This window comes from Micromonospora sp. AMSO31t, from assembly GCF_008868175.1.
Classification (GTDB): domain Bacteria; phylum Actinomycetota; class Actinomycetes; order Mycobacteriales; family Micromonosporaceae; genus Micromonospora.
Map to the genome: position 1 here is coordinate 1 of NZ_WBKT01000016.1, position 56,414 is coordinate 56,414.

Genomic DNA, 56,414 nt, shown 5'->3' on the forward strand with positions numbered 1-56,414 from the left:
CCGCGCCGAGCACCCGGGTGGCCGCGTAGAGCCGGGACCACCGGACCACGGAGATCTTGACGACGTCGCCGGTGCGCGGCGCCTCGACCATCTTGCCGTTGCCGATGTACATGGTGACGTGGTGGATGCTCGTCCAGCTGCTGCCCGAGGCGAAGAAGAGCAGGTCGCCGGGGAGGAGCGCGTTGGGGTCGACCGTGCGGGAGCGCGTGGCGTAGTACTGGTCCCGGGAGACGCGGGGCAGGCCGTGGTAGCCGGCCGCCTGGTAGGAGGCGAGCACCAGGCCGGAGCAGTCGAACCGGTCCGGCCCCTCGGCCGCCCAGAGGTAGGGGTCGCCGAGCTGGGCGAGGGCGTAGCGCACCGCGGCCAGCGCCCTCGGGTCGGCGACCCGCCCGCTGACGCTCTGGTTGACGACGTACGAGCTGCCGATCTGCTGCTCGGCGGCGTCCTCGAGGCGCTCGATCTCGCGCAGCTTGGCGGCGTTGTCCCGGCGGAGCTTGAGCAGCGCGGCTTCCTGCTTGTGCAGGTCGGTCTCGACCCGGGTGTACTCCGCGGTCTTCTCGGTGGCGCGCCGCTCGGCCGAGGCGTGCGCCTGGCGGGCGACCTGCTCGGCGGTGGTGGCCCGGGCCAGCTCGCCGGTCACCGCGGTGGTGGCGCCCTCGGCCTTGTCGCCCCGGGTGATCCGCTGGAGGTTGGCGAGGTCGCGCAGGCTGGCCCCGAACTCGCCGGGCGGCAGCGCGGCGTCGGCCTTGACCGCGTCGGCGGCGGCGGTCTTCGCGTTCTCCTGGGCCCGGACGAGCGCGTCCTGGGCCTCCTTCAGCCGGGCGGCGGCCAGCGCCAGGTCCGCCTGCGCGGTGTCCCGTTCGCCCTTGATGCTGAGCAGGGTGTCGCCGAGCTGGGCGACCTGCGCGTCGACCTGGTTGATCTGGGCGATCAGCGGCCCGTCGGCGGGGTTGGTGACGCCGGGCGTGACGCCGGGGAGGCCCGGAGTGGCGCCGGGCACGCCGGTCACCGTGCCGGGCAGGCCCGGGACGGCGCCGGGCACGGTGGGAAGCTGGAGGGTGCCGGCGGCCCGGGGACGGGAGCCGGCGTCGGGGACGCTGTCGGGCAGCGGGTCGGCCCAGGCCGGGGTGGCCAGCGCCGCGGCGGCGACCGCCCCGAGCAGGGCGGACCAGAGCGCCGGACGCAGCACCGGCGAGATCACCGGATTCCGGTTTCGTCGGCGTCGGTCCTGGGTGCTCTCGGCCATTCCGCTCCCCGTCGTCTGGTGCTTTTCGCGCGAGGTGGGCGCGCTGAGCCAGGACGGTACCGGTGTGTGTTCCGCCCCATCCTGTCTTACCTCACGAACGCAGCTATGTCGATGTGCGGAGGGTGACGACCGGCCGGGAGTCCGGTGAAGTAGGTCGCTGCGGTTGACCGGGTCGCCGGGTCGTCGGTCGCGCGACGTACGCTCGACCGGGACCGCAGGTGGAAGGGACGTGCTTTTCGATGGACGCCGGACTCAAGCGCGAGCTCGAAGCGAAGGTCTACGCGGGGGAGCGGCTCACCCGCGCGGACGGCATCGCCCTCTACGAGAGCGACGACCTCGCCTGGCTGGGGCGACTGGCCCACCACAAGCGCACCGAGATGAACGGTGACCGGGTGATGTTCAACGTCAACCGGCACCTGAACCTCACCAACGTCTGCTCCGCGTCGTGCGCGTACTGCTCGTTCCAGCGCAAGCCGGGTGAGAAGGACGCCTACACGATGCGCATCGACGAGGCGGTCCGCAAGGCCAAGGAGATGGAGGACGAGCAGCTCACCGAGCTGCACATCGTCAACGGCCTGCACCCGACCCTGCCCTGGCGCTACTACCCGAAGGTGCTCCGCGAGCTGAAGGCGGCGCTGCCGAACGTCAAGCTCAAGTGCTTCACCGCGACCGAGGTGCAGTGGTTCGAGAAGATCAGCGGCCTGAGCGCCGACGAGATCCTCGACGAGCTGATGGACGCCGGCCTGGAGTCGCTGACCGGCGGTGGCGCGGAGATCTTCGACTGGGAGGTCCGGCAGCACATCGTCGACCACGCCTGCCACTGGGAGGACTGGTCGCGGATCCACGCCCTGGCCCACAGCAAGGGCATGCAGACCCCGGCGACGATGCTGTACGGCCACATCGAGGAGCCCCGGCACCGGGTCGACCACGTGCTGCGGCTGCGCGAGCTGCAGGACGAGACCGGCGGCTTCGCGGTCTTCATCCCGCTGCGCTACCAGCACGACTTCGTGGACTCGGCGGACGGCAAGATCCGTAACAAGATCCAGGCGCGCACCACGATGGCCTCGCCGGCCGAGTCGCTGAAGACGTTCGCCGTCTCGCGGCTGCTCTTCGACAACGTGCCGCACGTGAAGAACTTCTGGGTGATGCACGGCCTCTCGGTGGCTCAGCTGTCGCTGAACTTCGGTGTCGACGACCTGGACGGCTCGGTCGTGGAATACAAGATCACTCACGACGCCGACTCGTACGGCACGCCGAACACCATGCACCGCGAGGACCTGCTGAACCTGATCTGGGACGCGGGCTTCCGTCCGGTCGAGCGGAACACCCGCTACGAGGTCGTCCGCGAGTACGACGCGGCCCCGTCGCTGGCCGAGCGCCGCGCCGAGCCGCAGCAGGTCTGGGCCTGACCGCACGCCGATGAGCACCGAGGAGCAGCAGCGCAGCTTCCCCCGGCGGGACGCCGAGGGGCGGATCCTCACCCTGGGCGACCTGCTCGGGGTGAGCCTGGCCGGGCTGGTGATCGGGGTGCTGGCGCTGGTGCTCTTCGAGTGGGCGTTCGCCACCATGGGCGCGGGCCGGTTCGGGCGGACCAACGGCTGGCTGGCGGTGATCCTGCCGCTCTGGCTGTTCTGGGACGACTTCCGGGCCTGGGAGTTCGGCGCGGCCCGGGTGCTCGCGGCGCTGGCCGGGATCGCGCTCGGCGTTCTCGCCGGGCTGCTGGCGGCCGGTCTCGCCGCCGGGCTGCCGGCGCTGGTCTCCGGCGCGCTGGCCGCGGCGGTGTTCACCGTGGTCTACGCGGTGGTCTGGTTTCATGGCGTGCACTGGCTGGCCCGGCGGACGGGCTGAGGCGTGGAGAGAGAAGGAAGTGCTGGCTTGAGCGCGGCGGTCAAGTACACGCTGGGCCGGATCGGGCTGTTCGTCGGCGTGCTGGCGGCCCTCTGGTTCGTCGAGATGAACATGTTCCTGCGGCTGATGCTGGCGCTGGTGTTCTCCGCCGCGCTGTCGTTCTTCCTGCTCCGCGGCTGGCGGGACGAGATGGCCGGCGAGATGTCGGAGGCGTCCGAGCGGCGCCGCGCCGAGAAGGAGCGGTTGCGCTCCGCGCTGGCCGGGGACGACCAGGCCGAGCGCACCGACGAGCGCCGCGAGAGCTGACCTTCGCGGAACGGGGCAGCGGAAAACGCCGCCGGCCGCTAGGGTCGGCCGCCGTGAGTTTCCTGAACACTGTCAACGGGTGGCGGACGAAGGTCTTCGTCTGGATCGGCCTGCCGGTCATCGCCGCCATCGGACTTATGCTGAGCGTCACCGACCTCGCGCCCACCTGGGAGGCGAAGAACGGTGGCGGCACGCCGGGCACCTTCACCGCGGTCCACGAGGACTGCGGCCGGCGCAACTGCGAGTGGCGCGGCACCTTCGTGGCCGACGAGGGCGGTGCCCGCCGCGCCGACGTGATCCTCTACGACGCGCCCGACGGCCTCGCCGCCGGCGCCACCGCCCCGGCCCGGGACACCGGCGCCCGGGCGGGGGTCTTCTCCACCACCGGCGGGTCGACGTACCTGCTGGTGACCGGGCTCGCCCTGGCCGGGGTGGCCGCCCTGGTGGCCTGGGTGTGGATCATCGTGCGGGCGATCCGGAACCGCCGGCGGGCGAAGCAGCCCGCCGCCCCACCCGCCTCCTTCGCCCCGTCCCTCTGACGAGACCCGGGCCCGGCGCGATCCCCGAGCGGGGACCGCGCCGGGCCCGCGGCGTTTCACCAGTTGGTCGAGCCCGGGACCACCGGCCAGGGCCGGTTGGTGGGCTTGATCAGGTACGCGATGCCCCCGGAGCCGGAGGCCACGGTGCCGTTCGCCCGGTAGCGCTTGGTGCGCAGCCAGATCTGCTCGAACTGCTCCCGCTTGTAGACGTTGCGCACGGCGTCGTCGGACGACGAGGCGGGGTCGTTGACGATCACGTCACCGTCGGCGGTGAAGCCGACGATCACGAACAGGTGCCCGGAGGTGCCGTAGTTCGCCCCGTCCAGTTCCTCCGCCAGGAAGGACTGGGAGGTGATCACCGGGATGCCGGCCTTGATGAAGCGTTCCACCTCGTCCAGCGAGTGCATCCGGGTGACCCGGGCGTCCAGGCCGGGGAAGCTGGCCGCGTACGCGGTGTTGAACGGCCAGTTGCCGGCGCCCTCGTACTCGTAGTCGTAGGTCATCCGGGCGGCGTGGTCGACGGTCGGGTCGGCGTAGCTCGGGTCGACCCAGGCGATGTCCTCGGCGGAGGGCTTGCGGCCCCAGTACTCCACCACCATCTCGGTGGAGGTGGGGGAGCACCAGGCTTCCCCGCCGCCGTCGTACTCGGGGTACTCTCCGACGTGAATGTTCTGCGAGTAGCGCGGCACGGCGAGTTCCCGGCCCCAGGCGATGCCGCCCTTGCTCGGGGCGACGGTGAACCGGTCCGGCACGTTGGAGCTCATCGCGCCGAGCATCCAGACCCGCGGTGAGGCGGCCTGTCCCGGCGCGCGGTAGAGGGTCAGCCGGAGCTGGTAGGACCGCAGCAGCACGCCGGCCTTGGCGTCGTCGATGGAGAACGTGTCGGTCCAGATGGTCGACCAGGGGTCGCCCTGGCCGTCCAGCGTGGACCGCTTGATGTCCTGGTCGCCCGACGCCCAGCGGCCCATGACGTACCAGGGGGTCTGCTGCCCGGTGTTGTAGGTGCCGTGCAGCTCGACCTGGATCCAGGTGCCGGCCGGGGTCGCGGCGTTCCACGAGGCGACCAGTTCGCTGGCGTCGAAGCCGACCTGCCGCTCCGGCGACGTCCAGGTGGCGTACTCCCAGGTCCGGGTCGTGCCGGTGTGTTCGTCGGTGAACTCGGTGGTGCCGGCCGGGCGGCCCATGGTGATCCCGGTGCGGTGCCCCGGGATGGCGAAGGTGCCCTGGTGGCTGCCGCCACGCCAGTCGGGGTACTTGGACCACTCCTGGAAGGTGATCTGCTCGTCGTGCGAGACGGCCGGCAGGTTGTTGCCGGCGTGGGCGGGTGCCGTCACACCGACGAGGGCGAGCGCGGCGGCGCCGACGAGGGCGACCGCGCGCAGGACTGGTCTGACCATGTGCACTCCGTTGGGTGGGAAGGGGTGGATCACCAGTTGGTGGAACCGGCCACGGAGGGCCAGGCCACCTCGGTTGGTTTGATCAGGTAGACGACGCCGCCCGAGCCGCTGCCGGTGCCGCCGCCCGCGGTGGTCCGCCGGGTGCGCAGCCAGATCTGCTCGAACTGGTCGCGCCGGTAGACGTGCCGGACGGCGGCGTCGCTGGGTGAGGCCGGGTCGTTGGCGATCACGTCGCCGGCAGTGGTGAAGCCGACCACCACCATGAGGTGCCCCGCCGTGCCGTAGCCCGCGCCGTCCAGCTCGCCGGCGAGGAAGGACTGGCTGGTCACCACGGGGATACCGGCGGCGATGAAGTGCTCCAGCTCGTCGAGCGAGTGCAGCCGCGTCACCTTGGCCTCCAGCCCCGGGAAGCGGGCCGCGTACGCGGTGTTGAACGGCCAGTTGCCGGTGCCGTCGTACTGCCAGTCGTAGGTCATCCGCGCGGCGTGGTCGACCGTCGGATCGGCGTAGCGCGGGTCCACCCAGGACGTGTCGGCCGGGGAGGGCGTCCGGCCCCAGTACTCGATCACCATCTCGGTGGAGGTGGGTGAGCACCAGGCTTCCCCGCCCCCGCCGTACTCCGGGTACTGGCCGGCGTGGATGTTCTGGGAGTAGTGCGGCACGGCCAGCTCGGTGCCCCAGGCGATGTGCCCGGCGCTCGGCGTGACGGTGAACCGGTCCGGCACGGTCGAGCTCATCGCGCCGACCGAGCGGAGCACCGGTGTGACGGTCGACGCCGGGTCCCGGTAGAGGGTGACCCGGAGCTGGTAGGCCCGCAGCAGCACCCCGGCGGCCGGGCTGGTGATGGCGAACGTGTCGGTGAGGACGCTGGAGGTCTTGTCGCCCTGCCGGTCGACGCTGGTCCGCCGGATGTCGCCGTCGCCGGAGGCCCAGCGGCCCATGACGTACCAGGGGGTGCGGGTGCCGGTCGTGTAGGTGCCCTGGAGCTCGACCTGGAGCCAGGTGCCGGCCGGGGTGTCGGCGTTCCACGAGGTGACCAGCTCGGTGGCGGCGAAGCCGACCTGGGTGAGCGGCGAGGTCCAGGTCCCGTACGCCCAGGTGCGCCGGGTGCTGGTGTGCGGGTCCTTGTAGGGGATGGTGCCGACCGGGGTGCTCAGGGTCAGGCCGGCGGTGGTGCCCGTGGTGCCGGCGGAGGTTCCGGCCGACCAGCCCGTCCCGGACCAGCCCTGCCAGGTGATCTGCTCGTCGTGCGCGACGCCGGTGGTCGCGCCGGCCGGTGCGGTGGTGCCGACGAGGGCGAGCGCGGTGGCGCCGGCGAGGGCGGCCGCCCGCAGGGATGTCCGGTCCATGGCAGCTCCTCCAGGAGAACGGCATCGTTGCCGTTCACTGTCGCGCCTGGAAGGAAGTTCCGCCAGAGGTTCACGCATGGAAAATGATTGCCGGCATGAGGATGCGGTCGGGATGGAAGCACGTAGTGATGAATGTTGATATGACCATGTGACTCCTGGTGAAGTGTGCGGACAACGGGATCGCCCGTACCCCGAGGAGGTTGTCCATGGCCCTCCGCACGTCACCGCTCCGCCGCCGGCTGGCCCTCGCCGCCGCCGTCGGCCTGACCCTCGTCGCCGCGGTCACCGGCCCGGCCGCCGCCCGGCCCGCACCGGACGGCGAACCGGCCGCCGTCGCCTACCGGGTGCTCGGCCCGCGCACACTCGCGGACCGGAGCGCCGTCGCCCGCACCGGCGCGGCCATCGACCACTCCGAACACGGCGTGCTGCACGTCACGGCCACCACCGCCGAGGCCGCCGCGATCACGCGGCTCGGCTTCCGGCTGGAGAAGGACGTCACCCCGGCCGCGGCCTCCGGCGCCGTGGCGTACGCCTTCCCGCCCGCCGACTCCAACTACCACGACTACGCCGAGTTGACCTCGGTGGTGAACACAGTGGTCGCCGACCACCCGGCCATCGCACGCAAGCTCAGCATCGGGCGGTCCTACCAGGGCCGGGACCTGATGGCCGTGAAGATCTCCGACAACGTCGGCACCGACGAGAACGAGCCGGAGATCCTCTTCAACGCCCAGCAGCACGCCCGCGAGCACCTGACCGTCGAGATGGCGATCTACCTGCTCAACCTCTTCACCGACAGCTACGGCAGCGACTCCCGGATCACCAACCTCGTCAACTCCCGCGAGATCTGGATCGTCCCCACGGTCAACCCGGACGGCAGCGAGTACGACATCGCCACCGGCTCCTACCGCTCCTGGCGGAAGAACCGGCAGCCCAACAGCGGCTCCTCGGCCGTCGGCACCGACCTGAACCGGAACTGGTCGTACCAGTGGGGCTGCTGCGGCGGCTCGTCCGGCTCGACCTCGTCGGAGACCTACCGTGGCCCGTCCGCCTTCTCCGCCCCGGAGACCGCGGCCCTGCGCACCTTCGTCAACAGCCGCGTCGTCGGCGGGGTGCAGCAGATAAAAGCGAACATCGACTTCCACACCTACTCGCAGCTGGTGCTCTGGCCGTACGGCTACACGTACAGCAACACCGCCACCGGGATGAACGCCGACCAGTACAACACCTTCGCCACGATCGGCCGGCAGATGGCGTCCAGCAACGGCTACACCCCGGAACAGTCCAGCGACCTCTACATCGCCGACGGCACGAGCATCGACTGGATGTGGGGGACCCACAAGATCTGGGCGTACACCTTCGAGATGTATCCCGGGTCGGCCTCCGGGGGCGGCTTCTACCCGCCCGACGAGGTGATCCCCGCGCAGACCTCCCGCAACCGGGAGGCCGTGCTGGTGCTCTCCGAGTACGCCGACTGCCCCTACCGGGCGATCGGGAAGCAGAGCCAGTACTGCTGAGCACGAGCCACGGTGGGGCCGCGTAACCGGGGTCCCACCGTGGCTCCCGTCCGGACGATCTCCGCTGGTCGTGCGCTACGGTGGCACCGACCACCCCGCAGCGAAGCCGGTGCGAAACCGGCGCTGTCCCGCAACTGTGATGCCCCGCACACGGCGTCGGCCCCGGCCGGCGCCGACACCTGTGGGGGGACGAGTCAGGTCGCCTGCGGCACGGTCGCGACTCGCGCTCTCGAGGAAGGGCGCCTCGCGGACGGGCCCGCCCAGGTCCCTGTCGGCGAAGCACCACGCTCCTCGACCGACAGGAGGACCGATGTCCAGACGTACCCCCCGGCTCTTCGCCGCCGCCCTCGCGGTCGGCGCGCTGCTCCTCGGCGGCTGCGCCGAGAAGACCGCGAACGACACCCCCGCCGCCGGCGGCAGCGGCTCGGCGGCGGCCGCCTTCCCGGTCTCCGTCGGCAGGCTGACCCTGGAGAAGCGCCCCGAGAAGATCGTCTCGCTGTCGCCGTCGACGACGGAGATGCTCTTCGCCATCGGCGCCGGCAAGCAGGTCACCGCCGTCGACGACCAGTCCAACTACCCGGCCGAGGCGCCGAAGAGCGACCTCTCCGGCTTCCAGCCGAACGCCGAGGCGATCGCCGCCAAGGCGCCCGACCTGGTGGTGCTGGCCAACGACCTCAACAAGATCGTCGACCAGCTCACCACGCTGAAGATCCCGGTGCTGCTCACCCCGGCGGCGACCACCCTCGACGACACGTACCAGCAGCTCACCGACCTGGGCAAGCTCACCGGCCACCCCGCCGAGGCGGACGCCGTCACGAAGAAGATGAAGGACGACATCGCGGCGCTCACCAAGGACCTGCCGCAGCGGGCGAAGAAGCTCACCTACTACCACGAGCTCGGCCCGGAGCTGTACAGCGCGACCAGCAAGACCTTCATCGGCTCGATCTACACGCTCGCCGGCCTGGAGAACATCGCCGACCCGGCGGACGCCGACGGCAAGAGCGCCGGCTACCCGCAGCTCTCCCAGGAGGTCATCGTCAAGGCGAACCCCGACTTCGTCTTCCTGGCCGACACCAAGTGCTGCAAGCAGACCCCGGAGACCGTCAAGGCGCGCAGCGGCTGGGCCGGCGTCACCGCCGTGAAGAACAACCAGATCGTCGGCCTGGACGACGACGTCGCCTCGCGCTGGGGCCCGCGGGTCGTCGACCTGCTCAAGGCGATCATCGACGCCACCGCCAAGGTCCCGGCCTGACGGTGACCGTGCGATCGGCGGACAACCCTCACCGGCCGGCCGGGACGCCCCGCGCGTCCCGGCCCGCCGGCGTGCCCGGCACGCCCCGGCCCGCGCCTGGTGACCCGGCCGAGCGGGGTACGTCCGCGGCGGGCGGCGGCGAGCCCCCGGCCGGACCGGGTGCGGCGGTCCGGCCGGCCGGGCTGCGCACCCGCTGGCTGCTCGCCGGCATCGGCGCCGTGCTGGTGGCGCTGGTGGCCGGCGTCTCGCTCGGCCCGGTCAGCCTGCCGCCGGGCAGCGTCGCCGCCGAACTGCTCAACCTGCTGCCCGGGGTGCACCTCGACAGCGGGCTCACCGAGCGGGAGATCGCCATCGTCACCGAGCTGCGGCTGCCCCGGGTCGTGCTCGGCCTGCTCGTCGGCGCCCTGCTCGCCCTGGCCGGCGGCTGCTACCAGGGCGTCTTCCGCAACCCGCTGGCCGACCCGTACCTGCTGGGCGTGGCGGCCGGGGCGGGGCTCGCGGTGACCGCCGCGATCGCGCTCGGCGCCGGGGCCGGCGGGGCGCTCACCGGGATGCCGCTCACCATCCCCCTGGCCGCGTTCGTCGGCTCGCTCGGCGCGGTCGTCATGACGTACCTGCTCGGCGCGGCCGGCGGGCGCGACCGGTCACCGGCCACGCTGATCCTGGCCGGGGTGGCGGTCTCGGCGTTCCTCGCCGCCGGACAGACCTACCTGCTGCAACGGAACTCCGACAGCATCCAGCAGGTCTACTCCTGGCTGCTCGGGCGGCTGGCCACCGCCGGCTGGCACGACGTCCGGCTGGTCCTGCCCTACTTCGTGCTCACCGCCGTGGTGGTGCTGCTGCACCGGCGCGAGCTGGACGTGCTCTCCGTCGGCGACGACGAGGCCACCAGCCTCGGCCTGCACCCGCAGCGCTCCCGCTACCTGCTGATCGCCGCCGCCTCGCTGGGCACCGCCGCCGCGGTCTCCGCCTCCGGCCTGATCGGCTTCGTCGGCATCATCGTGCCGCACACCGTACGGCTGCTCGCCGGGTCGAGCTACCGGGTGATCCTGCCGCTGTCGATGCTCTTCGGCGGCGCGTTCCTGGCGCTGACCGACGTGGTCGCCCGCACCGCCGCCGCGCCCGCCGAGGTCCCCATCGGCGTGGTCACCGCCCTGCTCGGCGGCCCGTTCTTCGTGCTGGTCCTGCGCACCGCCCGCCGGGTGCTGACATGAGCGCGCCCGCCGTCGAGCTGCGCGGCCTCCGGGTCGAGCTGGGTGGCACGCCCATCCTGGCCGGCGTGGACCTGTCGGTCGCGGTGGGCGAGTGGGTCACCGTGATCGGCCCGAACGGCGCCGGCAAGTCCACCCTGCTGCGCGCCGTCGGCGGCCTGCTGCCCGCCCCGAACGCGGTCTCCCTCTTCGGTACGCCGATCAACTCCCTCCGCCGCCGCGACCGGGCCCGGGTGGTGGCCACCGTGGCGCAGTCCCCGGTGGTGCCGGCCGGCATGCCGGTCCTCGACTACGTGCTGCTGGGGCGCACCCCGTACATCCCGGCGCTGGGTCGGGAGTCCGCCGCCGACCTGGCCGCCGTGCACGAGGTGCTGGACCGGCTCGACCTGGGCGCGTTCGGGCGCCGCGAGCTGGCCACCCTCTCCGGCGGCGAGCGGCAGCGGGTCTTCCTGGCCCGGGCGCTGGCCCAGGGCGCCACCCTGCTGCTGCTCGACGAGCCGACCAGCGCGCTGGACATCGGGCACCAGCAGGAGGTGCTTGAGCTGGTCGACCAGCTTCGCCGGGAGCACGACCTGACCGTGCTCGCCACCATGCACGACCTCTCCATCGCCGGCGAGTACGCCGACCGCCTGGTCCTGCTCGCCGAAGGGCGGGTGGCCGCCGCGGGCCCACCGCAGGAGGTCCTCACCGAGGCCCTGCTGGCCCGCCACTACCGCGCCAACGTCCGCGTCATCCCCGGCGACCACGGCCCCCTGGTGGTCCCCGTCCGCCCCCGCTGACGGGGGTTGCTCAGCGGAGGGCCGTGACCGAGAAGAGCGCGCCCTGGGGGTCGCGGAGCGCGGCGCTGCGGCCGACCGGGTTGTCCCGGGGTGGGACGAGGATGGTGCCGCCCAGCTCGGCGGCCCGGGCCGCGGTGGCGTCCGCGTCCTCGACCGCGAAGTAGACCGTCCAGTAGGCCGGCAGGTCCTCGGGCAGCGGCTCCAGCTGCGGCATCATGCCGGCGACGATCCGGGCGCCGCACCGCCATCCCGTGTAGGTGACCGGGCCGGACGGCTGCTCCTCGGGGTGCCAGCCGAAGACCAGCGCGTAGAAGTCCTTCGCCCGCTCGGGTTCGGGCGTGACCAGCTCGTTCCAGCACATCGAGCCGGGGGCGTTGAACAACTCCGCCCCGCGCATGGCCATCGGCTGCCAGACGCTGAACACCGCGCCGGCCGGGTCGGCGAGGACCGCCATCCGGCCCTGGTCGAGGACGTCGAACGGGGAGACCACCACCTGGCCGCCGGCCGCCTCCACCCGGGTGGCGACCAGGTCCGCGTCGTCGGTGGCCACGTACGTCGACCAGACCGGCACCTGGTCCGGCGCGGCGGGCGGCCCCGCCCCGGCGACGGCCCGGCCGTCCTTGAGGAACGTGGTGTAGCCGCCGGCGGCGGGCTCCGCCGCCACCCGGCCGGTCCAGCCGAACAGCTCCGGGTAGAACCGTTTCGCGTCGTCCAACCCGGGCGTGGCCAGGTCGGCCCAGCAGGGCGTGCCGGGCTCCACGCCGTCCACGCTGACCCCTCTCGCCGGGAGCGGCCCCGCTGGCACGCCCTGCCGGCATCGTGGCACCGTCCCGCCGGCCACCGGGCCGGATTCGGACAAAAGGTCAGGTGAAGCGGCGTCCCTCGTCCCGGCGGTACGCCCACCCGGCGACCGCCGCGAGCGCCACCACCCAGACGACCAGCATCACGAGGGCCCGGGGGTCGGGCCGCCAGTCGGTGACGGCCGCCCACATGAGCTCGACCGCGCCGCGGGTCGGCAGGTAGGGGGCGATCGCCTGGATGAAGCCGGGCGCGTCGTCCGGGCCGGAGAGCAGGCCGCCGCCGAAGGCCAGCGGGAAGAACACCACCTGGGCCACCACGATGGCCGCCTTGCTCGGCAGCGAGTAGCCGATGGCCATGCCCAGCAGGGTGAACGGCACCGAGATCACCGCCACGCCGGCGAGGCCCAGCAGGAACTGCACCGGCGTCACGTGGGCCGCGGTGGCGACCGCGGCGATCACCACCACGGGGATCATCGAGAAGTAGGTCAGCACCAGGCCGGCCAGGATCCGCCCGGCCAGGCGTGGCCCGGGACCAGCCGGGAGGGTGCGCGTGTACGGGTTCCAGGGCTGGTCGCGGTCCTCGGCCACGCCGATGCCGTACTGGAAGATGTTGGCGCTCATCACCGCGAAGGTGACCATGGCGGCGGTGGCGTAGGTGGCGCTGGCGGCGTCGTCACCGGCGAACGGCACCACGAAGAAGAGCATGGCGGCGGCGGGGAAGAAGGCGCTGCCGACCACCGCGACCGGGATCCGGACGATCTCCAGGAGCTGGTAGCGGGCGTGGACCAGGGCGAGCGGCACGGCGGTCTCCTAGGCGGGGGTGGGTGCGGGCCGGTCGCCGGCGGTCAGGGTGAGGAACGCCTCCTCCAGCGAGGTGGGCCGGACCTCCAGGTCACGGAACGCCGCGCCGGCGGTGACCAGGTCCCGGACGAGCTGGTCGGCGTCGGTGGTGAGCAGGTGGGTGCGCCCTTCGGCGTGCTCGGTGGCCACCACGCCGGGCAGCGGCGGCAGGTCGTCGGCGACCAGGCTGACCCGGCGTACGCCGACGATGCCGCGGATCGCCGCCACCGAGTCGTCCGCGAGGACGCGGCCGTGCCCGATCACCACCACCCGCTCGGCCAGCGCCTCCACCTCCTCCAGGTAGTGGCTGCTCAGCAGCACCGTGCCGCCCTCGGCGTGGAAGGCCCGGACGGCCTCCCACAGGGTGCGCCGGGCCTCCACGTCCAGCCCGGTGGTGGGCTCGTCGAGGACCACGAGCCGGGGCCGGCCGACGAAGGCGAGCGCCACGGCCAGCCGGCGGCGCTGCCCGCCGGAGAGCCCGCCGGTCTGCCGGCGCACCTGGTCGCTGAGGCCGAACCGGTCGAGCAGCTCGTCCCGGGGCACCGGGTCGGGGAAGTGCGCGGAGACGAAGTCGACCACCTCGCCGACCCGCAGCGTGCCGGGCAGGCCGGTCTCCTGCGGGGTCACCCCGAGCTGCCGGCGGCTCGCCGGGTCGCGTGGGTCGCCGCCGAGCAGCTCGACCCGGCCGGCCGTTGGGCGGCGCAACCCGACCAGCAGGTTGAGCAGGGTGCTCTTACCGGCACCGTTCGGGCCGAGCAGGCCCACCAGCTCCCCGGCGTGGACGGTCAGGTCGACCCGGTCCAGTGCCAGCACCTCGCCGTAGCGGCGGCTGACCTGGGCGGCGCGGGCCAGGATCATCTTCGGGCTCCTCAGGGGTTGCGGTCCCGGGCGGGGCATGCAATCACCTGTGTACCGTGCCGGTGCGAGTTGCACTGCCCCGCGCGGACGGGTGCCGATCGCCTACTGTGGTAATCCCGTTGTCCGGCCGCGCCGGCGACGGGTGACTGTCGACTGGACACTGGGGAGGGTCCGTGACGAGTCCGAGCAGGAACCTCGAGGTCCAGCCGGAGGCGTTGACCGCCTTCGCCGCCGCGTCCCGGGAGCGGGCCGGCCGCTTCCGCGAGCTGCGCCGGGTCTTCCACGACGGGCACGTGCCCCGGCACGCCTTCGGCATCATGCCGGCGTCGTTCAGCCTGGCCGCCGCGTACGCCGAGCAGTTCGAGGCGTGCCTGCAGGGGCTGGAGGACGGCGCCGAGGTGATGGCCGACATCGCCGAGGGGATCAGCGACACCGCCGATGCCTACACCGGGACCGACGTGGCGACCACCGACATGTTCACGCCGGGCGGCTGAGGGAGCCTGATGAGCACCGAGGCGTTGCAGCGCAACAAGACCTACTTCGAGCAGATCGTGTCGGGCACGCCCGACCCGTTCAAGCCGCTCTCCAACGCGGTGCTCTGGCCGTTCGAACAGCTGCTGGAGCTGGTCGCCGGCGAGCCCGACGACCTCATGCAGGCGGCCCAGCTCGCCCTCACCACCGGCGAGGCGGTTCGGCAGATCGCCGGCGACCAGGTCGCCGACCGGGCCCGGCTGCGCGGCGCGTGGGACGGCGACGCGGCGGAGAAGTTCCACGCCTCGATGGAGTCCGTCGAGGAGGCGATCGAGGAGCTGGCCAAGGGGCTGGACGGCACCAAGGAGGTGCTGGTCGACGCGGCGAACGCCGCGGTCGACGCGTTCAACCTGCTGGTCGAGCTGATCCTGGAGTTCCTGCTCTGGTTCCTGACCGAGGTGATCATCGCCGCGGTGGCCGCCGTGCTCAGCGCGGGCGTGACGCTGGCCGCCACGGTCGTCCGGGTGCTGGCCCGGCTGGCCACCACGGTCGGCCGCATGGTCAAGATCGTGGCCCGGTTCGCGGAGATCCTCACCAAGCTGGTCACCAAGCTGGAAAAGGTCGCCGAGCTGCTCACCCGCTACCGCAAGGTCGTGATGGAGCTGCGCAAGGCCAAGAAGGCGTACCGGGCGTGGAACAAGTCCGGCTACACCAAGGAGGCGTTCGCGTTCAAGATCCAGCGGGCCGCCATCCTGTTCCCCGGCAAGTTCGCCATCAACCAGGCGTCCCCGGTCAACATCCCGGGCATCGGCGGCGCGCTGCTCGACACGGGGGTCGGCCTGCACGACGTCTCCGACGGCCACAAGGACCGCAACTACCTGGTCGACGGCACCTACTCGGAGGACCTGGGGCCGTACACCAACGGTGTGCAGAACGTCTTCGACTCGATCGTGAACTGAGAGGCAGCCATGACCTTCCCGGCCCTGGACCGGATCGAGGCGCTGGCCCGCAACCTCGACGGGTGGCAGCGCGAACTCGGCGCGCGGATGGCCGAGCTGGAGCAGAGCAGCGCCGAGGGGGTGAGCGACTCCGGCCTGGTCACCGTCACGGCGGCCGCCGACGGCAGGATCCTCTCCACCGAGATCAACGCGCGGGCCATGCGGCTCGACTCCTACACGCTCGCCGAGGAGTTCACCGCCGCGGCGAACCGGGCCCAGGAGGCCGCCGCCGCCCGGGTCCGGGAGATCGTCGGCGAGGTGATGGGCAACGCGCCGGCCGCGGAGCGCCGCACCGACGACGGCTACGGCCACGACCGATACTGAGCCGATGGACCAGACCGGATACCGGGACCGCATCGGCCAGCTCGTCGAGCCGGGCGAGCGGGTGCTGGCGTACGCGAAGGCCGAGGCGGCACACGGGGCATCGCCACCGCCGCCGCCCGAGGCGGCGGAGCCGGAGGCGCCCGCCGGCCGGGTGAGCGTCGGCGCCGTGCTGCTCAACCTGATCTCGCCGCTGGTCAGTTGGGCGTGGGGCGATCGGCTGGTGGACCGGGTGGTCTGGGGGATCGCCGGTCGCGGTGCCCCCGGTTCGGCGGCCTCGCGCCTGCGCCACGCGCTGCGCTCGCCCGGGCCGGACCTGGCGGTGCGGGACACCCTGCTGGTGGCCACCGACCGGCGGCTGCTGGTGTGTGTGAGCGGGCCCATGAAGGTGCTGTCCAGCCGGGCGGACGACGAGCGGTCCGTGGCGCAGACCGGGATCGCCTGGTCGGCGTCGCGGGCGGAGGTGGCGTCGGCCCGGGTGGGTTGGCACCGGCTCAACCCGAAGCGCCTGCGCCTCGACTTCGCCGACGGCTCGTGGCTGGCCTTCACCGTGCCGATCGCCGAGTCCGGCCGCCCGCTACGGGACGTTGCCGCCGCCCTGTCCGCCTGAGCCGCCGCCGCGTTTGCCGCCGGTTGGTCGCCGGCGACCGTCCATCGCGTCGCGCGACCGGTCAGCCGGCCGCCGGCGCGTCCGGCGGCACCGGTCAGCCGGCCAGCGGGGCGGGCAGCGGCTCGCGGTGCAGCACGGCCAGGCGGGACACCGCCCGGGTCAGCACCACGTAGAGGCGGTGCAGGCCGCGCGGCTCGGCGGCCACGATCGCGGCCGGCTCGACGACCACCACGTGGTCGTACTCCAGGCCCTTGACCAGGGTCGCCGGGACGACCGTGACCCGCGCCGCGGCCTCCACGTCGTCGGCGGTCGCGGTGTCGACGCCCGCCTCGGCGAGGGCCGCACGGAGCCGGTCCACGGTGTCGTCGGCGGCGATCACGCCGACCGATCCGTCGTGCGCGAGCGCCGTCCGCACCTCGGCCACCGCCGCGGCCGTCAGATCCTCGACGGTACGCACGTCGAGCGTCCCGTCGCGGCGCAGCGACTGCGCCGGGGGCACGTCGACGGCGAGCGCCGGCAGCAGCTGGTTGGCGAAGGCGACCACCGCGGCCGGCACCCGGAAGCCGATGCTCAGCGGCACCACGGCCGCGTCCGGCTTGCCCAGGTGGGCGAGGGATTCCCGCCAGTCGGTGGCCGCCCAGGGCGCGGTGCCTTGGGCCAGGTCGCCGAGGAGCGTGATCGAGCCGTGCTCGCTGCGCCGGGCGATGGCCCGGCACTGCATCGGGGAAAGGTCCTGCGCCTCGTCGACGACCACGTGCCCGAAGCCGGCGGGCCGCTCCAGCAGCCCGGCGGCCTCGTCGATGAGCACCGCGTCGGCGGCGGTCCACCGGGTCGCCTTCGGGGTGCGCCCGGCCGGGCCCGACCGGAACAGGTCCTGCTCCTCGGCCGTGAGCAGGCCGTCGGCGGCGGCGGCGAGCGCGGCGGCGTCGGTCCGCAGCCGGTGCAGCAGCCCGTCGGGGGTGAGCGCCGGCCAGACCGTGTCGAGGAACTCGGTGACCGGCTTCGCCCTGCTCATCCGGCGCAACCAGGCGTCGCTGGGCGACTCGGCCCGGCGGGCCTCGGACTGGCGTTGCAGCAGCCCCACGACGCGGGCCCGGACCCGGTCCCGGCCGGTCGCGTACGGCAGGTCCTCGCGGCGGGTCTCCTCGACGAGCCGGTGCAGCGGGTCGAGGCCGATCCGCCAGCGGAACGAGCCGTCCGAGACCATGATCGGCTCGGTGGGGGTGCCGATGTGCGCGTCGACCGCGCGGCGCAGCACCTCGGCCATCCGGACGTCGTGCTTGAGGGCGGCCACCGCCGGGTCGTCGACCGCGCGGACCGGCACCCGGACGACCAGGTCCTCCACCGTGGCCTGCTCGACCTCGACCTCGCCCAGCGCCGGCAGCACCGCCGCGATGTAGGACAGGAATGCCCGGTTCGGCCCGACGATCAGCACGCCCGACCGGCGCAGCCGCTCGCGGTGCAGGTAGAGCAGGTACGCGGCGCGGTGCAGCCCGACCGCCGTCTTTCCGGTGCCCGGCGCGCCCTGGACGCAGATCGAGTCGGCGAGGTCGGCGCGGACCAGCTCGTCCTGCTCGGGCTGGATGGTGGCGACGATGTCCCGCATCGGGCCGACGCGGGGGCGCTCGATCTCGGCGGTGAGGATGCGGCTGGCCGTCCCCAGCTCCTCGCCGCGGTCCAGGCGCTCGTCCTCGAAGCTGGTCAGCACGCCCGAGCTGAACCCGAACCGGCGCCGGACCGCCACGCCCTGCGGGTCCCGGGCGCTGGCCCGGTAGAACGACCGGGAGACCGGCGCCCGCCAGTCCAGCACGAGCGGCTCGCCCAGGTCGTCGGTGACGTGCCGGCGGCCGACGTGGTAGTCGCGCCCCGCATGGTCGGGATCGATGTCACCGAAGTCGAGCCGGCCGAAGAAGAGCGGCGTGGTCGGGTCGTCGGCGAGTTCCTTCACCCGCCGGGCCATGTGCCGGCCGAGCTGCTCGGCGGTGTACGCGTCCCCGGCCACCTTGTCGCCGGTGGCGAAGAGGGACTCGGCGCGCTCGCGCATCCGGCGCAGCGCCGCGCGGGAGGTGTCCAGGTGGGCGCGCTCGGCCACGAGCTCGGCGTCCAGGGTCTGTTCTTGGGCGTGCAGGGTCATCCACGTACTCCTCGTCACGGGGAACAACGCTGCCGCTCGCGTCTCCGACCTCGGGTCGGCGCGGGACGTCCTGTGCGGTGCTACTCACCACGGCCGTCAGGCGGGACAGGAAGCCTACTCCGGCCGGGCCGGTGGGCAACCGAATTTCCCCGGGCCCCGCCCGAGGCGGGATCATGGGTGGCATGACCGAGGCGCGTCCGGAGCAGCGCCGGGTGACGATCAGCGACCCGCAGGTGATGCGGGCCCTGGCCCACCCGGCCCGTATGGCGATCATGGAGCATCTCAGCACGGTGGAGGGCGGTGCGACCGCCACCGAGTGTGCCGAGATCGCCGGGCTCTCGCCGAGCGCGACGAGCTACCACCTCCGGGAGCTGGCGAAGTTCGGCCTGATCGAGGAGGCCCCGAGCCGGGGGGACGCCCGGGAGCGGGTCTGGCGGTCGTTCAGCCCGTCCTACCACGTCGAGTCGGGGCAGGACGCGGACTCCGAGGCCCGCGCCGCCGAGTTGGCCCTCGTCGACGCGCACCTGGCGCGGGACGGTCAGCGGGCCCGGGACTGGATCCGGCGCGCACCGGACGAACCGAGCGACTGGTATCGGGCGGCCTGGTTCAGCGACAGCCTGCTCCAGGTCACCGCCGAGGAGTTGACCGAGCTGAACGAGGCCGTCCAGGCGCTGCTGAACCCCTATCGGCGCCGGCTGCGGAAGGACCCCCCGGAGGGCGCGCGCACGGTCGCCGTGCAGTACCGCACGCTGCCGATCGACTGATCCGGGGTTGCGCCGACCAGGTGTGAAGGATTATTTTCGAAATATGTCTTTCGCATCTGGTCCGTCGCGCTGGCCGGACGTCTGGCTCGCCACCGCCACCCGGGGCGTCTCCAGCTGCGGGGACTTCCTCGCCGCGAGCGCGCTGACCCTGGCGCTCCAGTCCGCCGGGGCCGGCGGCCTCGCCGTCTCCGGCCTGCTCCTCGCCGCCACGCTGCCGCTGGTCGCGCTCGCCCCGCTGACCGGCCGGCTCGCCGACCGGGTGGACAGCCGGGTCCTGCTGGTGACCGCCGGGCTCGCCCAGGCCGCGATCTGCCTGGCGCTCGCGTACACCGGGCACCCGGCCCTGGTCATCGCGCTGGTGGCGCTGCTCGCGGCCGGGCTCGCGGTCACCCAACCGGTGCTCTCCGCGCTGGTGCCGGTCATGGTCCGGGCCGAGGACCTGCCCCGCGCCGGCGCGCTGAACCAGACGGCCGGCACGCTGGGCGCGCTCGCCGGGCCGGCGCTCGCCGGGCTGCTCGTCGGCCAGTTCGGCACCCGGGTGCCCCTGCTCGTCGACGCCGTCAGCTACCTCGCGCTGGTGGTGGCCGGCCTGCTCATCGGTACCCGGCGAGGTGGCCGGCGGACGACGGCGCCGGCCGCCAACGGTGCCACCCCGCCGCCCGCGTGGCGGTTCCGGCGCGATCCGCTGCTCATGGTGATGGTGGGCAGCCTCGCCGCGGTGATCGCCGCGGTCGGCGCCATCAACGTCATCGAGGTCTTCTTCATCCGGGAGACCCTGCACAGCACCACGACGGTCTACGGCCTGGTCACGGGCGCCTGGCCGCTGGGCATCGTGGTCGGCGGCTGGCTGTTCGCCCGGCTCGCCCGCCGGCTCACCGACGACGGGGCGCTGCTCGGCGCCGGGCTGGTCCTCCTCGGCGGCTGCTGCCTTGCGGTGCTGGCCTCGGCCGCGGTGCCGTCGGCCTGGCTGCTCGTGCCGATCTGGCTGGTCGGCGGGGTGGGCAACGGCGGCGACAACGTCTTCAACAACCTGCTGCTGGCCCGGCGGGTGCCCGAGGCGGCCCGCGGCCGGGCCTACGCGATCTTCGGCGCCGCGGCCCAGGGGGCCGGGATGGCCGGCTACCTGATCGGCGGCCTCCTGCTGGAGGTGGCCGCGCCCCGGCCGCTGGTCGCCGGCTGCGGGGTGGCCGGGGTGCTGGTGGTCGTCGCGGCGGCCTGGCCGGTGTGGCGGGCGGTCCGTGCCGAGCGCTCCGCGCCCGCCGCCGGGCTCGGGAGCGAGCCGCGTGGGGAGTTGGCCACTTCGACCCCCTCCCGCTGAACCGGCCCGGTGCGGCAGGGATACGGTCGGGTCATGTCCGAGCGCACCGCCCGCCCCCGCGTGGGGCACATCCAGTTCCTCAACTGCCTGCCCATCTACTGGGGGCTGATGCGGTCCGGCGCGCTGATCGACGTCGACCTGCACAAGGACTCGCCGGACCGGTTGAACGCCGGACTGGTCGCCGGCGACCTGGACATCGGCCCGATCTCGCTCGTGGAATACCTGCGGCACGCCGACGAGCTGCTGCTCCTGCCGGACCTGGCGGTCGGCAGCGACGGCCCGGTGCTGTCGGTCAACGTGGTCTCCACCCGGCCCCTCACCGAGCTGGACGGCGCCCGGGTGGCGCTCGGCTCCACCTCGCGTACCGGGGTGCTCCTGGCCCAGTTGCTGCTCGGCGAGCGCTACGGGGTCCGGCCCGAATACTTCCGCTGCCCGCCCGACCTGACCCAGATGCTGCTGGAGGCCGACGCCGGGGTGCTGATCGGCGACGTGGCGCTGCGCGCGCTCTACGAGGCGCCGCGCAAGGGCCTGGCGGTGACCGACCTCGGGCAGGCCTGGCGCGAGTGGACCGGGCTGCCCATGGTCTTCGCCGTCTGGGCGGTCCGCCGTGAGTTCGCCGCCGCGCACCCCGGGCTGGTCAAGGAGGTGCACGAGGCGTTCCTGCGCTCGCGTGACCTGTGCCTGGCCGAGCTGGACCAGGTGGCCGAGGCGGGGGCCCGCTGGGAGCCGTTCGACGCCGACACCCTGGCGACCTACTTCCGTACCCTCGACTTCTCGCTGGGCGAGCGGCAGGTGGCCGGCCTGCGCGAGTTCGCGCGCCGCGCCGCGGCGATCGGCGAGGTCCCGGCGCTGCCCGCGGGCGGCCCCGAGTTCTTCCAGGGCTGACCCGCCCACAACAGCGATGTGGCGGTGTCCCGGGGTCGGGACACCGCCACATCGGCGAGCGGGGGACGCGCGGGTCAGGTCGCCGGGCGAAGCAGCGCCTCGGTGATCTTCTCGCAGTTCTGCATGCCGTAGTCGTAGCCCATGTCGATCGGGTAGCGGACCATCACGCCCATCGTCCAGGTGTCGCCGATCGCCAGGCAGTTGACGTGCATCTCCTGCTCCTTGGTCCGGTCGATCCAGCCGTTCTTGATGGCGATGGTCTTCCGCACCGTGGTCGGGAACGCCTTGCGGATGCCGAAGTCACCGGCGCCGCGGACCAGCCGCATCTCGTTCAGCAGCCACTTGGTCCACTTCGGCCCGGCCGCGCGGCCGTCGTCGATGCAGCGGCCGAGCCGGGCGGTGTCGCGGGGGGACAGCTCCGTCCGGCTCCAGCCGCCGTCGGTCGCCACCTTGCTGTCGGTGAGGTCGCACATCTCGATGAGGCGCTTGATCGAGGCCGACCGGCCGACACCGTTGTAGAACTGCTCGGCCCGGGTGTTGTCGCTGTCCCGGATGATCTTCGTGGCGTCGGCCAGCTTGGCGTCGCTCGGCGTCTGCCCGGCGTCGGCCGCCCGGCGCAGGTAGTCGGCGACGATCCACGACTTGATCATCGAGGCCGTGGTGCTGGTCTCGGCCATGTTCTTCGAGCCGATGATCTCGCCGGTCCGCTTGTCCAGCACGCTCCAGGCGTACCAGCCCTTGATGTTCAGATCGAGGTTCTTCGCCTCGAACGGCAGCGGCGCGAGCGAGGGCGACGGGGACGGCTCGGGACGCGCGTTGCGGTCGGTCGGCGTGCCCGTGGACCGGCCGGCGCTGGTGGCGGCCGGGTGCGAGGCGGCCGTCGGCCGCAGCGGCGAGCCGGGGACCAGCCGGAGCGAGACGAGCACCAGGCCCACCAGGATCACGGCGACGGCGCTGTAGAGCAGCGGCCGTCGGTCGCTGCCCGGCCGGCGCCGGCTGCCCGCCATCAGAGCTTCCCGACCGGCTGCGGCACCTTGAGCGCGGCGCCCGGCTGCGGGGTGACCAGTTGGGTGGCGACGCTGGCGCAGACCTTCGCGCCGTACGAGGGGGTCTTCGTGTTGCCGGCGCCGGGATAACGCATCATCACGGCCAGCGTCCAGTCGTCGGTCACCGCGAGGCAGTTGACGTGCCACTGACCGTCGGCCCAGAGCATGGTGAAGCCGTTCTTGATGCTGACCGGCCCCTGCGATGTGATCGACTCGGGCAGGCCGTCGACGATGCCCCAGTGACCGCCCTGGACGGTGGTGGACTTCTGGTCCTTGACGCTGCCGCGCACGTTGGCCATCTCGTTCAACACCCACTTCGTCCACTTCGGCCCGGCGGCGGTGCCGTCGCCGATGCAGTCGCCCATGCGCACCGCGTCGCGCGGCGACATCTGGGTGTACGCCCACTTGGCCTTGGCGGGTTCAATCTTCGTGTCGGTCAGCTTGCACATCTTGATCAGCCGTTCCAGCACCGGCTTGCGCCCGCCGGCGTTGTAGAGCGCCTCGGCCGAGATGTCGTTGCTGTCCCGGATGGCGGTCTCGGCCTGCTTCTTCCGCGTCGCGCTGGGCGCCTTGTCGCGGAGGTTACGCAGGTAGTCCGAGACGATCCACGCCTTGATCATCGACTCGGTCGAGTTGGTCGAGGTCATGTTCGGCGCACCGTTGATCTTGCCGGTCTTCCGGTCCATCAGCGCCCAGGAGAAGAACTTGCCCTTGAAGTCCACCGAGACCGGCCCGGCGGCCAGCGTCGGCTCCGGGGGCGCGCTGGGGGCAGGCGCGGGAACCTGCGCCACGCCGCCGCCGATGCCGCCCAGGCCGTCTCCGTCGGAGAACTTGGCGTACGCGGCGGGGACGAGCATGACGCCGCCGATGAGGACCGCCACGATGGCGAGCACCATGGTCACGCGAGGTCGCATGAGTGGGTGAACTCCAGGTTGTCTGGCCGGGGGGACCGGCGCTTCCGAATGTGTTTCGGCCTGATCGCCGGGGCCGGGGGAGCGGGCCTGGAGCCGTGGCGATCGTCAGCAGCCGATCGGTGTGCCGGGCGAAGTCTACTTCCGGACACGCCGGATGCCAGGTCCCCAGGGCCGGCAACTCGCCGTGAAGGCGGGACATTGGACCGCTATGCCGCCCTTGTGAGGATTCATCTTCATGGCGTGGTCGAGGTCACACGGTTTGCGCAGGTCAGGCCTTGTCACAGGAAGCGGTCGTCCGGTGACAGAAGGTGGGTCGGGAAACCTGTTACACCCTCTGGTGTCATCGCGCGCGAGCTGTAACACTGGCCTCATGTATGGCAATGACTTCGCCCCGCCCGAGGACGGCCCGGGCGGCGGCCTGCTCGGCGAGGTGGAGGCCGCGGAGGCCGCGCTGCGCGAGGCGGCGGCACGCGCCCGGCGCGGCGGGCCGGCGCCCGACGAGGACTTCGCGGCGTACTTCACGGACGTGATCGACGCCGACCAGAAGATCGAGCCGCGCGACTGGATGCCGGAGGCGTACCGGAAGACGCTGATCCGGCAGATCGCCCAGCACGCGCACTCCGAGATCATCGGCATGCAGCCGGAGGGGAACTGGATCAGCCGGGCCCCGTCGCTCAAGCGCAAGGCGATCCTGCTGGCCAAGGTGCAGGACGAGGCCGGCCACGGCCTCTACCTCTACGCCGCGGCGGAGACGCTCGGCGTCAGCCGGGACGAGCTGGTCGAGCTGCTGATCGACGGCCGGCAGAAGTACAGCTCGATCTTCAACTACCCGACGCTGACCTGGGCCGACGTGGGCGCGATCGGCTGGCTGGTGGACGGCGCGGCGATCGTCAACCAGGTGCCGCTGTGCCGCTGCTCCTACGGCCCGTACGCCCGCGCCATGATCCGGGTCTGCAAGGAGGAGTCGTTCCACCAGCGCCAGGGCTACGAGATCCTGCACACCATGGCCCACGGCACCCCGGACCAGAAGGCCATGGCCCAGGACGCGGTGGACCGCTGGTGGTACCCGTCACTGGCCATGTTCGGCCCGCCGGACGGAGACTCGACGCACAGCGCCCAGTCGATGGCCTGGAAGATCAAGCGCTTCTCCAACGACGAGCTGCGCCAGCGCTTCGTCGACATGTGCGTGCAGCAGGCGGAGATCCTCGGGCTCACCATCCCCGACCCGGACCTGCGCTGGAACGAGCAGCGGCAGGCCCACGACTACACCCAGCCCGACTACGACGAGCTGATGCAGGTGATCAAGGGCAACGGGCCGTGCAACCGGCAGCGGATGGAGCACCGGCGCCGGGCCCACTCCGACGGCGCCTGGGTGCGGGAGGCCGCCTCGGCGTACGCGGCGAAGCAGCGGAACAAGGAGAAGGTGGCGGCATGAGCATGGATCACTCACCGCTGTGGGAGGTGTTCGTGCGGGCCCGGCGCGGGTTGTCGCACACCCACGTCGGCAGCCTGCACGCCCCCGACGCCGAGCTGGCCCTGCGCAACGCCCGTGACCTCTACACCCGGCGCCAGGAGGGCGTCTCGATCTGGGTGGTGCCGGCGAGCGCGATCACCGCGTCCAGCCCGGACGAGAAGGACGCCTTCTTCGACCCGGCGGCCGACAAGGTCTACCGCCACCCCACCTTCTACGAGGTGCCGGACGGGGTGGCCCACCTGTGAGCGAGCGGAGCGAGCGAACCATTCGGCTCAGCAGCGTGGCGCGAAGCGCCGCCGCCGAGCGGAGCGAGGTGGCGGCGTGAGCGAGCTGTTCGATTTCACGCTCGGGCTGGGCGACGACGCGCTCATCGCGGCGCAGCGGCTCGGCGAGTGGACCTCCCGTGCGCCGGAGATGGAGGAGGACATCGCGCTGGCCAACATCGCCCTCGACCAGCTCGGCGCGGCCCGCCTCCTGCTCACGTACGCGGGCGAGCTGGAGGGGGCCGGCCGGGACGAGGACGCGCTGGCCTACCTGCGCGGCGACCGGGAGTTCCGCAACTGCCTCCTGGTCGAGCTGCCCAACGGCGACTTCGGCGTGACCATGGCGAAGCTGTTCCTCCTGGCCGGCTACCAGCTCCCGCTCTACACCGCGCTGAGCGGGTGCGCCGACGAGCGGCTGGCCGCGATCGGGGCGAAGGCCCGCAAGGAGTCGGCGTACCACCTGGACCACGCCTCGCTCTGGGTGAAGCGGCTCGGCGACGGCACCGAGGAGTCGCACCGGCGCATGCAGGACGCGGTCGACCAGGTGTGGCCGTACACCCATGAGCTGTTCACCGCGGACCCGGCGGCGCCGGTCGACCCGGCCACCCTGCGGGCCGACTTCGACGCCGTCGTGTCCGCGGTGCTCGACGAGGCGACGCTGACCCGGCCGGCCGACGGCTGGGCACCGGGCGGCGGCCGCGACGGCGTCCACACCGAACACCTCTCCTACCTGCTGGCCGAGATGCAGGTGCTGCACCGCGCGCACCCCGGAGCGCGCTGGTGAGCGCGAGGAGCGCAGCGGAGCGGAGCCCCGCAGTCGCGAACGAAAGGTGGCACTGGTGACCGATCCCAGGGCGGCCGTGGCGGCGGTGGTGGACCCGGAGATCCGGGTCGTCACCATCGACGAGCTGGGCATCCTGCGGTCGGTCGACGAGGACCCGGGCACCGGCCGGGTCGTCGTCACCATCACCCCCACCTACACGGGCTGCCCGGCCATGGACGTGATCCGGGCGGACATCCGCCGCGCGCTCACCGCCGCCGGCCACCCGGACGCCGAGGTCCGGACGGTCTACGCCCCGGCGTGGAGCACCGACTGGATCTCCGAGGGCGGCCGGGCCAAGCTGTCCGCCGCCGGCATCGCCCCGCCCGCGCCGGCCGCGCGGGACGGCGGCGTCGTCGCGCTGACCCTGTCCGTCCGCTGCCCGCGCTGCGGCTCCCCGGAGACCGAGCAGGTCAGCCGGTTCGGGTCCACCGCGTGCAAGGCCCTGTGGCGCTGCCGCTCCTGCTCCGAACCCTTCGACCACCTGAAGGCGCTGTGACTGTCACGATCACCCGCCCGGTCCGCCGCCGGCCGGCCTTCCACCCGCTGCCCGTCGCCGCCGTCGACCGGCTCACCGACGACGCCGTGGCGATCACGTTCGCCGTGCCCGAGGAGCTGCGGGAGATGTTCGCGTTCTCCGCCGGCCAGCACCTCACCGTGCGGCTTCCCGCCGGAGGCGGGCTCACCGGCTCCGCCGGTGACGGCGGGGCGGACGTGCGGCGGTCGTACTCGATCTGCTCGACTCCCGACGAGCTGGCCCGGCACGGCCGGCTGCGGATCGGGGTGCGGGAGGTTCCCGGCGGCGCCTTCTCCGCGTACGCGTGCGGCGCCCTGCGCGGCGGCGACACCGTCGAGGTGCTGCCCCCGCTCGGGAACTTCACCTCCGCGTTCACCCCGGACCGGGTCCGCCACTACGGCGCGGTGGTCGCCGGCTCCGGCATCACCCCGGTGCTCTCGCTGGTCGCGACCGCGCTGTCCGTCGAGCCGGCCAGCACCTTCACCCTGGTGTACGGCAACCGCACGGCGAACACGGTGATGTTCGCCGAGGAGCTGGCCGACCTGAAGGACCGGTGGCCGACCCGGCTGCACCTGGTCCACGTGCTCTCCCGGGAGATGGGCGAGTCCGCGCTGCTCTCCGGGCGGATCGACGCCGACCGGCTGACCCGGCTGCTCGACACCGTCGTCCCCGGCGAGGCGATCGAGGAGTGGTTCCTCTGCGGCCCGTACGGGATGGTGGTCGACGCCAAGGCGGTCTTCGCCGACCGGGGCGTGGCCGACTCGGCCGTGCACGCCGAGCTGTTCCACGTCGACGCCCCGCCGGAGCCGGTCCGCCGCCCGTCCGACGAGCCCGGCACCGGCGCCGAGGTGACGATCGTGCTGGACGGGCGCTCGTCGAGCTTCACGATGGGCCACGACGAGCGGGTGCTGGACGCCGCCCTCAAGGTCCGGGGCGAACTGCCCTACGCCTGCAAGGGCGGGGTCTGCTCGACCTGCAAGGCCAAGGTGGTCGCCGGCGAGGTGACCATGGCCCGCAACTACGCGCTGGAGCCGGACGAGGTGGCCGCCGGCTACGTCCTGACCTGCCAGTCCAGCCCGGTCACCGACAAGCTCACGGTCGACTACGACGCCTGACGGCACGCCGGGTGCCGGTCCCCGCCCGCACGCGAGGACCGGCACGCCGCGGTGACCGTCAGCGGTTCGCGCCGAGGCAGAGCACCAGTTCCTGCGATCCGTCCCGCTGGGTGTAGGCGGCGACCGCGCCGGAGAACCGCTCGCACCGGGCGTCGTCCGTGGTGTCCTCGATCTTGCCGACGACGACGTAGGCGGCCGACTGGTCGCCGCAGTCGACGACGTTGACGAACGGGTCGGTGCTCAGGCCGGAGGCGCTGACGCAGGCGCCGACATCGGCGTAGGACGGGTCGGTGGAGATCGACCAGCCCACGGCGAAGGCGATCGCCACGGGTATGCCGAGACCCAGCACCGCCGCCCGCCGGAACACCGGCTTGCCCGGCGTCGCGGGCGTGCCCGGAGCGCCCGGCACCGGCTCGCCGAGTCGGCCGAGCCGGACCCGGGTCACGAGGTTCCCGATGAGGAGCAGCGGCGTGATGATCATGGAGATGGGGCCCCACCAGCCCTGCCAGAGCGTCTTCGCGCTCAGGTCCCGGCAGAGGGCGATGCCGCACGACCGGCAGAACGGGCCGCGCTGGGTGAGGGTGCGCATGAGGAGGAGGAAGCCCTGGTGCCCGTGAAGGGTCCCCTTGATCGCGGGGACCGAGCCACAGCAGCGGCAGGTGAGGGTGGCGCCGGGCCAGGCCGCCGGCTGGGGCGCGGGCGGGACCTGTGGGGGATTGGCGAACGGTGCGGTCACGATTCTTCCTTGATCGAAGTCTGAGAGCACCGCACGATAAGCCAGGACCGGCACATTCGTTGTCCCGCCGATGCGACCCGTAGAACCAATCGTTCTACACTTGGAGCATGGAGCAGATCCCGGTCCGGGAACTGAACCAGCACACGAGCCGGGTGCTGGCTCGGGTGCGCGCGGGGGAGACGGTCGAGGTGACCGATCGTGGGCAGCCGATCGCCCGCCTCGTCCCGGTGCTGGCCGGCGACGCGCTCCTCGGCCGCCTGGTTGCCGAGGGGCGGGCGACTGCACCGACCGCGGCCGGGCCGATTCCGATGCCGCCGGTGCTCGGCGATCCCGCGGTGGACGTCGCGGCCGTCCTGGCGGACGCGCGGGACGAGGAGCGCTGGTGATCTATCTCGACTCGGCGGCGGTCATCAAGATGCTCAGACGCGAGGATGAGACGCCTGACCTGATCGCCTGGCTCAACGACCACGCCGGAGCGCCGCTCGTCTCGTCGGCGCTGGTCGAGGTCGAGGTACCGCGAGCGTTGCGTCGTGCCGCGCCGCAGGCGCTGGTCGGCGTCCCGTCGGTGCTGGGGCGGCTCTACCGGGTCGAGATCGACGCGGCGGTCCGGGCGGCGGCCGGTGCGTATGTTGAACCTCTGTTGCGCAGCCTGGACGCCATTCACCTCGCCACGGCGCAGGCCCTGGCCCGCCAGGCCGGGGCCGACTTCGTCGCGTTCGTCACCTACGACCGCCGACTGTTGGACGCCGCGAAGTCGGTCGGTCTTGCGGTGGCCAGTCCAGGAATGAACTGAGCCGGGCGGAGGCGTCACATCGGCGAACACCCCCGGTGGGGCCGGCGTCATACCGGCGTACCCTCGGGGACGTGACGGTGAGCCGGGAGATCGACGACATCCTGCAGCGCGGCGCGGACGGCGGGCGGATCACGCCCGAGGAGGCCCTGCTGCTCTACACCGAGGCGCCCTTCCACCCGCTGGGCGAGGCGGCGGACGCGGTGCGCCGGCGGCGCTACCCGGACAACATCGTCACGTACCTGATCGACCGCAACATCAACTACACGAACGTCTGCGTGACGGCGTGCAAGTTCTGCGCCTTCTACCGTGCCCCGAAGCACAAGGAGGGCTGGACCCACCCGACCGAGGAGATCCTGCGCCGCTGCGGCGAGGCGGTCGAGCTGGGCGCCACCCAGGTGATGCTCCAGGGCGGCCACCACCCGGACTACGGCGTGGCGTACTACGAGGAGCTGTTCTCCTCGGTGAAGCAGGCGTACCCGCAGCTCGTCATCCACTCGATCGGCCCGAGCGAGATCCTGCACATGGCCAAGGTCTCCGGAGTGAGCCTGGACGAGGCGATCGCCCGGATCAAGGCCGCCGGGCTGGACTCGATCGCCGGCGCGGGCGCCGAGATGCTGCCGGACCGGCCGCGCCGGGCCATCGCGCCACTCAAGGAGTCGGGTGCGCGCTGGCTGGAGGTCATGGAGCTGGCACACCGGCAGGGCCTCGAATCGACCGCGACCATGATGATGGGCACCGGCGAGACCCACGCCGAGCGGATCGAGCACCTGCGGATGATCCGCGACGTGCAGGACCGCACCGGCGGCTTCCGCGCGTTCATCCCCTGGACGTACCAGCCGGAGAACAACCACCTGAAGGGCCGCACCCAGGCGACCACGCTGGAATACCTGCGGCTGGTCGCGGTGGCCCGGCTCTTCTTCGAGACGGTGCCGCACCTGCAGGCGTCGTGGCTGACCACCGGCAAGGACGTCGGCCAGCTCGCCCTGCACATGGGGGTGGACGACCTGGGCTCGATCATGCTGGAGGAGAACGTCATCTCCTCGGCCGGCGCCCGGCACCGTTCGAACCTGCACGAGCTGATCTCGATGATCCGCACCGCGGACCGCATCCCCGCCCAGCGGGACACCCTCTACAACCGGCTCGCGGTGCACCGGACCCCGGCCGACGACCCGAGCGACGACCGGGTGGTCTCGCACTTCTCCTCCATCGCCCTGCCGGGCGGCGGCGTCGGGAAGTCCCTCCCGCTGGTCGAGGCCAACTGACGCCGGTTCCATCGGGCGGGCGACCGGGTCGCCGGCCTCGGAGATAACAGGACGGCGGCGACCAGCGCGACCTCGGCCCGCGCGACGAGGCTGCCGGTTACGCTGTCGTCGTCCGCCGGACGGCGTCCTCCATCGGCCCGCGAGGGTCGTTCACATAACGCACAGCAGCAGGGGCGGGATGGGTCACCATCCCGCCCCTGCTGTCTCTGTCTCTGCAGGGGACGGACGAATTGATCGATCAGGTTCTGGCGTGTCCCGACGTCGCTCCGGTAGCGTCCGTTCGTTCCGCAATCATCGGCACGTCCCGAGGTGGACAACACCGGCGGCGCCGCCGACGCCAAGGACGTCCGGGTCACCGTGGAGACCAAGGGTCTCAAGCCGCGGAAGGTCGGCGTGGTGGTCCCCGAGGGCTGCGAGGTCGACGGCACCCGGTTCTCCTGCCTGCTCGGCGACCTGGCCGCCGGCACCACCGAGGACTTCGGCATCCCGCTCTTCTCCACGGGCGGCAAGGGCGCCGCGGGCACGCTGACGGTCAGCATCAGCGCGGCCACCGGGGATCCCGACCCGGAGAACAACACCGTCGAGCACGACATCACCGTCACCGCGCCCGGCTACGACCTCACCACGTGGGTGCAGGACGTGTACGCGGACGTGCAGGTCGACGGCGACGAGGCCGGGGAGTCCGGCCTGAAGGCGGTCAAGCCGGGGGAGACCGCCCCGCTGGACTGGGCCGTCTACAACGACGGCAGCCGCCGCGCCACGGGCATCGCGTACGGGATCACGCTGCCGGCCGGCGTCACCTTCGCCGAGCTGCCCGAGGGCTGCGTCGAGCAGGACCTGGGTGGCCTGCCCACGGCGTACTGCGAGGACGGTGGCGCGGTGCTGAAGCCGGGTGACTACTACACCGCCGGCGTCCGGGTGAAGGTCGGCGCGGACGTCACCGAGTCGGTGCTCCGCCCCGGCTTCGTGTTCGCCTCCGGGCTCGACGCCGCGTCCGGCGCGCCCGAGGAGGAGCCCCGAGTGGCCAGCTCGACGCAGCGGCGCACGTTCACCGAGACCGACGACGGCGACAACACGGCCCAGTTCGACGTCTTCGTCGACCAGACCACGCAGCCCACGCCGACCCCGACTCCGACCGCCGAGCCGACCCCGACCGGTGGCGCGACGGCGAGTCCCGCGCCGACCGAGGGTGGCGGTGCCGGCGGCGGCCTGCCGGTGACCGGTGTGCAGGTCGGCCTCATCGGCGGCGTCGGTGGAGCCATCCTGCTGGCCGGCGGGGCGCTGCTGGTGCTCTCCCGCCGCCGGAAGGTGGTCCTGGTCACGCCGGCCGACGAGCGGACCGGGGACTGACCGACCGACCTGGACAGCGAGCGGGCGGGGTGGGCGACCACCCCGCCCTTTCGCGTACCCGGGAGGAGTCGGGCGCGGGTCGGCTGGCAGAGTGGAGGCGTGAGCCGTACCCCCCAGGGCCAGCGCGCCAGCCTGGACAAGCAGCCGCACGAGGTCGCCGCCATGTTCGACGGCGTGGCCGCCCGCTACGACCTGACCAACACCGTGCTCTCCTTCGGGCAGGACCGGTTCTGGCGGCGGGCCACCCGGGCGGCGTTGGGGCTGCGTCCGGGCGAGCGGGTGCTGGACGTGGGCGCCGGCACCGGCGTCTCGACCGAGGAACTGGCGCACTCCGGGGCGTACGCGGTGGGCGCGGACCTGTCGCTCGGCATGCTGCACGCCGGCAAGCGCACCCGGCCGGGGGTGCCGCTGCTGGCCGGGGACGCCCTGCGGCTGCCCTTCGCCGACGCCAGCTTCGACGCGGTCACCATCTCCTTCGCGCTGCGCAACGTCAACGACACCGAGGCGGCGCTGCGTGAGCTGGCGCGGGTGACCCGGCCGGGCGGCCGGCTGGTGGTCTGCGAGTTCAGCACCCCGGTCAACCCGGCCTTCCGCACCGTCTACCTGTCGTACCTCATGCGGTCGCTGCCGGCGGTGGCGCGCACGGTGTCGAGCAATCCCGACGCCTACGTCTACCTGGCCGAGTCCATCCGGGCCTGGCCGGACCAGGCGGCGCTGGCCGCCCGGATCGGCGCGTCCGGCTGGGGCCGGGTGGCCTGGCGCAACCTGACCGGCGGCGTCGTGGCGCTGCACCGCGCGACCCGGGAGTGACCTCCGGGCCGGCAAACCGGCCTTTTCGTGAATATCCGTTTTAGGTCTACTTTGTCCCGTAAGCTCGCCCCCATGACGGGACCAGACCGAGCGACCACCGACGACGACGCGGCGGAACTGATCGCGCAGCTCCGGGATCTGGCCGGCGCGGATCCCGCCGACGTCCGCCAGGTGGTCGCCGAGGTGCTGGCCGCACTCGACCGCGCGGCCGGCGGCGCGCTGCGCGACCACCTGCCGGAGGCGATCCGGCTCGACGCCGGCCTGGGGCCGGCCACCGCCGCCCGCTCCTGACCGCCGCACGGGCTCCGGCCCGGCCTGTTTCCGCGAGTTAGGCCCCCCTCAGCGCATACAGGTGTAACGCCGGTCATAGACTCCAACCCGATCGGCTTGTGAAGCATTTCACGAGCATGCGGGAGGAGGCGCGGATGACCGCGGTGGAGAACGACGCCGACGTCATCGTCGTGGGCGCCGGTCCCGGAGGATCGGCGACGGCGTACCACTTGGCGCGGCACGGCGTACGCGTGCTGCTGCTGGAGAAGACCGAATTTCCCCGGGAGAAGGTCTGCGGCGACGGGCTCACGCCCCGGGCCGTGCGGCAGCTCATCCGGATGGGCGTGGACACCTCGCCCGAGGCCGGCTGGCTGCACAACAAGGGCCTCCGGGTGATCGGCGGCGGGGTACGCCTGGAACTGGACTGGCCCGACCTGGCCAGCTTCCCCAACTACGGCCTGGTCCGGACGCGGCTCGACTTCGACGACCTGCTCGCGCAGCGGGCCGTCGCCGCCGGGGCGAAGCTGCGGACCAGCGTCAACGTGCTGACTCCGGTGCTCGACGCGGACGACCGCGTGATCGGGGTGCAGGCCGAGGTGGGCCCGGACAAGGAGCCGGCCACCTTCCACGCGCCGCTCGTGGTCGCCGCCGACGGCGTATCCGGCCGCTTCCCCCTCGCCCTCGGGCTGGCCAAGCGGGAGGACCGGCCGATCGGCGTGGCGGTCCGCCGCTACTACCGCTCGCCCGCCAAGCACGACGACGACTACCTGGAGTCCTGGCTGGAGCTGCGGGCCAAGGGCAACGACGCGCTGCTGCCCGGCTACGGCTGGATCTTCGGCCTCGGCGACGGCCGGGTGAACGTCGGCCTTGGCGTGCTCAATTCCTCGTCGGCGTTCGGCAAGACGAACTACCGGCGGCTGCTCACCGACTGGCTGGCCAACACCCCCGAGGACTGGGGGATGACCGACGAGGCCAATGCGGAGGGGCCGATCCTCGGCGCCGCGCTGCCCATGGGCTTCAACCGGGTCCCGCACTACACCCGCGGGGTCCTGCTGGTCGGCGACTCCGGCGGCATGGTCAACCCGTTCAACGGCGAGGGCATCGCGTACGCCATGGAGTCCGGCGAGCTGGCCGCCGAGGTGGCGGTGCAGGCGCTGGCCCGACCGGCCGGCGCGGAGCGGGAGCGGGCGCTGCTGGCGTACCCGCAGGAGCTGAAGGCCCGCTTCGGCGGCTACTACCGGCTCGGCGGGATCTTCGTGAAGCTCATCGGCCGGCCCGAGGTCATGCGGATGGCCACGAAGCACGGCATGCCGCACCCGATGCTCATGCGCTTCGTGCTCAAGCTGCTGGCCAACCTGACCGACCCCCGGGGCGGGGACGCCATGGACCGGGTCATCAACGCGATGACGAGGGTGGCACCCGCCGTGTAGACCACCGGTCCCGGCCCCCGGGACCGACAAAGATCGACCCCCGCCGTCGAGGTCGTGAGGGACGTGAATAGTGTGATTTTCGCCAACCACCGAGGTCAGGGAAGGACGAGCAGGAGACAACGATGACGCTCTCTCCTTACGCACCGATCATCGGGCTGTTCGCCCTCGCCGCGGGGTTCGCGCTGTTCTCCGTGGCCGCCGCCCGATTCGCCGGCCCCCGGCGTCTGAACAAGGCCAAGCTCGAGGCGTACGAGTGCGGCATCGAACCGAGCCCGCAGCCGGTCGGCGGAGGCCGGTTCCCGATCAAGTTCTACCTGACGGCGATGCTCTTCATCGTCTTCGACATCGAGATCATCTTCCTCTACCCCTGGGCGGTCTCCTTCGACGCCCTGCCGATCTTCGGCTTCGTGGAGATGGTCCTGTTCATCGTCGCGGTCTTCGTCGCCTACGCCTACGTCTGGCGGCGCGGCGGCCTGGACTGGGACTGAGGGAGGTACGTCAGATGGGCATCGAGGAGAAGCTCCCCGCCGGCGTCCTGCTCACCTCCGTGGAGAAGCTGGTCAACTGGTCGCGGAAGTCGTCCGTCTGGGGCGCCACCTTCGGCCTGGCCTGCTGCGCCATCGAGATGATGGCCGCCGGTGGTCCGCACTACGACATGGGCCGCTGGGGCATGGAGGTCTTCCGGGCCTCGCCGCGGCAGGCGGACCTCATGATCGTGGCCGGCCGGGTGAGCCAGAAGATGGCCCCGGTGCTGCGCCAGATCTACGACCAGATGGCCGAACCCCGCTGGGTCATCTCGATGGGCGTCTGCGCCAGCAGCGGCGGCATGTTCAACAACTACGCCATCGTGCAGGGCGTCGACCACATCGTGCCGGTCGACATGTACCTCCCGGGCTGCCCGCCCCGGCCCGAGATGCTCATCGACGCGGTGCTCAAGCTCCGCGAGAAGATCATGTACGAGCCGCTGGGCGCGAACGGCCGCAAGATGCTGGAGGCCCGCAAGCAGCGCGGTGACGTGCCCGTGGTGCCGTACGGCTCGATGCCGTCGTCGTACCGCAACGACAAGGCCCGCCGCGCCGAGTGGACCCAGGCGGTCCGCGAGGGGCGCGAGGAGCAGCTGCGGATCGAGAACTGGATGAAGGCGCAGAACCACCTCGGCGTGCAGCGGGGCCCCAAGTGAGCGCGAGGAGTGCAGCGAAGCGGAGCCCCGCAGTCGCGAACGAAGGGCAGGCGCAGTGACGGCACCGAACGACAGGAACAACGACGGCGGCGTGCCGGTTCCCACGACGCCGGCCGGCGCCAGCAGCACCGCACCGGCCGAGTATCCGCCGGCCAGCCCGGCCGGGCGCGGCATGTTCGGCAACCAGGGCAGCGGCGACGTCTCCGGCTTCGGCGGCCTGGTCCGCCAGCGCAAGCCGATCGAGGAGGCATCCCGGCCGTACGGGGGCTACTTCGACGAGGTCCGCGACGCGCTGGAGGAGGCGTACCCCGCGTTCGGCGACGCGATCGAGAAGGTCGTGGTCGACCGGGGCGAGCTGACCCTGCACGTCCGCCCGGAGCGGATCGCCGAGGTCTGCCAGGTGCTGCGCGACGACCTGGCGCTCCGCTTCGAGCTCTGCTCCTCGGTGTCCGGGGTGGACTACCTGGGCGCCGACGAGCGCCGGCTGCACGTGGTCTACCAGCTCACCTCGATGACCTACCGGCGGCGGGTCCGGCTGGAAGCCGCGGTCTCCGTCGAAGACCCGCACCTGCCGAGCGTCACCGGCGTCTACCCGACCGCCGACTGGCAGGAGCGGGAGGCGTACGACATGTTCGGCGTCGTCTTCGACGGCCACCCCAGCCTGACCCGGATCCTCATGCCGGACGACTGGGAGGGGCACCCGCAGCGCAAGGACTACCCGCTGGGTGGCGTCCCGGTGGAGTACAAGGGCGCCGAGATCCCGCCGCCGGACCGGAGGAGGTCATACCAGTGACGACGTCGAACTACGCGACCGAGCGCGAGACCACCGAGGGCAAGGTCTTCACCGTCACCGGTGGGGACTGGGACCAGGTCGTCTCCGGCACGGACCCGATCAACGACGAGCGGATCGTCGTCAACATGGGTCCGCAGCACCCGTCCACGCACGGCGTGCTCCGGCTGATCCTGGAGCTGGAGGGCGAGACGGTCCGCGAGGCCCGCTCGGTCATCGGCTACCTGCACACCGGCATCGAGAAGAACCTCGAATACCGGAACTGGGTTCAGGGCTCGACCTTCGTGACCCGGATGGACTACCTCTCCCCGCTGTTCAACGAGACGGCGTACGCGCTCGCGGTGGAGAAGCTGCTCGGCATCACCGACGAGGTCACCGAGCGGGCCACCACCATCCGGGTGCTGATGATGGAGCTCAACCGGATCTCGTCGCACCTCGTCTGGCTGGCCACCACCGGCATGGAGCTGGGCGCGATCAACATGATGTTGTACGGCTTCCGCGAGCGGGAGTACATCCTCGACATCTTCGAGACCATCACCGGCCTGCGCATGAACCACGCGTACGTGCGGCCGGGCGGGGTGGCGCAGGACGTGCCGGACGAGGCGATCGCCAAGATCCGCGACTTCCTGAAGCTGATGCCGAAGAAGCTCAAGGAGTACGAGGACCTGCTCTCCGGCCAGCCGATCTGGATCGAGCGCACCAAGAACGTGGCCGTGCTCGACGTGACCGCCTGCCTCGCGCTCGGGGTGACCGGCCCGGTGCTCCGCTCCGCCGGTCTCGCCTGGGACCTGCGCAAGACCATGCCGTACTGCGGTTACGAGACGTACGAGTTCGACGTCCCGACCCACACCGACGGCGACGTCTGGGGCCGCTACCTGGTCCGGCTCGCCGAGATCCGGGAGTCGCTGAAGCTGGTCGAGCAGGCCCTCGACCGGCTCAAGCCGGGCCCGGTGATGGTCGCCGACCGCAAGATCGCCTGGCCGGCCCAGCTCGCCATCGGCGTCGACGGCATGGGCAACTCGCTGGAGCACGTCGCCAAGATCATGGGTCAGTCGATGGAGTCGCTGATCCACCACTTCAAGCTCGTCACCGAGGGCTTCCGGGTCCCGCCGGGCCAGGTGTACGTCGGCATCGAGTCGCCCCGCGGCGAGCTGGGCGTGCACGCGGTCTCCGACGGCGGCACCCGGCCCTACCGGGTGCACTACCGGGAGCCGAGCTTCGTGAACCTGCAGGCCCTCCCGGCGATGGCCGAGGGTGGCCTGATCGCCGACGTGATCGCCGGTGGCGCCTCGCTGGACCCCGTGATGGGTGGTTGTGACCGATGACCGTTTTCACTGAAGAGACCCGGGAGCGGGCGCGCGAGATTATCGCCCGCTACCCGGCGGACCGGTCCCGCTCGGCGCTGCTGCCGCTGCTGCATCTGGTCCAGTCCGAGGAGGGTTACGTCTCCCCGGCCGGGGTCGAGTTCTGCGCCGAGGTGCTCGGCCTGAACAAGGCCCAGGTCGGCGCGGTCGCCACCTTCTACACGATGTACAAGCGCAAGCCGACCGGTGACTACCTGGTCAGCGTCTGCACGAACACGATGTGCAACGTCCTCGGCGGCCAGGAGGTCTACGACACCCTCGCCGAGCACCTGGGCGTCGGGCACGACGAGACCACCGGCGACGGGAAGATCACGCTGGAGCACGCCGAGTGCCTGGCGGCGTGCGACTACGGCCCGGTCATGACGGTCAACTACGACTTCTTCGACAACGTCGACCCGCAGGGCGCGCTCGGCGTGGTGGAGGAGCTGCGCGCCGGTGGGCGGCCGATGCCGACCCGGGGTGCCCGGCTGTGCACCCTCAAGGAGATGGCCGTCCAGCTCGCCGGTTTCGCCGACGAGCGGGACGGCGCGGTCGGCGACGGCGGGCCGGGCGAGCCGACCCTGCGCGGCCTGCGCCTGGCCGAGCAGCACGGCATCGCGGTGCCGGGCTTCGACCCGAACACCCCGATCCGCAGCAAGGCCGAGGCCGACAAGGCCGCCGCCGAGGCGAAGGCCAGGGCCGAGGCCGCCAAGCCGACCCCGGCGGCCGAGCCGGTGAAGCCGGAGGCCGCCACCGGCAGCACCGCGCCGGACGTGAAGGCGCCGGACGACAAGTCGCCGCAGGTGCGTACCGCCGAGACCCGGCAGCCGGACGCGGCCACCGCGGTGGCCGACGCCCCCGGCACCAAGGTCCCGACGGACACCACCGCCCCGGCGCCGCGCGACGCGCAGGCGGCGGAGGCCGCCGGTGCGGCGGCGAACCCGCCGGCCGGTGACGGCAAGCCCGCCGGCGACGAGGCCGGGGCGCAGCAGCGCAACCTCAAGGAAGCGGAGGCCGGGGCGGGCGCCAACGGCGCGGGCCCGGCGGTCGCGAGCGAAACGGGGGTCCAGAAGTGACCGCTCCTCGGCCGGAGACGCTGGCCAAGCTGACGCCGGTGCTCACCAAGCGCTGGCTGTCGCCGGACGCCTGGCGGATCGGCACCTACGAGAAGCTGGACGGCTACGCCGCCCTGCGCAAGGCGCTCAAGGCGCACCCGGACGACCTGATCCAGCTGATCAAGGACTCCGGGCTGCGCGGCCGCGGTGGCGCGGGCTTCCCGACCGGTCTCAAGTGGGGCTTCATCCCGCAGGGCGACGGCAAGCCGCACTACCTGGTGGTGAACGCCGACGAGGGCGAGCCGGGCACCTGCAAGGACCTGCCGCTGATGACCCACGACCCCCACGCGCTGGTCGAGGGCGTCATCATCGCCTCGTACGCGATCCGCGCCAACCGGGCGTACATCTACATCCGCGGCGAGGCCGTGCACGCCGCCCGCCGGCTGCGCAACGCCGTGCAGGAGGCGTACGCCAAGGGCTACCTCGGCCGGAACATCCAGGGCAGCGGCTTCGACCTCGACCTGGTGGTGCACTCCGGCGCCGGGGCGTACATCTGCGGCGAGGAGACCGCGCTGCTGGACTCGCTGGAGGGCTTCCGCGGCCAGCCCCGGCTGCGCCCGCCGTTCCCGGCGACCCACGGCCTGTACGCCAGCCCGACCGTGGTGAACAACGTCGGCACCATCGCCAGCGTGCCGTACATCGTGCTGGGCGGCGCCGACTGGTGGAAGACCATGGGCACGGAGAAGTCGTCCGGCCCGATGATCTACTCGCTCTCCGGCCGGATCGCCAACCCGGGCCAGTTCGAGTGCTCGATGGGGATCACCCTGCGCGAGCTGATCGAGCTGGCCGGCGGCATGCAGCCCGGGCACAACCTGAAGTTCTGGACCCCGGGCGGCTCGTCGACGCCGCTGCTCACCGCCGAGCACCTGGACGTGCCGCTGGACTTCGAGGGGGTGGCGGCGGCCGGCTCGATCCTGGGCACCACGGCCACGCAGATCTTCTCCGACCAGGACTGCCCGGTGTACGCGACCTACCGGTGGCTGGAGTTCTACCACCACGAGTCGTGCGGCAAGTGCACCCCGTGCCGCGAGGGCAACTACTGGATGGTCCGGGTCTACCGGCGGATCCTCGCCGGCCAGGGCACCCACGAGGACCTGGACACCCTGCTCGACACCTGCGACAACATCCTCGGCCGTTCGTTCTGCGGTCTGGGTGACGGTGCGACCAGTCCGGTGACCTCGTCGCTGAAGTACTTCAAGCAGGACTACCTCGACTACATCGAGGGACGTACCGCGCCGAAGCTCTCCGAGAAGCAGCTGGTGGGAGCCCACTGATGACCGACGTAGCCAAGCAGATCGAGACCGTCACCCTGACCATCGACGGCGTCCAGGTCACCGCCCCCAAGGGGGCGCTGCTGATCCGGGTCGCCGAGCAGTTGGGCACCGAGATCCCGCGGTTCTGCGACCACCCGCTGCTGGCCCCGGCCGGCGCCTGCCGGCAGTGCCTGGTGGAGGTGGAGGGCCAGCGCAAGCCGGTCGCCTCCTGCACCCAGACCGTGGCCGACGGCATGGTGGTCCGGACCCAGCTCACCTCGCCGGTCGCCAAGAAGGCCCAGGAGGGGGTGATGGAGCTGCTGCTCCTCAACCACCCCCTGGACTGCCCGATGTGCGACAAGGGCGGCGAGTGCCCGCTGCAGAACCAGGCCATGTCCACCGGCCGCACGGACTCCCGGTTCCACGAGCACAAGCGGGAGTACCCGAAGCCGCTGCCGATCAGCACCCAGGTGCTGCTCGACCGCGAGCGCTGCGTGCTGTGCCAGCGCTGCACCCGGTTCTCCGAGGAGATCGCCGGCGACAAGTTCATCGACCTGATGGGCCGGTCGTCCGCCGAGGAGATCAATATCTACCGCGACGACGCTTATGGGGAGGAGGGAGACGAGGGTGATGTCCCCTTCAACTCCTACTTCTCCGGCAACACCGTGCAGATCTGCCCGGTGGGCGCGCTGACCGGCGCGCAGTACCGGTTCCGCGCCCGCCCCTTCGACCTGGTCTCCACCCCCAGCGCCTGCGAGCACTGCGCGGCCGGCTGCGCCCAGCGCACGGACTGGCGGCGCGGCAAGGTGCAGCGCCGGCTGGCCGGCGATGACCCGGCCGTGAACGAGGAGTGGAACTGCGACAAGGGCCGCTGGGGCTTCCAGTACGCCCGCGCGTTCGACCGGCTCACCACCCCGCTGGTGCGGGACGGGAAGACCGGGGAGCTGCGCGAGGCGTCCTGGAGCGAGGCGCTCACCCGGGCCGCCGAGGGGCTGCGCGCCGCCCGGGACGGCGGGCAGGGCACGGCGGTGCTGACCGGCGGCCGGCTCACCGTCGAGGACGCCTACGCGTACGCGAAGTTCGCCCGGGTCGCGCTGCACACCAACGACATCGACTTCCGGGCCCGCCCGGTCTCCCGCGAGGAGGCCGACTTCCTGGCCAGCAGCGTCGCCGGGGTCACCGACGTGACCTACGCCGACGTGGAGAACGCGCCCGCCGTGGTGCTGGTCGGCCTGGAGCCGGAGGAGGAGTGCCCGATCCTCTTCCTGCGGCTGCGCAAGGCGTACCTCAAGAAGAAGCTCACCGTGTACGCGCTCGCGCCGTTCGCGACCCGCGGCCTGGAGAAGCTCGGGGCCAAGCTGGCCCGGGTGGTGCCGGGCGAGGAGGCCAGCGTGCTGGCCGAGCACACCACGGTGGCCGAGGCCCTGAGCCAGCCGGGTGCCGTCCTGATCGTCGGCGAGCGGCTGGGCGCGGTGCCCGGCGGCCTCTCCGCCGCGGCGGACGTGGCCCGGCGTACCGGGGCCAAGCTGGCCTGGGTGCCGCGGCGTGCGGGTGACCGCGGCGCGGTCGACGCGGGCTGCCTGCCCAACCTGCTCCCCGGCGGCCGCATGGTCACCGAGCCGGCCGCCCGCGCCGAGCTGGGCGAGGCGTGGGACATCCCGGCCGGGGTGATCCCGAGTCAGGCCGGGCGCGACACCGACGGCATCCTCACCGCCACGGCCAACGGTCAGGTCGGCGCCCTCGTGGTGGCCGGCGTCGACCCGGCCGACCTGGCCGACCCGCGCCTGGCCGAGCAGGCCTTGGACGCGGTGCCGTTCCTGGTCAGCCTGGAGCTGCGGATGAGCGCCGTGTCCCGCCGGGCCGACGTGGTCCTCCCGGTCGCCCCGGTGGTCGAGAAGGCCGGCAGCTTCCTGGACTGGGAGGGCCGGCTGCGCACCTTCGAGAAGGTGCTGGACACCGGCGCGATGACCGACGGCCGGGTGCTCGACGCGATCGCCGCACAGCTCGACGTGCGGCTCGGCACCGGCGACGTGCAGAGCGTCCGCCGCGAGTTGGGGGCGCTGCCGCCGACCCGGGTGGACCGGCCGTCCGCCCCGTCGGTCGAGCCGGTCGCCGTGCCGCAGCCCGGCGCCGGCGAGGCCGTCCTGGCGACCTGGCACCAGCTCATCGACCTGGGCAGCCTCACCGACGGCGACGAGCACCTCGCCGGCACCGCCCGCCCGCCGGTGGTCCGGCTGGGCAAGGGCACGGCCGAGGCGCTCGGCGTCGCGGACGGCGACCCGGTGACCGTCGGCACCGACCGCGGCGCGCTCACCCTGCCGACCGCGATCACCGAGATGCCGGACGGCGTCGTCTGGCTGCCGACCAACTCACCCGGCTCGACCGTCCGGCGCAGCCTCGGCGCGACGTCCGGCGAGGTCGTCAAGGTCTCGGCCGCGCCCGTCGCCGCGGACGCGGCCGGTCGTCCGGGTCCGCTCCTCAACACCGGGAGTGCCCAGTGAGCGCGAGGAGTGAACGAGCGGAGCGAGTGAGCCCCGCAGTCGCGAACGAAAGGTGGGTGCAGTGAACACCGTCATCCTCGCGGCGCAGGACCCGACGCTTGCCGACTTCGGCAAGGACCCGTGGTGGCTGGTCCTCATCAAGATCGTCTTTGCGTTCGCCTTCGGCCTGGTGGCCACCCTGCTCGGCGTCTGGTTCGAGCGCCGGGTGGTCGGCCGCATGGCCGTCCGGCCCGGCCCGAACCAGGTCGGCCCGTTCGGCCTGCTGCAGACCCTGGCGGACGGCCTGAAGATGGCGTTCAAGGAGGACATCCTCCCGCGCGCCGCCGACAAGGTGGTCTTCTTCTTCGCGCCGACCATCTCTGTGATTTCCGCGGTCACCGCGCTGTCGGTGGTGCCGTTCGGCCCGAAGGTGAGCATCTTCGGCCACTGGACGCCCCTGCAGGTCACCGACGTGTCGGTGGCGGTGCTGGTGATCCTCGCCTGCTCCTCGATGGGCATCTACGGCATCGTGCTCGGCGGTTGGGCCTCCGGCTCGACGTACCCGCTGCTCGGCGGTCTCCGGTCCAGCGCCCAGATGATCTCGTACGAGGTCGCCATGGGGCTGAGCATCGTGGCGGTGTTCATGACCGCCGGCACGATGTCGACCAGCGGGATCGTCGCCGCGCAGGGGGACGCCACCCAGCTCACCATCGCCGGCCAGCAGATCCCGGCCCCCGGCTGGTACGCGATCCTGCTGCTGCCCAGCTTCGTCATCTTCTTCATCGCCATGGTCGGTGAGACCAACCGGGCGCCGTTCGACCTGCCCGAGGCGGAGTCGGAGCTGGTCGCGGGCTTCATGACCGAGTACAGCTCGCTCAAGTTCGCGCTCTTCATGCTCTCCGAGTACGTCTCGATGGTGACCATGTCCGCGGTCACCACCACGCTCTTCCTCGGCGGCTGGCGGGCACCCTGGCCGATCACCCTCTGGGCCGGCGCCAACTCGGGTTGGTGGCCGATGCTCTGGTTCTTCGGCAAGGTCATCGTTCTCGTCTTCGTCTTCGTCTGGCTGCGGGGCACCCTGCCCCGGCTCCGCTACGACCAGTTCATGCGGTTCGGCTGGAAGGTCCTGCTGCCGATCAACCTGGTCTGGATCCTGGTGCTGAGCGGGCTCCGCTCGATCGAGGACTGGCAGACCAAGGACCGGCTGGTCGCCACCGGCATCGGTGCGGGCGTGCTCCTGCTGGCCACGCTCTTCTGGCCGAGCCGGAAGAAGGCGCCGAAGCCGCCGCTGCAGGAGCAGGTGAACAGCCGTCCACACGGCAGCTTCCCGCTGCCGCCGATGGATCTTCAAGTTCCGCCGAGCCCGCGTACCAAGCGCGTGGTCGCCGAGCGGGAGCCGGCCAACGTCGTCGCCGGCTCGGAGTCAGGGGAGGTGTGACGTGGGCGCGATCACCGGAACGTTCAAGGGCTTCGGGGTCACCTTCTCGCACATGTTCAAGAAGGTCGTCACGACCGACTACCCGTTCAAGCCGCCGGTCTCGGCGCCGCGCTACCACGGGCGGCACATCCTCAACCGGCACCCGGACGGGCTGGAGAAGTGCATCGGCTGCGAGCTGTGCGCGTGGGCCTGCCCGGCGGACGCGATCTACGTCGAGGGTGGCGACAACTCCGAGGAGCAGCGCTTCTCCCCGGGTGAGCGGTACGCCAGCGTCTACCAGATCAACTACGCCCGGTGCATCTTCTGCGGGCTCTGCATCGAGGCCTGCCCGACCCGCTCGCTCACCATGAGCAACGAGTACGAGCTGGCCCGGGACAACCGGCAGGATCTGATCTTCACGAAGGAGCAGCTGCTCGCGCCGCTGCTGCCGGGCATGGAGCAGCCGCCGCACCCGATGCGGCTGGGTGACAGCGAGAAGGACTACTACGTCGGCGGGCTGACCAACCCGGGCACCTCGGCCGGCGCCGAGCACTCGCCGATGGGCCCGGGCCGGTACCAGGTGGAGGAGCACCCCGGTGTGACCTTCCCCGGCGCCGAGCAGGCCGCGCAGCGGGCCGAGGCGGGCAAGGGAGCAGGGGCATGACCACGCAGACGGTGCTCGCCGCGGCGGGCCAGGTGTCCGGGGGCGAGGAGGTCACCTTCTGGATCCTCGCCCCGCTGGCCCTGATCGGGGCCATCGGCATGGTCTGGGCGCGCAACGCGGTGCACTCGGCGCTCTGGCTGGTGCTGACCATGCTCTGCCTGGGCGTGTTCTACGTGCTCCAGGCCGGGCCGTTCATCGGCATGGTGCAGATCATCGTCTACACCGGCGCGATCATGATGCTGTTCCTGTTCGTGCTCATGCTGGTCGGCCGGGACGCCTCGGACTCGCTCATCGAGACGCTGCGCGGCCAGCGGGTCGCCGCGGTCGTGCTCGGGCTCGGCTTCGCCGGCCTGGTCGGCTCCGGGCTCTACCGGGCGCTGGAGGGCGTGCAGGCGGCCGGCCTGGACCAGGCGAACGCCGAGGGCAACGTGCAGGGCATCGCCCGGCTGCTCTTCACCAAGTACGTCTTCGCCTTCGAGCTGACGTCCGCGCTGCTCATCACGGCCGCGGTGGGCGCGATGGTGCTGGCGCACGTGGAGCGGCGCAAGGAGGACCGGATGGACCAGATCGCCACCATGAAGGCCCGGTTCCGTCCCGGCAACTACCCCGGCCCGAAGCCCGGGCCGGGTGTCTTCGCCACGTCGTCGTCGGTGGCCACCCCGGCCCGTCTGCCCGACGGCCGGCTGACCGACCGCAGCATCCCGGAGATCCTGCCGGTGCGCGAGCTGACGGCCGAGGACACCGCACTGAAGGGGACCGACAAATGACCCCGGACTACTACCTGATCCTCGCGGCGGTGCTGTTCACCATCGGCGCCGTCGGCGTGCTGATCCGGCGCAACGCGATCGTGCTGTTCATGTGCGTCGAGCTGATGCTCAACGCGGCCAACCTGACGCTTGTCACGTTCAGCCGCATCAACGGCGACCTGAACGGCCAGATCATGGCGTTCTTCGTGATGGTGGTGGCCGCGGCCGAGGTCGTGGTCGGGCTCGCCATCATCATGTCGATCTTCCGGACCCGGCGCTCGGCGAGCGTCGACGACGCCAACCTGCTGAAGTACTGAGGGGCTCGTGGTGGAGAAGATTCTGACGTTCGCCCAGGCCGAACCGGCCGGGACCGTCGCCTTCGCGACGGCGGATGGGCTCTTGGGCAGTGTCTGGCTGCTGGTGGCCATCCCGCTGGTGAGCGCGGCGATCCTGCTGCTGCTCGGCAAGCGGGCGGACCGCTGGGGTCACTGGCTGGGCGTGGCGGCCATCGGCGCCGCGTTCGTGCTCGGCCTGACCTACTTCTTCCAGCTGCGTGGCCTGGAGAACAAGCAGGTCGAGCAGAGCCTCTGGCAGTTCATCACGGTCGGCGACCTCAAGGTGGACTTCGGTCTGCTCTTCGACCCGCTGGCCGCGGTCTTCGTGCTGCTGATCACCGGGGTGGGTTTCCTCATCCACCTCTACGCGGTCGAGTACATGGCGCACGACGAGGGCCGGCGGCGGTTCTTCGGGTACTTCAACCTGTTCGTCGCCGCGATGCTGCTGCTGGTGCTCGGCAACAACTACGTGATGCTCTACTTCGGCTGGGAGGGCGTCGGTCTGGCGTCGTACCTGCTGATCTCCTTCTGGTACGGCCGGCCGAGCGCGGCCACCGCCGGCAAGAAGGCGTTCCTCATGAACCGGGTCGGCGACGCCGGCCTGGCCATCGGCATCTTCGTCATGTTCGCCATGCTCGGCACCACCCAGTACGACGAGGTGTTCAACGGCGTCGGCGCGCTGAGCAGCACCACCGTGCTGGTGCTGGGCCTGCTGCTCCTGCTCGGCGCGACGGGCAAGTCCGGCCAGTTCCCGCTCCAGGCGTGGCTGCCGGACGCCATGGAGGGCCCGACCCCGGTCTCCGCGCTCATCCACGCGGCGACCATGGTCACCGCGGGCGTCTACCTGATCGCCCGCTCCAACCCGATCTTCTCGGCCGACCACACCCTCCAGCTCGTGGTGGTCAGCGTCGGCGCGATCACCCTGCTCATGGGGTGCATCATCGGCGCGGCCAAGGACGACATCAAGCGGGTGCTGGCCTGGTCCACGGTGAGCCAGATCGGCTACATGTTCCTCGGCGTCGGCCTGGGCGGCGCGGCGTACGCGCTGGCCATCGTGCACCTGCTGGCGCACGGCTTCTTCAAGGCCAACATGTTCCTCGGCGCCGGCTCGGTCATGCACGGCATGAACGACCAGGTGGACATCCGGCGCTTCGGCAACCTGTCGAAGTACATGAAGGTCACCTGGCTGACCTTCATGGCGGGCTGGCTGGCCATCATCGGCATGTTCCCGTTCTCCGGCTTCTTCTCCAAGGAGCCGATCATCGTGGCCGCGTTCGAGCGGGAGGGCTGGACGGCCTGGCTGTTCGGGCTGGCCGCGCTGCTCGGCGCCGGGCTCACCGCGTTCTACATGACCCGGCTGTTCGTGCTCACCTTCCACGGCCCGAAGCGGTGGACCGAGGACATCGAGCACCCGCACGAGTCGCCGAAGCTCATGACCATCCCGCTGATCCTGCTGGCGATCGGCTCGGTCGCGGCGGGCTTCCTGCTCGCCACGTCGGTGCCGGACTGGCTGGAGGCGACCGCCGGCCTGGGCGGCCAGGAGGAGGGCCACGAGGCCGTCCTCGCGCACTGGCTGATCACCGCGCTCTCCCTGCTGGTGACCGTGCTCGGCGCCGGGCTGGCCTGGTTCCTGTTCCGCAACGGCACGGCCACCGAGCCGCAGCCGGCCGGTGTGCTGGTCACCGCCGCCCGCCGGAACCTCTACACGGACGCCGTCAACGAGGCGGTCTTCGAGAAGCCGGGCATCTTCCTCACCCGGGCGCTGGTCTTCCTCGACAACCGGGGCGTCGACGGGCTGGTCAACGGCCTGGCCGCCGCGGTGGGCGGGGGCTCGGGCCGGCTCCGGCGGCTGCAGACCGGTTTCGTGCGGTCGTACGCGACCTCGATCCTGACCGGCGCGCTGCTCGTGGTGGCGGCCTTCCTGGCGGTGCAGGCGGGGTGGCTGGCGTGATCGACCTCAACGCGGCCGCCCCCGCCGGCGGGCCACGCAGTCACGACGGAGGTAAGGCCGAATAATGTCCAACTTCCCGTTCCTCTCGGTGCTGACCGTGGCACCGCTGGTCGGCGCCCTCGTGGTGGCCCTGCTGCCGCGGCGCAACCCGGACCTGGCCAAGCTGGTGGCGTTCGGCTGGTCGCTGCTGGTGCTGGTGCTCTCGGTGGCCATGTGGATCGCCTTCCAGGCCGACGGTGACCGGTTCCAGTTCCGCGAGTCGTACGCGTGGATCCCGAACTGGGGCGTCAACTTCACCTTCGAGGTGGACGGCATCGCGCTGGTCATGCTGATGCTCATCGCGATCCTGGTGCCGCTGGTGATCCTGGCGTCGTGGCACGACGCCGAGTCGTCCCGGCGCTCGGTGCCGGTCTACTTCGCGCTGCTGCTCGTCCTCGAGTGCACGATGATCGGCGTCTTCGCCGCCGCCGACGTCTTCCTGTTCTACGTGTTCTTCGAGGTCATGCTGGTGCCGATGTACTTCCTCATCGGCAGCTACGGCGGCCACCAGCGGCAGTACGCGGCGGTGAAGTTCTTCCTCTACTCCCTGGTCGGCGGCCTGTTCATGCTGGCCGCGGTGATCGGCCTCTGGGTGGTCGGCGGGAAGACCTTCGACTGGCAGGCGCTCAGCCAGGCCGAGTTCGCCACCGACACGGCCCGCTGGCTGTTCCTCGGCTTCTTCCTCGCGTTCGCGATCAAGGCGCCGTTCTTCCCGTTCCACACCTGGCTGCCGGACGCCGGTGGCGCGGCCCCGGCCGGCGCGGCGGCACTGCTCGTCGGCGTGCTCGACAAGGTCGGCACCTTCGGGATCCTGCGGTACTGCCTGCCGCTCTTCCCCGAGGCGTCGAGGTGGTTCGCCCCGTGGGCGCTGGCGCTCGGCGTCATCGGCATCATCTACGCCGCGCTGCTGGCGGTCGGGCAGAACGACCTCAAGCGGCTGGTGTCGTACACCTCGATCGCGCACTTCGGCTTCATCGGGGTCGGCATCTTCGCCTTCACCACCCAGGCCGGCACCGGCGCGGTCCTCTACATGCTCAACCACGGCCTGGCCACCGGCCTGCTCTTCCTCGTGGTGGGCATGCTGATCGCCCGCCGGGGCTCGGCGCTGATCAGCGACTTCGGCGGCGCGGGCAAGCTCGTGCCGGTGCTCGCCGGGGTGCTCTTCTTCGCCGGTCTCGCCTCGCTGGCGCTGCCCGGCACCGCGCCGTTCGTCTCCGAGTTCCTGGTGCTGATCGGCACGTTCACCACGAACAAGCCGGTCGCGGTGATCGCCACGCTCGGCATCATCCTGGCCGCGGCCTACGTGCTCTGGATGGTGCAGCGCACCACCCAGGGCACCCTCAACCCGGCCCTGACCGAGGTCGACGGCATGCGCCGGGACCTCACCCTGCGCGAGAAGGTCGTGGTCGCTCCGCTGATCGCGCTGATCGTGCTGCTCGGCTTCTATCCCAAGCCGGTCACCGATGTCATCAACCCCGCCGTCCAGGCGACCATGCAGGACGTCGGCAAGACCGATCCCGCCCCTGAGATCGGCAGTGTCCAGGAGGCCGCGAAGTGAGTGAACTGAAGCTGCCGTCGATCGACTACGCGGCGCTCGCTCCCATCCTGATCATGTTGGGCGCCGCCCTGGTCGGCGTCCTGGTCGAGGCGTTCGTGCCGCGCCGCCTGCGCAACGCGGTGCAGCTCACGCTCGCCCTGCTGGCGGTGCTGGCCGCCCTGACCATGGTGATCCTGAACGCCGACGACCGGCTGATCACCGCCGGTCAGGCCATCGCCGTGGACGGGCCGACGCTCTTCCTGCAGGGCGCCATCCTGATCCTGGCCGCCATGGCGCTGCTGCTCGTCGGGGAGCGCACGGTGGAGCGCGGTGGGGCCTTCGTGGCCCAGGCCGCGGTCACCGCCGAGTCCGACGACGACCGGCGGCAGGCCGACGGGATGGGCGGCACCACCGAGGTGTACCCGCTGGTCACCTTCGCGATCGGCGGCATGCTGATCTTCGTGGCGGCGAACGACCTGCTGACCATGTTCATCGCGCTCGAGGTCTTCTCGCTGCCGCTCTACCTGCTCTGCGCGCTGGCCCGCCGCCGGCGGCTGCTGAGCCAGGAGGCCGCGCTGAAGTACTTCATGCTCGGCGCGTACGCCTCGGCGTTCTTCCTCTTCGGTGTGGCCCTCATCTACGGCTTCACCTCCGGGATCCCGAACCGCGGCGCCGGCGTCGACTTCGCCACCGTGCACGCCGCGGTGGCCGAGTCCTCGTCCAGCCCGGTGCTGCTCTTCGCCGGCATGGCGCTGCTCGCCATCGGCCTGCTCTTCAAGGCCGCGGCCGCCCCGTTCCACGTCTGGACCCCGGACGTCTACCAGGGCGCCCCGACGCCGGTGACCGGCTTCATGGCCGCCTGCACCAAGGTCGCCGCGTTCGGCGCCCTGCTGCGGGTCTTCCACGTCGCCTTCGCCGGGGCCTCCTGGGACTTCACCCCGGTGCTCGGCGCGGTGGCCGTGCTGACCATGCTGGTCGGCGCGGTGCTGGCGGTCACCCAGACGGACATCAAGCGGCTGCTGGCGTACTCGTCGATCGCGAACGCCGGCTACCTGCTGGTGGGCGTGCTGGCGCCCAGCAAGGACGGCCTCTCCGGCACGATGTTCTACCTGGTCGCGTACGGCTTCTCGGTGCTCGCCGCGTTCGCCGTGGTGACCCTGGTCCGGGACGCCGACGGGGAGGCCACCCACCTGTCCCGCTGGGCCGGGCTGGGCCGCCGGTCGCCGTTCTTCGCGGCCATCTTCACGTTCATCCTGCTGGCCTTCGCCGGTATCCCGCTCACCAGCGGGTTCACCAGCAAGTTCGCCGTCTTCGCCCCGGCGCTGGACGCGAACCAGGCCTGGCTCGTGATCGCCGGCGTGCTGACCAGCATGGTGCTGGCCTTCCCGTACCTGCGGGTCGTGGTGATGATGTGGCTCTCCGAGCCGGGCGACGCCACCCCGACGGTCACCGTGCCGGGCGCGCTCACCTCGGCCGCCCTGGTCATCGGCGTGCTCGCCACGCTGGTCCTGGGTGTCGCCCCGGCACCCCTGCTCGACCTGGCCAACGGTGCCGCCGAATTCGTGCGATGACCCAGGTACCCCCCGGGGGCCGGTACGCCGTGGCGTACCGGCCCCCGGTCCGTATCCCCCTCGCTGGGCAGGTCGAACGGGTGTGGCATGGTTGATGGCGTGGTGATTCCGGCTGGCGAGCGTTCAGGTGCCACCGGGCCGGGCGGTCGTCCGGGCCCGGAGAGCACGGGTCAGTTCGGCGCGCTCGGGCTGCACCTCGCCGATCCGCGCGTCGAGGCGTCCGTGCTGGGCCTCCTGGATCGGGTCGAGGTCGACCTGCGGGCCAGCGTGGCCAGCGCCGACCCACTCGTCACCGAGGCGGCCCGGCACCTGGTCGAGGCCGGCGGCAAGCGGTTCCGCCCGCTGCTCGTGGCGCTCGGCGCCCAGTTCGGCGACCCGGACGACGCGCACGTCGTCCCCGCCGCCGTGGTGATGGAGCTCACCCACCTGGCGACGCTCTACCACGACGACGTCATGGACGAGGCGGCCGTGCGCCGGGGCGCCCCGAGCGCCAACTCCCGCTGGACCAACTCGGTGGCCATCCTGGTCGGCGACTACCTCTTCGCCCGGGCCGCCGACATCGCGGCCAGCCTGGGCCCGGAGGCCGTCCGCCTGCAGGCGCGCACCTTCGCCCGGCTGGTGCACGGGCAGATCGCCGAGACGGTCGGCCCGCGGGGCACCGACCCGGTCGCGCACTACCTGCACGTGATCGCCGAGAAGACCGGTTCGCTGATCGCCACCTCGGCCCGCTTCGGCGGCATGTTCGGCGGGGCGTCCGCCGAGCACATCGAGGCCCTGGCCGGCTACGGCGAGGTCATCGGGGTGGCCTTCCAGCTCTCCGACGACCTGCTGGACATCGCCAGCGAGTCGGTGCAGTCGGGCAAGACGCCCGGCACCGACCTGCGGGAGGGCGTGCCGACCCTGCCGGTGCTCTACGCGCTCGCCTCCGACGACTCCGACGCGGCGAGCGTCCGGCTGCGGGAGATCCTGGCCACCGGGCCGCTGGTCGACGACGCGCTGCACGCCGAGGCCCTCGGCCTGCTCCGCGAGTCCCCGGCGCTCAAGCGCGCCCGGGAGACCGTCCGCAGCTACGCCGAGGACGCCCGCGCCCGCCTGGCCCCGCTGCCCGAGGGCCCGGCCCGCCGCGCCCTCGAATCCCTCTGCGACTACATCGCCGACCGCACCAGCTGACCCCCCGGCCGGGCACCGCGCCGTCCCTCCACGGCGCTGATCATGAAGTTATTGCCACGACACGCCGTGCCCGATGGCCATAACTTCATGATCAACGAGACGGGGACGGGGAGCGGGACAGGAGGCGGGCGCCCGCCAGCATGAACGCGGCGGCCAGGAGCATGGCGGCCGCCGCGGTGCCCCACATGGTCGGGTAGCCTGCCGCGTCGGCGATCGTGCCGAGGCCGAGTGGGCCGAGGCAGCCGCCCGCGTACACCCCGGTCTGGGTGATCGAGGTGGCGGCGGCCGGGGCCTGCGGGTGGAGCCGGACCACCGCGAAGTTCATCAGCCCGGGCCACGCCCAGCCGAGGCCGAAGCCGAGCACCACGCCGGCGACCAGCGGCACCGGGCCGGCCACCGCGAGCAGGACCAGCCCCACGGCGCCCACCACCAGCATCCCGGCGATCACCGCGACGTGCCCGGTTTTCCGGCGGTCGGCCAGCCAGCCGGCGCCCACCCGGGCCGCCACGCAGACCGCGCTGCCCAGGGTGAGGGTGAGCCCCGCCAGTGCCGGGGACAGGCCCCGGCCGGCCGCCGAGTCGACCACGAAGGTGCCCAGCGCGTTCGCCGCGGCGGCCGCCAGGGTCGCCGCCACGCCGACCACCACGAGCGCCGTCGTGGCCCGGCCCGCCCGGGCGGAGGCGGTCCGGGCCCGGTCCCGCTCGGCCGGGGGTACGGCCGGCAGCGCGGCCAGCGCCGCGAGGGCGGCCACCACGAACGCCCAGCGCCAGCCGGCGGTCAGCGCGACGGTCGGCACCGCCGCGCCGGCCAGCAGGGTGGAGATCGGGATGGCGGCCTGCTTCACGCCGAAGGAGAGCCCCTGCCTGTGGGCGGGCACATGGCGGGCCAGCGCGGCGTTGCTGGCGAGCTGGCCGAGGGCGTTGGCGGCGGCGCTGAGCGCGAGCAGCGCCACCAGGACCGGGTACGACCGGGCCAGCCCCGCCACGGCCAGCAGCGAGCCGGCGGAGAGCACGATGCCGGCGCGGGCCACCACGGCCGGCCCGTACCGCTCGACCAGGGCGCCGGAGGGCACCGAGGCGAGGGCGCTGACGCCGAAGTAGACCGAGACGGCCAGGCCGAGCCCGGCGGGGGTGAAGTCGAGGTCGTCGCCCATCTGCACGGCGAGGCCGCCGACCAGGAAGACGGGCAGGACGCAGGCGATCGTGGTGGCGATCGCGCCCGCGTTGATCCGGACGGTACGCCGGGACGCGGGCGGAGCGGGGTGCAGCGCGGTGTCGGTCATGGTCCGGCAAACCTACGCCGGTCACGTTTCGGCAGCTGATCGTGTCTGTCGGTGCACTGTCTGTGCCCGGTGATCTGGCATCCTCGATCCGAACAGGCATTTCGCACTCGGCCTGTTTTTCATATGGTGTAAGTCCCCGGCGGCGGAGGTGGTTGTGCGTGACCCCTTGGCGGAACCTTCGGACCTGATCCGAAGTGTCTCCCGCGCGCTACGAGTGCTCGAGTCGGTCGGCCGTGCGCCGAAGGGGCTCACCGTCAAGCAGATCGCCCGCCGCTGCGAGCTGACCGTCGCCACCACCTACCACCTGGTGCGCACGCTGGCCTACGAGGGTTACGTGATCCGCCGGGAGGACGGCACGTACATCGTCGGGCTGGAGGTCGCCGACCGCTACCGCGAGCTGGTCACCGCGTTCCGGGGGCCGCCGCCGGTCGGGGAGGCGCTGCGGCGGGCCGCCGCGGACACCGGCTGGAGCCACTACCTGGGCCGGTTCGTGGGCGGCCAGGTGGCCGTCACGGCGGTGTCCGAGGGGCCGCGCTCGCCGTACCTGGAGGACCTGGTGCCGGGCTTCGACGAGGGCGCGCACGCCACCGCGCTCGGCAAGAGCCTGCTGGCCACCCTCACGGCCGAGCAGCGCTTCCGCTACCTGCGGGAATACGGCATGCGCCCGTTCACCGGCGCCACCCTCACCACCACCGAGGCCTTCGAGGCCGACCTGGCCGCCGGCGACCGGCGCGGCATGCAGTTGGAGCTGGGTCAGTTCCGGCAGGGAGTGGCATGCGCGGCGGTGCTGGTCACCCCCGACAAGGACATCGAGCGACGGGTCGTGCTGGCCTGCGCGCTGCCGGCCAGCGAGATGATGACCTCCGCCCGGGTGGTCCGGGCCAAGCTGCTCACCGTCGCCCGCGCGGTCGCCGACGGCATCGCCGCGGACACCTGAGCCGGGACGGCCGGAGGGCCGCCACCCAGGCGGGGTGGCGGCCCTCCGGGGGGCGGTCCAGCGCCGGACCGCCCGGGGTGGGGTCAGCTGCCGACCGGGCGGCCGTCGAGACGCCAGGTGACGACCACGCCCGGCTTGGCGAAGTCGCCGTCCGGCCAGGTCGAGGCCGGGTTCTCCACGGAGGCGCCGGTGATCTCGCCCGGGTGCTGCACGGCCACGAAGACCGAGCGGTTGTCCTTCGTGATGAACGGGCCGCAGGTCTCCGCGCCGAGCGGCACGGTGAGGAACTGCTTCAGGTGACCGCGCTCGGGGCCCTCGACGGCGGTGGCGAAGAGCCCGTCGTTGCTGCCCAGCGCGTTGCCGTCGGTCGAGATCCAGAGGTTGCCGGTGGCGTCGAAGGCGACGTTGTCCGGGCAGGAGATCGGGGAGACCTTCGTCCTGTCGTACCCGGCGAAGTGGGTCGACGGGTCGGTCGGGTCGCCGCAGACGATCGGCAGCGACCAGGCGAACGTTTCGGCGGTGTTGTCGCCGCGGTCCTCGACCAGCTCCAGGATCTGCCCGTGCTTGTTGAGGTTGCGTGGGTTCGCCTCGTCGGCCGCCGCCTTCCCGGCCTTGCCCCGGTCGGTGTTGTTGGTCAGCGCCACGTAGACCTTGCCGGTGAGGTGGCTCGGCTCGACGTCCTCCGGGCGGTCCATCTTGGTCGCGCCGACCTTGTCCCCGGCGAGGCGGGTGAAGGTCAGCACGTCGGCGGCCGTCATCCCGTCGACGTACGAGCGGTTGCCGCTGACCAGCTTGATCCAGCGGCCCCGGCCGTCGAACGCCCCGTCGGCCGGGAGCTTGCCGGTGCCGTCGATCTCGGCGGTGCTGCTGCCCTCCAGGGCGGCCACGTAGAGCGTGCCGGACTCCAGCAGGGTGAGGTTGTGCTTGCGCGCCACCCACGAGTTGCCCGGCATGAACTTCTTGTCCGAGACGAACTTGTAGAGGTAGTCGAAGCGCTCGTCGTCGCCCATGTACGCGACGACGCGCCCGTCCCGGGCGACGATCACGTTCGCGCCCTCGTGCTTCACCCGGCCCAGCGCGGTGTGCTTGCGGGGGCGGCTCTCCGGGTCGAACGGGTCGATCTCGACCACCCAGCCGTAGCGGTGCGCCTCGTTCGGGTGCTTCGCCAGGTCGAAGCGCTCGTCGGCGCGCTCCCACTTGCGGCTGCCGCTCGGGTACCGCACGTCGGTCGGGATGCCGTAGCGGGTCAGCTTGGGCTTCAGCTCCTCGGGCGCGCCGTCGCCGCCGACGAAGTACTGGTTGAAGTTCTCCTCGCCGGAGAGCACCGTGCCCCACGGGGTGACCCCGCCGGCGCAGTTGTTCAGCGTGCCGACCACCGTACGACCCTTCGGGTCGGCGGCGGTGCGCAGCCAGGCCGAGCCGGCGGCCGGGCCGGTCAGCTCGAACTTCGTGGCCAGCGCCGTGATCCGCCGGTTGTACTGCCGGCGGCCGCTGCGTACCGGCCGCCACTGCCCGGTGGCGTCGACCCGCTCCAGCTCGACCACGGACATGCCGTGCGCGGCCATGGCCACCCGCAGCTGCTCCACCGAGAGCGCTTCCTGGCTGGTGAAGCCGGGGAACATGAGGTCCTCGTTGGTGTACTCGTGGTTGACCACCAGCAGGGCGCGCCTGCGGTCGATGGGCAGCACCCCGACGAAGTCGTTGTTGTAGCCGAACTGCTTCGACTGGGCGGCGGCGGTCTGCGCGTGCACGTCGAACGCGGGCGCGCCCGGCACGACCGGGTCACCCCACTTGATCACCACCGAGTGGTCGTACCCGTTCGGCACGACCAGGGCGTCGAGCTTGTTCGGCGGGATCGGCTTGAAGGTCAGCGCGCCGCTGCCCACGCCGCCGGCCGCCACGGCGGCCTCGCCCACGCCGGGCACGGCCGGGGCGGCGGGGGCGGCGGCGGCCGGGGCCGCGCCGGCGAGGGCGCCCGCCACGGCCCCGCCGAAGCCGAGCACCAGGGCGCCGGCGGCGCCGGCCCGGACCACACCCCGCCGGGAGACCTCGGCGTCGACCAGGTCCCCGAAGTACGGGTTGTCGGAACGGTTCGGCACCGGGTGGTCGCAGGCGTTGCCGCACCGGTACTGGCAGGTCATGGCGTCCCGGGCGCCGTGGCGGGTGGCGCCCAGCAGCGGGAGCAGCCGAGGACGGTCGCTCATGGGGTGGAGCCTCCTGATCGGACGTCGGTGGCGCGCCCGGTCCGCCCGGTCGCGCGTACCGGCCGGACGCTGCCAGGGCCCGGTGAGCGGGCACCGGCGGGAAGCTGAACCCGACGTGAACAAGCGCAGCGTGACCTGGGGCTGAACCGTTCGGCGTCAC

The 56,414-nt window shown here is 72.1% G+C and carries 53 protein-coding genes, 2 pseudogenes and 1 riboswitch; of the genes and pseudogenes, 43 read left to right on the forward strand and 12 right to left on the reverse strand.

Annotated elements, in window-relative coordinates; translation table 11 throughout:
* Window positions 1–1,246, reverse strand: a 1,246-nt coding sequence (locus F8274_RS06070) for a C40 family peptidase (protein ID WP_225853626.1), incomplete at its 3' end; no start/stop codon positions are given.
* Window positions 1,247–1,485: 239 nt separating this feature from the next.
* Between F8274_RS06070 and mqnE the strand changes: the two genes are divergently transcribed.
* Genes mqnE through F8274_RS06090 form a run of 4 tightly spaced genes read left to right on the forward strand, consistent with a single transcriptional unit; the run spans window position 1,486 to window position 3,939 of the window.
* The gene (mqnE, locus tag F8274_RS06075) at window positions 1,486–2,655 is read left to right on the forward strand and encodes an aminofutalosine synthase MqnE (protein WP_151461292.1); all 1,170 of its coding nucleotides are present in this window, start codon (window positions 1,486–1,488) and stop codon (window positions 2,653–2,655) included.
* 10 nt (window positions 2,656–2,665) lie between these two features.
* The gene (locus F8274_RS06080) at window positions 2,666–3,094 is read left to right on the forward strand and encodes a hypothetical protein (RefSeq protein ID WP_151461293.1); all 429 of its coding nucleotides are present in this window, start codon (window positions 2,666–2,668) and stop codon (window positions 3,092–3,094) included.
* A gap of 27 nt (window positions 3,095–3,121) precedes the next feature.
* Window positions 3,122–3,400, forward strand: a complete 279-nt coding sequence (locus F8274_RS06085; RefSeq protein WP_151461294.1) for a DUF4229 domain-containing protein — start codon at window positions 3,122–3,124, stop codon at window positions 3,398–3,400.
* Window positions 3,401–3,453: 53 nt separating this feature from the next.
* On the forward strand, window positions 3,454–3,939 hold the full coding sequence (locus tag F8274_RS06090) for a hypothetical protein (protein ID WP_151461295.1): 486 nt from the start codon (window positions 3,454–3,456) through the stop codon (window positions 3,937–3,939).
* A gap of 56 nt (window positions 3,940–3,995) precedes the next feature.
* Here the strand turns inward: F8274_RS06090 and F8274_RS06095 are convergent, their stop codons facing one another.
* Window positions 3,996–5,336: a C39 family peptidase gene (locus tag F8274_RS06095; protein ID WP_151461296.1), complete on the reverse strand. Its 1,341-nt coding sequence runs from the start codon at window positions 5,334–5,336 to the stop codon at window positions 3,996–3,998.
* A 29-nt stretch (window positions 5,337–5,365) separates the two neighbouring features.
* Window positions 5,366–6,685: a C39 family peptidase gene (locus F8274_RS06100; protein ID WP_151461297.1), complete on the reverse strand. Its 1,320-nt coding sequence runs from the start codon at window positions 6,683–6,685 to the stop codon at window positions 5,366–5,368.
* A gap of 206 nt (window positions 6,686–6,891) precedes the next feature.
* Here F8274_RS06100 and F8274_RS06105 point away from each other — a divergent pair.
* The 4 genes and pseudogenes from F8274_RS06105 to F8274_RS06120 all read left to right on the forward strand — a co-directional run.
* A pseudogene (locus F8274_RS06105) lies at window positions 6,892–8,196 on the forward strand (M14 family metallopeptidase); the annotation flags it as partial.
* Window positions 8,197–8,304: 108 nt separating this feature from the next.
* Window positions 8,305–8,398: riboswitch (cobalamin riboswitch) on the forward strand.
* A gap of 111 nt (window positions 8,399–8,509) precedes the next feature.
* A complete protein-coding gene (locus tag F8274_RS06110) occupies window positions 8,510–9,451 on the forward strand; it encodes an ABC transporter substrate-binding protein (RefSeq protein ID WP_151461299.1) in 942 nt (313 codons plus the stop codon).
* A 182-nt stretch (window positions 9,452–9,633) separates the two neighbouring features.
* Entirely contained in the window at window positions 9,634–10,665 is a 1,032-nt protein-coding gene (locus F8274_RS06115; protein ID WP_192579727.1) for an iron ABC transporter permease, read from the forward strand.
* A complete protein-coding gene (locus F8274_RS06120) occupies window positions 10,662–11,441 on the forward strand; it encodes an ABC transporter ATP-binding protein (protein ID WP_151461301.1) in 780 nt (259 codons plus the stop codon). The genes F8274_RS06115 and F8274_RS06120 overlap by 4 nt, the downstream gene beginning before the upstream one ends.
* Window positions 11,442–11,451: 10 nt before the next feature.
* Here the strand turns inward: F8274_RS06120 and F8274_RS06125 are convergent, their stop codons facing one another.
* From F8274_RS06125 to F8274_RS06135, 3 genes are all read right to left on the reverse strand, one after another.
* Complete coding sequence (locus tag F8274_RS06125) at window positions 11,452–12,210, reverse strand: VOC family protein (RefSeq protein ID WP_151461302.1); 759 nt, start codon at window positions 12,208–12,210, stop codon at window positions 11,452–11,454.
* 94 nt (window positions 12,211–12,304) lie between these two features.
* A complete protein-coding gene (locus F8274_RS06130; RefSeq protein WP_151461303.1) occupies window positions 12,305–13,042 on the reverse strand; it encodes an ABC transporter permease in 738 nt (245 codons plus the stop codon).
* 9 nt (window positions 13,043–13,051) lie between these two features.
* Window positions 13,052–13,939, reverse strand: a complete 888-nt coding sequence (locus F8274_RS06135; protein ID WP_151461304.1) for an ABC transporter ATP-binding protein — start codon at window positions 13,937–13,939, stop codon at window positions 13,052–13,054.
* 173 nt (window positions 13,940–14,112) lie between these two features.
* Here F8274_RS06135 and F8274_RS06140 point away from each other — a divergent pair, with 173 nt between their 5' ends.
* Genes F8274_RS06140 through F8274_RS06155 form a run of 4 tightly spaced genes read left to right on the forward strand, consistent with a single transcriptional unit; the run spans window position 14,113 to window position 16,339 of the window.
* Window positions 14,113–14,433: a type VII secretion target gene (locus F8274_RS06140; protein WP_151461305.1), complete on the forward strand. Its 321-nt coding sequence runs from the start codon at window positions 14,113–14,115 to the stop codon at window positions 14,431–14,433.
* Window positions 14,434–14,442: 9 nt separating this feature from the next.
* Window positions 14,443–15,369 (forward strand): WXG100 family type VII secretion target, encoded by a 927-nt coding sequence (locus tag F8274_RS06145; RefSeq protein WP_151461306.1) that lies wholly within the window; start codon window positions 14,443–14,445, stop codon window positions 15,367–15,369.
* A 9-nt stretch (window positions 15,370–15,378) separates the two neighbouring features.
* Window positions 15,379–15,732 carry a YbaB/EbfC family nucleoid-associated protein gene (locus F8274_RS06150; RefSeq protein WP_151461307.1) on the forward strand — a complete coding sequence of 118 codons (354 nt, stop codon included), beginning with the start codon at window positions 15,379–15,381 and terminating at the stop codon, window positions 15,730–15,732.
* A gap of 4 nt (window positions 15,733–15,736) precedes the next feature.
* Window positions 15,737–16,339 (forward strand): hypothetical protein, encoded by a 603-nt coding sequence (locus tag F8274_RS06155; protein WP_151461308.1) that lies wholly within the window; start codon window positions 15,737–15,739, stop codon window positions 16,337–16,339.
* A 94-nt stretch (window positions 16,340–16,433) separates the two neighbouring features.
* On the opposite strand, the gene F8274_RS06160 is transcribed toward F8274_RS06155, so the two are convergent.
* Complete coding sequence (locus tag F8274_RS06160) at window positions 16,434–18,473, reverse strand: AAA family ATPase (protein WP_151461309.1); 2,040 nt, start codon at window positions 18,471–18,473, stop codon at window positions 16,434–16,436.
* Window positions 18,474–18,655: 182 nt separating this feature from the next.
* Here F8274_RS06160 and F8274_RS06165 point away from each other — a divergent pair, with 182 nt between their 5' ends.
* From F8274_RS06165 to F8274_RS06175, 3 genes are read left to right on the forward strand one after another with little or no spacing between them, the layout of a single operon-like run.
* Window positions 18,656–19,237, forward strand: coding sequence for a helix-turn-helix transcriptional regulator (locus tag F8274_RS06165; RefSeq protein ID WP_151461310.1), 582 nt, complete (start codon window positions 18,656–18,658; stop codon window positions 19,235–19,237).
* 43 nt (window positions 19,238–19,280) lie between these two features.
* Window positions 19,281–20,555, forward strand: a complete 1,275-nt coding sequence (locus F8274_RS06170; RefSeq protein ID WP_151461311.1) for an MFS transporter — start codon at window positions 19,281–19,283, stop codon at window positions 20,553–20,555.
* 33 nt (window positions 20,556–20,588) lie between these two features.
* A complete protein-coding gene (locus F8274_RS06175; protein ID WP_151461312.1) occupies window positions 20,589–21,440 on the forward strand; it encodes a menaquinone biosynthetic enzyme MqnA/MqnD family protein in 852 nt (283 codons plus the stop codon).
* A 74-nt stretch (window positions 21,441–21,514) separates the two neighbouring features.
* On the opposite strand, the gene F8274_RS06180 is transcribed toward F8274_RS06175, so the two are convergent.
* Window positions 21,515–22,447: a hypothetical protein gene (locus tag F8274_RS06180; RefSeq protein WP_151461313.1), complete on the reverse strand. Its 933-nt coding sequence runs from the start codon at window positions 22,445–22,447 to the stop codon at window positions 21,515–21,517.
* Complete coding sequence (locus tag F8274_RS06185; RefSeq protein ID WP_151461314.1) at window positions 22,447–23,400, reverse strand: hypothetical protein; 954 nt, start codon at window positions 23,398–23,400, stop codon at window positions 22,447–22,449. Before F8274_RS06185 ends, F8274_RS06180 begins: the two co-directional genes overlap by 1 nt.
* Before the next feature lie 370 nt (window positions 23,401–23,770).
* Here F8274_RS06185 and paaA point away from each other — a divergent pair, with 370 nt between their 5' ends.
* The 5 genes from paaA (at window position 23,771) to paaE (ending at window position 27,589) form a co-directional block, all read left to right on the forward strand.
* Window positions 23,771–24,835 carry a 1,2-phenylacetyl-CoA epoxidase subunit PaaA gene (gene paaA, locus F8274_RS06190; RefSeq protein ID WP_151461315.1) on the forward strand — a complete coding sequence of 355 codons (1,065 nt, stop codon included), beginning with the start codon at window positions 23,771–23,773 and terminating at the stop codon, window positions 24,833–24,835.
* On the forward strand, window positions 24,832–25,119 hold the full coding sequence (gene paaB / locus F8274_RS06195) for a 1,2-phenylacetyl-CoA epoxidase subunit PaaB (protein WP_151461316.1): 288 nt from the start codon (window positions 24,832–24,834) through the stop codon (window positions 25,117–25,119). Before paaA ends, paaB begins: the two co-directional genes overlap by 4 nt.
* A gap of 76 nt (window positions 25,120–25,195) precedes the next feature.
* Window positions 25,196–25,921 (forward strand): 1,2-phenylacetyl-CoA epoxidase subunit PaaC, encoded by a 726-nt coding sequence (paaC, locus tag F8274_RS06200; protein WP_151461317.1) that lies wholly within the window; start codon window positions 25,196–25,198, stop codon window positions 25,919–25,921.
* 55 nt (window positions 25,922–25,976) lie between these two features.
* Window positions 25,977–26,456, forward strand: a complete 480-nt coding sequence (gene paaD, locus F8274_RS06205) for a 1,2-phenylacetyl-CoA epoxidase subunit PaaD (RefSeq protein ID WP_151461318.1) — start codon at window positions 25,977–25,979, stop codon at window positions 26,454–26,456.
* On the forward strand, window positions 26,453–27,589 hold the full coding sequence (gene paaE / locus F8274_RS06210) for a 1,2-phenylacetyl-CoA epoxidase subunit PaaE (RefSeq protein WP_151461319.1): 1,137 nt from the start codon (window positions 26,453–26,455) through the stop codon (window positions 27,587–27,589). Before paaD ends, paaE begins: the two co-directional genes overlap by 4 nt.
* A 58-nt stretch (window positions 27,590–27,647) precedes the next feature.
* Here the strand turns inward: paaE and F8274_RS06215 are convergent, their stop codons facing one another.
* Window positions 27,648–28,325 carry a toxin-antitoxin system, toxin component gene (locus F8274_RS06215; RefSeq protein ID WP_151461320.1) on the reverse strand — a complete coding sequence of 226 codons (678 nt, stop codon included), beginning with the start codon at window positions 28,323–28,325 and terminating at the stop codon, window positions 27,648–27,650.
* 107 nt (window positions 28,326–28,432) lie between these two features.
* On the opposite strand from F8274_RS06215, the gene F8274_RS06220 reads away from it, so the two are divergent.
* From F8274_RS06220 to F8274_RS06325, 22 genes and pseudogenes are all read left to right on the forward strand, one after another.
* Window positions 28,433–28,711 carry a type II toxin-antitoxin system Phd/YefM family antitoxin gene (locus F8274_RS06220; protein WP_151461321.1) on the forward strand — a complete coding sequence of 93 codons (279 nt, stop codon included), beginning with the start codon at window positions 28,433–28,435 and terminating at the stop codon, window positions 28,709–28,711.
* Window positions 28,708–29,118: a type II toxin-antitoxin system VapC family toxin gene (locus F8274_RS06225; RefSeq protein ID WP_151461322.1), complete on the forward strand. Its 411-nt coding sequence runs from the start codon at window positions 28,708–28,710 to the stop codon at window positions 29,116–29,118. The genes F8274_RS06220 and F8274_RS06225 overlap by 4 nt, the downstream gene beginning before the upstream one ends.
* Before the next feature lie 71 nt (window positions 29,119–29,189).
* Entirely contained in the window at window positions 29,190–30,380 is a 1,191-nt protein-coding gene (gene mqnC / locus F8274_RS06230; RefSeq protein ID WP_151461323.1) for a cyclic dehypoxanthinyl futalosine synthase, read from the forward strand.
* Window positions 30,381–30,704: 324 nt separating this feature from the next.
* A pseudogene (locus F8274_RS06235) lies at window positions 30,705–31,730 on the forward strand (LPXTG cell wall anchor domain-containing protein); the annotation flags it as partial.
* A 99-nt stretch (window positions 31,731–31,829) separates the two neighbouring features.
* On the forward strand, window positions 31,830–32,540 hold the full coding sequence (locus F8274_RS06240) for a demethylmenaquinone methyltransferase (RefSeq protein WP_151461325.1): 711 nt from the start codon (window positions 31,830–31,832) through the stop codon (window positions 32,538–32,540).
* Between the two features lie 72 nt (window positions 32,541–32,612).
* Complete coding sequence (locus F8274_RS06245; RefSeq protein ID WP_151461326.1) at window positions 32,613–32,831, forward strand: hypothetical protein; 219 nt, start codon at window positions 32,613–32,615, stop codon at window positions 32,829–32,831.
* A gap of 134 nt (window positions 32,832–32,965) precedes the next feature.
* Complete coding sequence (locus tag F8274_RS06250) at window positions 32,966–34,240, forward strand: geranylgeranyl reductase family protein (RefSeq protein WP_151461327.1); 1,275 nt, start codon at window positions 32,966–32,968, stop codon at window positions 34,238–34,240.
* A 122-nt stretch (window positions 34,241–34,362) separates the two neighbouring features.
* Window positions 34,363–34,728, forward strand: coding sequence for an NADH-quinone oxidoreductase subunit A (locus tag F8274_RS06255; RefSeq protein WP_073834101.1), 366 nt, complete (start codon window positions 34,363–34,365; stop codon window positions 34,726–34,728).
* A 14-nt stretch (window positions 34,729–34,742) separates the two neighbouring features.
* The gene (locus F8274_RS06260; protein WP_151461328.1) at window positions 34,743–35,420 is read left to right on the forward strand and encodes an NADH-quinone oxidoreductase subunit B family protein; all 678 of its coding nucleotides are present in this window, start codon (window positions 34,743–34,745) and stop codon (window positions 35,418–35,420) included.
* Between the two features lie 55 nt (window positions 35,421–35,475).
* Window positions 35,476–36,213, forward strand: coding sequence for an NADH-quinone oxidoreductase subunit C (locus F8274_RS06265; RefSeq protein ID WP_151461329.1), 738 nt, complete (start codon window positions 35,476–35,478; stop codon window positions 36,211–36,213).
* The gene (locus tag F8274_RS06270; protein WP_151461330.1) at window positions 36,210–37,535 is read left to right on the forward strand and encodes an NADH-quinone oxidoreductase subunit D; all 1,326 of its coding nucleotides are present in this window, start codon (window positions 36,210–36,212) and stop codon (window positions 37,533–37,535) included. Before F8274_RS06265 ends, F8274_RS06270 begins: the two co-directional genes overlap by 4 nt.
* The gene (gene nuoE / locus F8274_RS06275) at window positions 37,532–38,629 is read left to right on the forward strand and encodes an NADH-quinone oxidoreductase subunit NuoE (RefSeq protein ID WP_151461331.1); all 1,098 of its coding nucleotides are present in this window, start codon (window positions 37,532–37,534) and stop codon (window positions 38,627–38,629) included. The genes F8274_RS06270 and nuoE overlap by 4 nt, the downstream gene beginning before the upstream one ends.
* Complete coding sequence (gene nuoF / locus F8274_RS06280; protein ID WP_151461332.1) at window positions 38,626–39,942, forward strand: NADH-quinone oxidoreductase subunit NuoF; 1,317 nt, start codon at window positions 38,626–38,628, stop codon at window positions 39,940–39,942. Before nuoE ends, nuoF begins: the two co-directional genes overlap by 4 nt.
* Window positions 39,942–42,422, forward strand: coding sequence for an NADH-quinone oxidoreductase subunit G (locus F8274_RS06285; protein ID WP_151461333.1), 2,481 nt, complete (start codon window positions 39,942–39,944; stop codon window positions 42,420–42,422). Before nuoF ends, F8274_RS06285 begins: the two co-directional genes overlap by 1 nt.
* Window positions 42,423–42,483: 61 nt before the next feature.
* Window positions 42,484–43,839 carry an NADH-quinone oxidoreductase subunit NuoH gene (gene nuoH, locus F8274_RS06290; protein ID WP_151461334.1) on the forward strand — a complete coding sequence of 452 codons (1,356 nt, stop codon included), beginning with the start codon at window positions 42,484–42,486 and terminating at the stop codon, window positions 43,837–43,839.
* Between the two features lies 1 nt (window position 43,840).
* Window positions 43,841–44,482: an NADH-quinone oxidoreductase subunit NuoI gene (gene nuoI, locus F8274_RS06295; protein ID WP_151461335.1), complete on the forward strand. Its 642-nt coding sequence runs from the start codon at window positions 43,841–43,843 to the stop codon at window positions 44,480–44,482.
* Window positions 44,479–45,249, forward strand: a complete 771-nt coding sequence (locus tag F8274_RS06300) for an NADH-quinone oxidoreductase subunit J (RefSeq protein ID WP_151461336.1) — start codon at window positions 44,479–44,481, stop codon at window positions 45,247–45,249. The genes nuoI and F8274_RS06300 overlap by 4 nt, the downstream gene beginning before the upstream one ends.
* The gene (gene nuoK, locus F8274_RS06305) at window positions 45,246–45,545 is read left to right on the forward strand and encodes an NADH-quinone oxidoreductase subunit NuoK (protein WP_073834091.1); all 300 of its coding nucleotides are present in this window, start codon (window positions 45,246–45,248) and stop codon (window positions 45,543–45,545) included. The genes F8274_RS06300 and nuoK overlap by 4 nt, the downstream gene beginning before the upstream one ends.
* 7 nt (window positions 45,546–45,552) lie before the next feature.
* Window positions 45,553–47,514: an NADH-quinone oxidoreductase subunit L gene (gene nuoL, locus F8274_RS06310; protein WP_151461337.1), complete on the forward strand. Its 1,962-nt coding sequence runs from the start codon at window positions 45,553–45,555 to the stop codon at window positions 47,512–47,514.
* Between the two features lie 64 nt (window positions 47,515–47,578).
* Window positions 47,579–49,111 (forward strand): NADH-quinone oxidoreductase subunit M, encoded by a 1,533-nt coding sequence (locus F8274_RS06315; protein ID WP_151461338.1) that lies wholly within the window; start codon window positions 47,579–47,581, stop codon window positions 49,109–49,111.
* On the forward strand, window positions 49,108–50,661 hold the full coding sequence (nuoN, locus tag F8274_RS06320) for an NADH-quinone oxidoreductase subunit NuoN (protein WP_151461339.1): 1,554 nt from the start codon (window positions 49,108–49,110) through the stop codon (window positions 50,659–50,661). The genes F8274_RS06315 and nuoN overlap by 4 nt, the downstream gene beginning before the upstream one ends.
* An 87-nt stretch (window positions 50,662–50,748) precedes the next feature.
* Window positions 50,749–51,831: a polyprenyl synthetase family protein gene (locus tag F8274_RS06325; protein ID WP_151461340.1), complete on the forward strand. Its 1,083-nt coding sequence runs from the start codon at window positions 50,749–50,751 to the stop codon at window positions 51,829–51,831.
* Window positions 51,832–51,922: 91 nt separating this feature from the next.
* On the opposite strand, the gene F8274_RS06330 is transcribed toward F8274_RS06325, so the two are convergent.
* Window positions 51,923–53,113: an MFS transporter gene (locus tag F8274_RS06330; protein ID WP_151461341.1), complete on the reverse strand. Its 1,191-nt coding sequence runs from the start codon at window positions 53,111–53,113 to the stop codon at window positions 51,923–51,925.
* Between the two features lie 154 nt (window positions 53,114–53,267).
* Between F8274_RS06330 and F8274_RS06335 the strand changes: the two genes are divergently transcribed.
* Window positions 53,268–54,050: an IclR family transcriptional regulator gene (locus F8274_RS06335; protein ID WP_151461342.1), complete on the forward strand. Its 783-nt coding sequence runs from the start codon at window positions 53,268–53,270 to the stop codon at window positions 54,048–54,050.
* A gap of 83 nt (window positions 54,051–54,133) precedes the next feature.
* On the opposite strand, the gene F8274_RS06340 is transcribed toward F8274_RS06335, so the two are convergent.
* Window positions 54,134–56,254, reverse strand: a complete 2,121-nt coding sequence (locus F8274_RS06340; RefSeq protein ID WP_151461343.1) for a PhoX family phosphatase — start codon at window positions 56,252–56,254, stop codon at window positions 54,134–54,136.
* Window positions 56,255–56,414: the final 160 nt, after the last annotated feature.

Coding starts and splice junctions, on each gene's coding strand:
- mqnE (WP_151461292.1), top strand. CDS start 1,486: ATGGACGCCGGACTCAAGCGCGAGCTCGAAGCGAAGGTCTACGCGGGG.
- F8274_RS06080 (WP_151461293.1), top strand. CDS start 2,666: ATGAGCACCGAGGAGCAGCAGCGCAGCTTCCCCCGGCGGGACGCCGAG.
- F8274_RS06095 (WP_151461296.1), bottom strand. CDS start 5,336: ATGGTCAGACCAGTCCTGCGCGCGGTCGCCCTCGTCGGCGCCGCCGCG.
- F8274_RS06100 (WP_151461297.1), bottom strand. CDS start 6,685: ATGGACCGGACATCCCTGCGGGCGGCCGCCCTCGCCGGCGCCACCGCG.
- F8274_RS06110 (WP_151461299.1), top strand. CDS start 8,510: ATGTCCAGACGTACCCCCCGGCTCTTCGCCGCCGCCCTCGCGGTCGGC.
- F8274_RS06120 (WP_151461301.1), top strand. CDS start 10,662: ATGAGCGCGCCCGCCGTCGAGCTGCGCGGCCTCCGGGTCGAGCTGGGT.
- F8274_RS06135 (WP_151461304.1), bottom strand. CDS start 13,939: ATGATCCTGGCCCGCGCCGCCCAGGTCAGCCGCCGCTACGGCGAGGTG.
- F8274_RS06145 (WP_151461306.1), top strand. CDS start 14,443: ATGAGCACCGAGGCGTTGCAGCGCAACAAGACCTACTTCGAGCAGATC.
- F8274_RS06150 (WP_151461307.1), top strand. CDS start 15,379: ATGACCTTCCCGGCCCTGGACCGGATCGAGGCGCTGGCCCGCAACCTC.
- F8274_RS06155 (WP_151461308.1), top strand. CDS start 15,737: ATGGACCAGACCGGATACCGGGACCGCATCGGCCAGCTCGTCGAGCCG.
- F8274_RS06160 (WP_151461309.1), bottom strand. CDS start 18,473: ATGACCCTGCACGCCCAAGAACAGACCCTGGACGCCGAGCTCGTGGCC.
- F8274_RS06165 (WP_151461310.1), top strand. CDS start 18,656: ATGACCGAGGCGCGTCCGGAGCAGCGCCGGGTGACGATCAGCGACCCG.
- F8274_RS06170 (WP_151461311.1), top strand. CDS start 19,281: ATGTCTTTCGCATCTGGTCCGTCGCGCTGGCCGGACGTCTGGCTCGCC.
- F8274_RS06175 (WP_151461312.1), top strand. CDS start 20,589: ATGTCCGAGCGCACCGCCCGCCCCCGCGTGGGGCACATCCAGTTCCTC.
- F8274_RS06180 (WP_151461313.1), bottom strand. CDS start 22,447: ATGGCGGGCAGCCGGCGCCGGCCGGGCAGCGACCGACGGCCGCTGCTC.
- F8274_RS06185 (WP_151461314.1), bottom strand. CDS start 23,400: ATGCGACCTCGCGTGACCATGGTGCTCGCCATCGTGGCGGTCCTCATC.
- paaA (WP_151461315.1), top strand. CDS start 23,771: ATGTATGGCAATGACTTCGCCCCGCCCGAGGACGGCCCGGGCGGCGGC.
- paaB (WP_151461316.1), top strand. CDS start 24,832: ATGAGCATGGATCACTCACCGCTGTGGGAGGTGTTCGTGCGGGCCCGG.
- F8274_RS06220 (WP_151461321.1), top strand. CDS start 28,433: ATGGAGCAGATCCCGGTCCGGGAACTGAACCAGCACACGAGCCGGGTG.
- F8274_RS06245 (WP_151461326.1), top strand. CDS start 32,613: ATGACGGGACCAGACCGAGCGACCACCGACGACGACGCGGCGGAACTG.
- F8274_RS06250 (WP_151461327.1), top strand. CDS start 32,966: ATGACCGCGGTGGAGAACGACGCCGACGTCATCGTCGTGGGCGCCGGT.
- F8274_RS06255 (WP_073834101.1), top strand. CDS start 34,363: ATGACGCTCTCTCCTTACGCACCGATCATCGGGCTGTTCGCCCTCGCC.
- F8274_RS06260 (WP_151461328.1), top strand. CDS start 34,743: ATGGGCATCGAGGAGAAGCTCCCCGCCGGCGTCCTGCTCACCTCCGTG.
- nuoE (WP_151461331.1), top strand. CDS start 37,532: ATGACCGTTTTCACTGAAGAGACCCGGGAGCGGGCGCGCGAGATTATC.
- F8274_RS06285 (WP_151461333.1), top strand. CDS start 39,942: ATGACCGACGTAGCCAAGCAGATCGAGACCGTCACCCTGACCATCGAC.
- F8274_RS06300 (WP_151461336.1), top strand. CDS start 44,479: ATGACCACGCAGACGGTGCTCGCCGCGGCGGGCCAGGTGTCCGGGGGC.
- nuoK (WP_073834091.1), top strand. CDS start 45,246: ATGACCCCGGACTACTACCTGATCCTCGCGGCGGTGCTGTTCACCATC.
- F8274_RS06315 (WP_151461338.1), top strand. CDS start 47,579: ATGTCCAACTTCCCGTTCCTCTCGGTGCTGACCGTGGCACCGCTGGTC.
- F8274_RS06325 (WP_151461340.1), top strand. CDS start 50,749: ATGGTTGATGGCGTGGTGATTCCGGCTGGCGAGCGTTCAGGTGCCACC.
- F8274_RS06330 (WP_151461341.1), bottom strand. CDS start 53,113: ATGACCGACACCGCGCTGCACCCCGCTCCGCCCGCGTCCCGGCGTACC.
- F8274_RS06340 (WP_151461343.1), bottom strand. CDS start 56,254: ATGAGCGACCGTCCTCGGCTGCTCCCGCTGCTGGGCGCCACCCGCCAC.